Origin of the sequence: Oceanisphaera ostreae (genome assembly GCF_042676125.1) — a bacterium.
Classification (GTDB): domain Bacteria; phylum Pseudomonadota; class Gammaproteobacteria; order Enterobacterales; family Aeromonadaceae; genus Oceanimonas; species Oceanimonas ostreae.
In genome coordinates this window covers 57,672-104,998 of record NZ_JBHTJS010000007.1, presented here as the reverse complement: position 1 = coordinate 104,998, position 47,327 = coordinate 57,672, and the positions used below count along the sequence as shown (strand labels likewise).

At 51.9% G+C, this 47,327-nt stretch carries 37 protein-coding genes and 1 pseudogene (1 of these 38 only partly in view); 9 read left to right on the top strand and 29 right to left on the bottom strand.

The annotated features are described in order from the left end of the window. From ACFQ1C_RS03520 to ACFQ1C_RS03505, 4 genes are all read right to left on the bottom strand, one after another. A partial coding sequence (locus tag ACFQ1C_RS03520; RefSeq protein ID WP_379557148.1) for an immunoglobulin-like domain-containing protein occupies positions 1-5,346 on the bottom strand: 5,346 nt, incomplete at its 3' end. Between the two features lie 59 nt (positions 5,347-5,405). Then, a complete protein-coding gene (locus ACFQ1C_RS03515; RefSeq protein WP_379557147.1) occupies positions 5,406-6,845 on the bottom strand; it encodes an HlyD family type I secretion periplasmic adaptor subunit in 1,440 nt (479 codons plus the stop codon). Next, positions 6,842-8,974 (bottom strand): type I secretion system permease/ATPase, encoded by a 2,133-nt coding sequence (locus tag ACFQ1C_RS03510; protein WP_379557146.1) that lies wholly within the window; start codon positions 8,972-8,974, stop codon positions 6,842-6,844. The genes ACFQ1C_RS03515 and ACFQ1C_RS03510 overlap by 4 nt, the downstream gene beginning before the upstream one ends. 185 nt (positions 8,975-9,159) lie before the next feature. After that, positions 9,160-10,944, bottom strand: a complete 1,785-nt coding sequence (locus ACFQ1C_RS03505) for a TolC family outer membrane protein (protein ID WP_379557145.1) — start codon at positions 10,942-10,944, stop codon at positions 9,160-9,162. Between the two features lie 573 nt (positions 10,945-11,517). On the opposite strand from ACFQ1C_RS03505, the gene ACFQ1C_RS03500 reads away from it, so the two are divergent. Together ACFQ1C_RS03500 and ACFQ1C_RS03495 are read left to right on the top strand one after the other, a co-directional pair. After that, the gene (locus tag ACFQ1C_RS03500; RefSeq protein WP_379557144.1) at positions 11,518-12,294 is read left to right on the top strand and encodes a response regulator; all 777 of its coding nucleotides are present in this window, start codon (positions 11,518-11,520) and stop codon (positions 12,292-12,294) included. Positions 12,295-12,304: 10 nt separating this feature from the next. Next, entirely contained in the window at positions 12,305-14,749 is a 2,445-nt protein-coding gene (locus ACFQ1C_RS03495) for an ATP-binding protein (RefSeq protein WP_379557143.1), read from the top strand. A 91-nt stretch (positions 14,750-14,840) separates the two neighbouring features. Here the strand turns inward: ACFQ1C_RS03495 and ACFQ1C_RS03490 are convergent, their stop codons facing one another. The 6 genes from ACFQ1C_RS03490 to ACFQ1C_RS03465 all read right to left on the bottom strand — a co-directional run bounded on the left by ACFQ1C_RS03490 (position 14,841) and on the right by ACFQ1C_RS03465 (position 19,631). Further along, positions 14,841-14,966, bottom strand: coding sequence for a hypothetical protein (locus ACFQ1C_RS03490; RefSeq protein WP_379557142.1), 126 nt, complete (start codon positions 14,964-14,966; stop codon positions 14,841-14,843). A gap of 25 nt (positions 14,967-14,991) precedes the next feature. After that, complete coding sequence (locus tag ACFQ1C_RS03485) at positions 14,992-15,561, bottom strand: nucleoside deaminase (RefSeq protein WP_379557141.1); 570 nt, start codon at positions 15,559-15,561, stop codon at positions 14,992-14,994. 370 nt (positions 15,562-15,931) lie between these two features. Further along, entirely contained in the window at positions 15,932-16,717 is a 786-nt protein-coding gene (locus ACFQ1C_RS03480; protein ID WP_379557140.1) for an alpha/beta fold hydrolase, read from the bottom strand. Positions 16,718-16,816: 99 nt separating this feature from the next. After that, positions 16,817-18,022, bottom strand: coding sequence for a 3-oxoadipyl-CoA thiolase (gene pcaF, locus ACFQ1C_RS03475; RefSeq protein ID WP_379557139.1), 1,206 nt, complete (start codon positions 18,020-18,022; stop codon positions 16,817-16,819). After that, entirely contained in the window at positions 18,019-18,813 is a 795-nt protein-coding gene (locus ACFQ1C_RS03470) for a CoA-transferase subunit beta (protein WP_379557138.1), read from the bottom strand. Before ACFQ1C_RS03470 ends, pcaF begins: the two co-directional genes overlap by 4 nt. Beyond that, positions 18,813-19,631: a CoA transferase subunit A gene (locus ACFQ1C_RS03465; protein ID WP_379557137.1), complete on the bottom strand. Its 819-nt coding sequence runs from the start codon at positions 19,629-19,631 to the stop codon at positions 18,813-18,815. Before ACFQ1C_RS03465 ends, ACFQ1C_RS03470 begins: the two co-directional genes overlap by 1 nt. A 317-nt stretch (positions 19,632-19,948) precedes the next feature. On the opposite strand from ACFQ1C_RS03465, the gene ACFQ1C_RS03460 reads away from it, so the two are divergent. Then, positions 19,949-20,689: an IclR family transcriptional regulator domain-containing protein gene (locus tag ACFQ1C_RS03460; protein WP_379557136.1), complete on the top strand. Its 741-nt coding sequence runs from the start codon at positions 19,949-19,951 to the stop codon at positions 20,687-20,689. Positions 20,690-20,695: 6 nt separating this feature from the next. Here the strand turns inward: ACFQ1C_RS03460 and ACFQ1C_RS03455 are convergent, their stop codons facing one another. Further along, positions 20,696-21,598: a LysR family transcriptional regulator gene (locus ACFQ1C_RS03455; protein ID WP_379557135.1), complete on the bottom strand. Its 903-nt coding sequence runs from the start codon at positions 21,596-21,598 to the stop codon at positions 20,696-20,698. 107 nt (positions 21,599-21,705) lie between these two features. Here ACFQ1C_RS03455 and ACFQ1C_RS03450 point away from each other — a divergent pair, with 107 nt between their 5' ends. From ACFQ1C_RS03450 to ACFQ1C_RS03435, 4 genes and pseudogenes are all read left to right on the top strand, one after another. Beyond that, complete coding sequence (locus ACFQ1C_RS03450; protein ID WP_379557134.1) at positions 21,706-22,824, top strand: muconate/chloromuconate family cycloisomerase; 1,119 nt, start codon at positions 21,706-21,708, stop codon at positions 22,822-22,824. Between the two features lie 102 nt (positions 22,825-22,926). Then, complete coding sequence (catC, locus tag ACFQ1C_RS03445) at positions 22,927-23,217, top strand: muconolactone Delta-isomerase (protein ID WP_379557133.1); 291 nt, start codon at positions 22,927-22,929, stop codon at positions 23,215-23,217. Positions 23,218-23,279: 62 nt separating this feature from the next. Continuing rightward, entirely contained in the window at positions 23,280-24,209 is a 930-nt protein-coding gene (gene catA / locus ACFQ1C_RS03440) for a catechol 1,2-dioxygenase (protein ID WP_379557132.1), read from the top strand. 1,170 nt (positions 24,210-25,379) lie between these two features. After that, positions 25,380-25,595: pseudogene (locus ACFQ1C_RS03435) on the top strand (hypothetical protein); the annotation flags it as partial. Positions 25,596-27,098: 1,503 nt separating this feature from the next. Here ACFQ1C_RS03435 and ACFQ1C_RS03430 read toward each other — a convergent pair. The 4 genes from ACFQ1C_RS03430 to kynA all read right to left on the bottom strand — a co-directional run bounded on the left by ACFQ1C_RS03430 (position 27,099) and on the right by kynA (position 31,425). Further along, positions 27,099-28,508 (bottom strand): sodium-dependent transporter, encoded by a 1,410-nt coding sequence (locus ACFQ1C_RS03430; RefSeq protein ID WP_379557131.1) that lies wholly within the window; start codon positions 28,506-28,508, stop codon positions 27,099-27,101. 179 nt (positions 28,509-28,687) lie between these two features. Beyond that, positions 28,688-29,929, bottom strand: a complete 1,242-nt coding sequence (kynU, locus tag ACFQ1C_RS03425) for a kynureninase (protein ID WP_379557130.1) — start codon at positions 29,927-29,929, stop codon at positions 28,688-28,690. Beyond that, the gene (gene kynB, locus ACFQ1C_RS03420) at positions 29,929-30,558 is read right to left on the bottom strand and encodes an arylformamidase (protein WP_379557129.1); all 630 of its coding nucleotides are present in this window, start codon (positions 30,556-30,558) and stop codon (positions 29,929-29,931) included. The genes kynU and kynB overlap by 1 nt, the downstream gene beginning before the upstream one ends. 9 nt (positions 30,559-30,567) lie before the next feature. After that, a complete protein-coding gene (gene kynA, locus ACFQ1C_RS03415; RefSeq protein WP_379557128.1) occupies positions 30,568-31,425 on the bottom strand; it encodes a tryptophan 2,3-dioxygenase in 858 nt (285 codons plus the stop codon). A gap of 102 nt (positions 31,426-31,527) precedes the next feature. On the opposite strand from kynA, the gene ACFQ1C_RS03410 reads away from it, so the two are divergent. Then, a complete protein-coding gene (locus tag ACFQ1C_RS03410; RefSeq protein ID WP_379557127.1) occupies positions 31,528-32,445 on the top strand; it encodes a LysR family transcriptional regulator in 918 nt (305 codons plus the stop codon). Between the two features lie 65 nt (positions 32,446-32,510). Here the strand turns inward: ACFQ1C_RS03410 and ACFQ1C_RS03405 are convergent, their stop codons facing one another. Next, positions 32,511-32,774 (bottom strand): transporter, encoded by a 264-nt coding sequence (locus ACFQ1C_RS03405; protein WP_379557152.1) that lies wholly within the window; start codon positions 32,772-32,774, stop codon positions 32,511-32,513. 58 nt (positions 32,775-32,832) lie between these two features. On the opposite strand from ACFQ1C_RS03405, the gene ACFQ1C_RS03400 reads away from it, so the two are divergent. Continuing rightward, positions 32,833-33,204 carry a helix-turn-helix domain-containing protein gene (locus ACFQ1C_RS03400; RefSeq protein ID WP_379557126.1) on the top strand — a complete coding sequence of 124 codons (372 nt, stop codon included), beginning with the start codon at positions 32,833-32,835 and terminating at the stop codon, positions 33,202-33,204. A 107-nt stretch (positions 33,205-33,311) separates the two neighbouring features. Here the strand turns inward: ACFQ1C_RS03400 and ACFQ1C_RS03395 are convergent, their stop codons facing one another. The 13 genes from ACFQ1C_RS03395 to antB form a co-directional block, all read right to left on the bottom strand. Continuing rightward, positions 33,312-34,928 carry an indolepyruvate oxidoreductase subunit beta family protein gene (locus ACFQ1C_RS03395; RefSeq protein WP_379557125.1) on the bottom strand — a complete coding sequence of 539 codons (1,617 nt, stop codon included), beginning with the start codon at positions 34,926-34,928 and terminating at the stop codon, positions 33,312-33,314. Continuing rightward, the gene (locus ACFQ1C_RS03390; protein ID WP_379557124.1) at positions 34,928-37,090 is read right to left on the bottom strand and encodes a thiamine pyrophosphate-dependent enzyme; all 2,163 of its coding nucleotides are present in this window, start codon (positions 37,088-37,090) and stop codon (positions 34,928-34,930) included. The genes ACFQ1C_RS03395 and ACFQ1C_RS03390 overlap by 1 nt, the downstream gene beginning before the upstream one ends. A 5-nt stretch (positions 37,091-37,095) precedes the next feature. Continuing rightward, entirely contained in the window at positions 37,096-38,268 is a 1,173-nt protein-coding gene (locus tag ACFQ1C_RS03385) for an alpha-hydroxy acid oxidase (protein ID WP_379557123.1), read from the bottom strand. 185 nt (positions 38,269-38,453) lie between these two features. Then, positions 38,454-39,419, bottom strand: a complete 966-nt coding sequence (gene dctP, locus ACFQ1C_RS03380) for a TRAP transporter substrate-binding protein DctP (RefSeq protein ID WP_379557122.1) — start codon at positions 39,417-39,419, stop codon at positions 38,454-38,456. Between the two features lie 48 nt (positions 39,420-39,467). Continuing rightward, positions 39,468-40,787, bottom strand: a complete 1,320-nt coding sequence (locus ACFQ1C_RS03375; RefSeq protein ID WP_379557121.1) for a TRAP transporter large permease — start codon at positions 40,785-40,787, stop codon at positions 39,468-39,470. Continuing rightward, positions 40,787-41,308, bottom strand: coding sequence for a TRAP transporter small permease (locus tag ACFQ1C_RS03370; RefSeq protein WP_379557120.1), 522 nt, complete (start codon positions 41,306-41,308; stop codon positions 40,787-40,789). Before ACFQ1C_RS03370 ends, ACFQ1C_RS03375 begins: the two co-directional genes overlap by 1 nt. A 331-nt stretch (positions 41,309-41,639) precedes the next feature. Continuing rightward, entirely contained in the window at positions 41,640-42,068 is a 429-nt protein-coding gene (locus ACFQ1C_RS03365) for an acyl-CoA thioesterase (protein WP_379557119.1), read from the bottom strand. A 29-nt stretch (positions 42,069-42,097) separates the two neighbouring features. Further along, positions 42,098-42,598, bottom strand: a complete 501-nt coding sequence (locus tag ACFQ1C_RS03360; protein ID WP_379557118.1) for a MarR family winged helix-turn-helix transcriptional regulator — start codon at positions 42,596-42,598, stop codon at positions 42,098-42,100. A gap of 163 nt (positions 42,599-42,761) precedes the next feature. After that, positions 42,762-44,021: a TRAP transporter large permease gene (locus ACFQ1C_RS03355; RefSeq protein ID WP_379557117.1), complete on the bottom strand. Its 1,260-nt coding sequence runs from the start codon at positions 44,019-44,021 to the stop codon at positions 42,762-42,764. Then, the gene (locus tag ACFQ1C_RS03350; protein ID WP_379557116.1) at positions 44,018-44,566 is read right to left on the bottom strand and encodes a TRAP transporter small permease; all 549 of its coding nucleotides are present in this window, start codon (positions 44,564-44,566) and stop codon (positions 44,018-44,020) included. The genes ACFQ1C_RS03355 and ACFQ1C_RS03350 overlap by 4 nt, the downstream gene beginning before the upstream one ends. 59 nt (positions 44,567-44,625) lie before the next feature. Then, positions 44,626-45,612: a TRAP transporter substrate-binding protein gene (locus tag ACFQ1C_RS03345; protein ID WP_379557115.1), complete on the bottom strand. Its 987-nt coding sequence runs from the start codon at positions 45,610-45,612 to the stop codon at positions 44,626-44,628. 444 nt (positions 45,613-46,056) lie between these two features. Next, the gene (antC, locus tag ACFQ1C_RS03340) at positions 46,057-47,070 is read right to left on the bottom strand and encodes an anthranilate 1,2-dioxygenase electron transfer component AntC (RefSeq protein ID WP_379557114.1); all 1,014 of its coding nucleotides are present in this window, start codon (positions 47,068-47,070) and stop codon (positions 46,057-46,059) included. Positions 47,071-47,086: 16 nt separating this feature from the next. Then, a protein-coding gene (gene antB, locus ACFQ1C_RS03335; RefSeq protein ID WP_379557113.1) for an anthranilate 1,2-dioxygenase small subunit crosses the window boundary here: on the bottom strand, positions 47,087-47,327 show its 3' portion. Its footprint extends 245 nt past the window's final position; 241 of the gene's 486 nt are visible here — the last part of the coding sequence; the start codon falls outside the window, past its right edge; its stop codon occupies positions 47,087-47,089.

Here is a 47,327-nt window from a genome sequence, read left to right as displayed (position 1 = left end):
CGCGGTGTCGCTGGTCACCAGATTTTCGAAGTTACCGCCCGTGGTGCTCTTCACAAACACATCAAAACTGCTGTTATCTACATACACATCTTCACCGTTATTAATATCAAACGGCGTGGAACTGACTAGATCGCCAGGCGTATAAGTTGGAGCAAAGGTAAGGGTCGCACCATTACTCAGCGTTACCACTAATTCAGTCTCAGGCGCATGATCCAAGCTCGCGGTGATCTGTGCCGTGCCGCTGCCTTCGTTAACGCTAACATCGTTCAATGTTAGCGTGACATCGGTGGGGGTGTCGGTGATGGTGATATTGCCCACCGTTGGCGTGCCCAGCTGCTCAAAATCAGTACCACCTGCAACCGTTACATCTGTCGCAATCGCAACATCGGCCGGCGCTTCTTTGTATACATCCTCAAACAAGCTGGATGGGATGGTGACTGTAGCTGTACCCGTGCTCTGGCCTTCGTTCACTGTGATGGTTTGTGAATCACCATTCAGATCCGTGAAGGTTACGGCGATAGGCTCATCGCCTGTGCGCACCTCACTGCTCAAGGTGACGGTATAGGTTAAGATTCCACCGGACTCAGGAAAATCTGGACTCGCGGTTAAGCTGATACTCGTGGTGTCTGTTGTATCGCTGACCACGGTATCGACCGCAGCAGGATTAAAAGTCAGATCTTCAAAGCTGCCCGGCTGACCTGCATTAACTTCAGTCACACTCGTGATGTTGTTTGACAGTGTTTCACCGTCAACATACACATCGTCACCTTGTACTGGCACCGTCAGCGTACCGCTGCTGGCACCCGCTTCAATGGTAATCGTGCCGAGGGTGGTTTCAACCGTTACGGTATTGTTGGCTGGCTTTAAATTGCCAGCAGCGTCTTTGAGGGTCACGGTATAAACCAGATCCGCAGCGCCTTCGTTAACAGCATCTTTATTGACGGTTAACTCAGCGGTCACTGGAGTCGTGGTGTCATTAACGGTGACCGTGGCGGTGTCGGTGGTGACCAGGTTTTCGAAGTTACCGCCCGTGGTGCTCTTCACAAACACATCAAAACTGCTGTTATCTACATACACGTCTTCGCCGTTATTGATATCAAACGGTGTAGAACTGACCAGATCGCCCGGCGTATAGGCTGGGCCAAAGGTAATGGTCGCGCCATTACTCAGCGTTATCGTCAGCTCAGTTTCTGGCGCATGATCAAGACTGGCGGTGATTTGCGCGGTACCTGTTCCTTCATTCACGCTGATATCATCCAGCGTCAAGATCACATCATCGATGGTGTCTGTGATGGTGATTTTGCCAACACTTGGGACACCCAAGCCTTCAAAGTCTTTACCACCAGCAACCGTTACATCTGTCGCAATCGCAACATCGGCCGGTGCTTCTTTGTATACATCCTCAAACAAGCTGGATGGGATGGTGACGGTAGCTGTACCTGTGCTCTGGCCTGCGCTCACTGTGATGGTTTGCGAATCGCCATTCAGGTCAGTGAAAGTCACTGTGACTGGATCATCACCGGCACGCACTGGACTGTCTAAGGTCACGGTATAGGTTAAATCACCGCCCGCTTCAGTCAGATTTGGACTCGCGGTTAAGCTGATGCTGGTGGTGTCCGTGGTATCGCTGACCACTGTTTCTACTGCATCAGGCTTAAAGCCTAAGTCTTCAAAGCTGCCTGCCGTGCCGCCATTCGTTTCGGTCACACTGGTGATGTTGTTTGACAGTGTTTCACCGTCAACATACACATCGTCACCTTGTACTGGCACCGTCAGCGTACCGCTGCTGGCCCCCGCTTCAATGGTAATCGTGCCGAGGGTGGTTTCCACGGTCACGGTGTTGTTGGCTGGGGTTAAATTGCCAGCTGCATCTTTGAGGGTCACGGTGTAAACCAGATCCGCGGCACCTTCGCTGATGGCTGTTTTATCAACCGTCAGTTCAGCAGTGACAGGCGTAGTGGTGTCAGTCACGGTCACCGTCGCGGTGTCGCTGGTCACCAGATTTTCGAAGTTGCCGCCCGTGGTGCCCGTCACCGAGACAACAACGCTGCTGTTATCTACATACACATCTTCGCCGTTATTAATATCAAACGGCGTCGAGCTGACTTTTTCACCCGGCACATAATCAGTACCGAAGGTAATGGTTGCACCATTACTCAGCGTTACCACTAATTCAGTCTGTGGCGCATGATCCAGGCTTGCCGTGATCTGTGCCGTGCCGCTACCTTCATTTACAGAAACGTTGTCTAAGGCCAAGGTAACGGTGTTAATAGTGTCACTGACTGTGGTCGTAGTCGTGCTATTGTCAAAGGTTAGATTTTCAAAGCTGCCCGGTTGTCCGGCATTAGCTTCATTGACACTAGTAATGGTATTGGTAACGGTTTCGCCATCCAAATACACATCATCACCTTGCACCGGTACGTCCAGCGTGCCAGTGCTACTGCCAGTAGGGATAATGATCGTACCTAAGCTGGTTTCCACGGTTACATCATTTTTAGCTACTATAGGGTTACCGCTGTCGTCACGCAGAGTAACGGTATAAACCAGATCTGCAGCGCCTTCATTCACAGCACTACGATCCACTGTCAACTCGGCGATGACAGTGTCAATGGTGTCGGTAATGTCAGCTGTGGCCGTTGCGCCTATTACATCTACTGCTTCAAAGTTTCCGCCATTAATTTCAGTGACCGTGGCCTTGAGGCTATCAGCATCAAGATAAACGTCAGAATTCTGTGTAGGGATAAATAGCTCACCGCGTCCGTTAGCATCAACCGTGACTTGGTGCTCGGTGCCATTTACATCAACAGTCAAAGCAACAGTGCTGCCCGTTTGCGGAGGGTTGTTTAGTTCAAAAACAAAAGTAACTCCGGCTTCATCCTCCGTCACATTAGTGGTCGTGACCTTAACGCGGGTAATGTCGGCATCGTCAACAATAGTACTAGTCACTGTGCTACCCAAACTAGATTCATTGATATGCTCGTTACCACCAACGGCCTGTTTCACGGTAAAGGTTTTATCTTCATTACCTTGTTGATAAGGATCATCCGAACGGCTATCGACTTCAATACTGCCAGTGCTCTCACCCACTTGGATAACGATAACTTCACCGGTTTCTAACTCAATATAGAGCGGCTTGTCTGCAACGGGGCTTTCCACGGTGGCGGTAACCGTTATCTTGCCACCTTCGATAACTTCCGGTGTTGTGCTAAGGATAATATCCAGTACTGGCACCACCTCAATATTAAGGTCTGCGGAGGCAGTACCGCCCTCACCATCAGAAATAGTGTAATTGACAGTCGGAACTGGGCCGTTGAAATTAGGTGCCGGCACAAAGGTATAACTACCGTCTGCGTTGAACGTTAGATTGCCAACACCAGAAATTACGGCGGTTTCACCAGCTGCATACTTTTGACCGCCGACCTCAAATTCGGTAACGCGCAACGGCTCATCACCATCGGGATCAGAATCATTAGCAAGCACACCATCCTTAGCTGTAACTGTCAGAGTCACATCTTCTAATGTGGTGTTAGCGTCGGCAATGGCTACTGGCGGCGGGTTAGATACTGACCACACAAAGTCATGTTCACTGCTATTGCCTGCTGGATCGGTCACGCTAATGGTAACGTTATATTGACCATCGGTTGGAATGTCACCATCGCCATTTTGGCTAGCAGACTTATCTATGGTGCCGGTCACTTTTCCGGTAGTTGGATCGTATTCCAAGCCTTTAGGAAGACCTGTTACAACAATGTCTAACTCGGTGTTAGGCGCTATTTGGTCGGTGAATTGACCGCGAATATCGAGATCAATTACATCTGCGTCTTCGTCTGCACGATCTGGAATACTGCCCGACAACTCAGGCGCTAAATTATCTACCGGCTTTTCATCGTTGGCACTGCTGCTGTTGCCTGCGGGATCGGTGATGGTGGCATCCACTGTGACCGTGGTTTGACCGGGGATTACCGGCACTTGCACCGGTATGCCATTGTCGATGTCGGTTTGAGTCACTGGGCGCTCGAGCAGCACGTCACCATTGGGCGTTTTCACCACTAAGGTGTCGCCCACTTTTACGGTATCTTTATCAAGAGTCACGGTAGCAGTGACTTTACCGTCGGTGATTTCAGATTCGTTATAGACACCATCTGGGCCGGTGCCTTCCAGCTCAATTGTGAGCTTAGATGTGACGTTATCAACGGGCTTTTCATCCGCTGCGCTGCTGCTGTTGCCCGCCGGATCGGTAATGGTGGCACCCACTGTGACCGTAGTTTGGCCGGGGACTACTGGCACGTCGACCAGTACACCGTTGTCGATGTCGTCTTGGGTCACTGGCCGCTCCAGTAACACGGTTCCGTCTGGTGTGGTCACCACTAATTGGTCACCCTCTTTAACGGTATTTGGATCTAAGGTAACTTTAGCGGGCACTTTACCACCCACTATTTCCGACTCGTTGTACAGGCCGTCAGGACCGGCGCCTTGTAATTCAACTTCTAGCTGAGGCGTAATATTATCCACCGGTTTTTCATCGGAATCGTTACTGCCGGTGCCATTGGGCTGAGTAATACTGGCATTTATTTCTACGCTTGGCTGGCCGGGTGTAACTGGCACTTGAACGATAATACCGTTGGTGATGTCGCCAGAGGTCACGGGGCGGTTAATAAGCTCGTTACCTTTACCATCGGTAACTACTAAAATATCACCTTCTTTTACTTTATCGTCTAGGGTTATATGCCCCGATACGGTACCGTCGGCAGCAATTTCTGATTCATTATAAATACCATCAGGCCCGGCGCCCTGCAGCTCAACTGTAAGACCGGGAACGCGCTGGATAGCACCACTTTCATAACGTTCTTCACCGCGGTGTTCGTAGCGGTAGTCGGCTTCTACTACCCAATCGGGCAAACTCATACCTAACGGACGCAACACTTCACTTATACGTGCCACGGTAACAGGAGTAATACCATCGGCTTCGATGATTTCATGAATACGCACCAGGTTTACAAAGTTATGCCCTGTTGAGTCCACTGTTATGGCGCTGTATTGGAGGCCTGAGCTATCGTTAGCCGTCGCCGATGAATCAGCCAGCGGTGCCAACGCTGATGGTGAGTCGGACTCAGTTTTTGCGGTGGCAGAAATATCTGCACCTTCCGCCACTACAACTTGTTGCTCGCCAACAAAAGTCAGCTCATTACCGTTACCAAAGTCAACACCGACCACGGTGCCTTGGGCGGTAACCAGTATTTCATCTGCGGTTAAGCGGTCGCCTACTTTTAAGGCACGGCGTTCACCCGTGCTGGCTTGGGCCCATGCTTGTCCGGTGAGGGATACAATAGTGGCAAGTGTGTTCATAGAAACCTCATCATAAAAATAGACATACCGCCTTCTTGGCAGCAGTTATTAAATTGCTATTAACGCTCGGTTAAGGCATTGGCTTTAGCGCGTAAAAAGGGTTTAAGTACATAAGATAAAATGGTTCTTTTGCCGGTCAGTACATCCAGCTGGGCAGTCATGCCTGGGATCACAGATAACAGCTGGGCCGCCTCGGCGTTGGTGGTGATGGCACGCACCACATAAAAAGTGTTGTCGCGATCGTCGGTAATGGTGTCGGCACTAATGTGCTGCAGCTCGGCTTCTAAGCCACCATAAATGGCGAAATCATAGGCGTGCAGCTTAATGGTGGCCGGCAAGCCGGGTCTTAGAAAAGCAATGTCTTTGGGGGAGATTTTGGCCTCAACTAATAAGCGATCGTCGCTGGGCACAATTTCTACCAGCGCATTACCGGGTTGTACCACGCCGCCTACCGTATTCAGTAATAAGCGTTGCACGGTGCCGTTTACCGGCGAGCGGATCTCTGCCAGTTTCACGCGGTCAGCCAAGCCCCCTACATGTTGATTTAGGCTATTCATTTCAGTGGCCGACTCGCTAAGTTCGCTGTGCCATTGGCTATGCATGGTGAGTTCAACTTCTTGCAGCCGAGCTTGAGCTTCTTGAATGCTGGCTTGCACTTGTTGAGCCCGCGCAGCCGCTTGACGACGCTCACCGTTGGCGGCAGATTGGTCACGTTGTAAGTGCAAAATATCAATTTCAGACACGGCACCACTGGCTAATAAAGGCCGAGTAGCGGCCAGCTCACGGCTTGACATGTTATATGCCTGCTGGGCGGTGCTAACCCGAGCTTGCGTTTCGCTAAGCTCTTGTTGGCGCTGAGCCAATTGCTCTTGGGCCACCGTTAGCCGTTTTTGCAGCTCATTTAAGCTGGCCTGATACTGATTTTGCTCACGTTTTAATACTCGCTGCTGCTCGTCGGTCACGGCAGCCGTCATATCTGGCACATAGTCTTGCTGATTAATTTGCGCATTTAAGCGCGCCACCTTGGCGGTGAGCGCAAACAAACGGCCACTGCTTTCTTGAAAATTGGCTACAAAGCGCGTGGGATCGATGCGCGCCAGCAACTGCCCTTGAGTGACTACCTCGCCCTCTTTGATCAGCAGTTCTTCAATCATGCCGCCATCCAAAGACTGGACTATTTGCAGCTGGCGGGAAGGGATCACCTTGCCCTCGCCACGGGTGACTTCGTCAATGGGCGCAAACGCCGCCCATAACAGCAGCAGGATAAAAGTGAACGCTATGCCGTACAGCAAACCGCGCGCACGCAGCTCTTGTTGGCGCTCAATGGCATAAGCCGCATCTTGTTGCCAATAACGGGAGCGCTGGCTAAAGCTGGCAAATAACGGTCGAAATAAACGGTCTACCCAGCGTTTTCCACTTAAACCCACGGCATTGGTTTTGCTTAACTGCTCGAAGGCGCGTTGTTCGGCGGATTTAGACTTTTGCTGACTGTGGCTCATGGCGCGGCCCTCTGAATGCTGCCCTGCTCAAGCGCTTGCAGCACTTGTTGCTTGCTGCCATCCGCCACTACGGTGCCGCCATCGAGTACAATCAGGCGCTCCACCATGTTTAACAATCCGGTTTTATGGGTAATTAAGAGCAAGGTTTTGCCCTGGCTAAATTGATCCAGCCCCTTGCTCACATGATTCTCTAAGCTGCTGTCCATGGCACTGGTAGGTTCATCAAGCAGTAACATGCTGCTGTCTGCCATTACCGCACGGGCGACGGCGATAGTTTGTCGCTGCCCGCCAGAAAGCCGACTGCCCCCCTCACCCACGGGCATGGCCATGCCATCCGCATGGGGTCCTATCAGTCGCGTTAAACCAGACACATGCACCGCCTGCATCAGCCGTTCTTGGCTGGCGTGGGTTTGACCCAAGGTGACGTTGTCATATACGGAACCGCTGAGCAGTTGTACGTCTTGGGGCACGTAGCCAATATGGCGGCGCAGCTCGGCCGGATCCAGCTGGCCAATGTGCACACCATCAATCAAAATACTGCCAGCACTGGTTTGATACAGACCTAAGATCAGTTTTTCGATGGTGCTTTTACCAGACCCTACTTGGCCTAACAGCGCCACCCGCTCACCGGCACGAACATGAAACGACACATTATTCAGTGCCGGCGTTTCTTCATCTGGATAGGTAAAAGAGACGTTGCGAAACTCAATTTCACCGCGCAGTCGGCCGCGGCTTAGCTGGGGTTTGTTTAAGTCTCGCTCTTGCTCATGAGCCATAATGTCTTCTACAGATTTGAGTGCAGTGGCCGCTTGGTAATACTGGGTTAATAACGAGGCGGTTTGCGATACCGGTGCCATGGCGCGCGACGACAACATATAAGAAGCAATCAGGGCTCCTTGGCTCATCTCGCCTTTAATCACCAAGTACACGCCAGTGATAATCATGCTGATCGCCACCACTTGCTGGATCCAGGCCGCACCTGCCCCCACAGATGCACCGAGCAAGCGCTGCTTGCCGGAACACCCCGATAAAAAGTCGGTAGCCTGCTCCCATTGGCTTTGCATGCGGCTGGTGGCGTTAAAACTCTTTAAAGTGGCAGTACTGGACAAGCTCTCAATTAAACCCGCATTGCGTTGGGCACTGGCTTGGCTAGACACTTCTGATAACTGCTGCATCTTGGCTTGCACCGATAAGGCGTAGCCAATAATCAGCAGCGCGCCCACTAATACCGGGATCACCATGGGCCAAGAAATCAGGCCAATAATAATCACGAACAACAAGAAAAACGGCAGGTCGATTAATGCAGTAATGGTCATGGAACCAATAAAAGAGCGCACCGACTCAAACGACTGCACATTGGCAGCAAACGAGCCCACCGATTGCGGACTGTGCTTTAAGCGCATGCCTAAAATGCGCTCCATGATCAATGCCGACAGCTTAATATCCGCTCGACTGGCCGCCAGCTCCACAAACCAGCTGCGCAACATGCGCAGCACCAAGTCCGCACACACCACCACCATCGCGCCCATGGCTAACACCCACAGAGTTTCGGTTGCATGGTTGGGCACTACACGGTCATACACGTTCATCACAAACAGCGGCATAGTGAGCGCAAATAAGTTAATGAAAAACGCCGCTATTAATACATCCCGGTACACCCGTCGATTAGCACGCACTACGCTCCAAAACCAATGCCCTTTGTGCTCAGGCTCGGTGGCAGTACGCTGCTGGCCATCAGGCAGGCGAAAACTCGGCCGGCAGTACAGCGCGATACCTGTATAGCGGCTATTCACCTCCTCTAAGCTCAGCTGTTGGCTTTGCATTTCCAGCTCTGGCAGGCGCAGTTGCACGGTTTGCTGTTGCATATCAACCGCTTCCAGCAAGCAGGCGTTGTTGTCTTCCAGCAAGATAATGCAAGGTAATAGCAAACTATTGAGTCGGGTGAGGGATTGGCGTACCAAGTTAACATTCAGCCCCGCCCGCTCGGCGGCGCGTGCAGTAATGGAAGGCGATAAACGGCCCTCCACTAACGGCAAACCGTCGGTCAGGGCGTCAAGCGTGAGCGTAGTGCCGTTTGCGTTGGCCAGCCATAATAAGCAGCCACTAATGGGATCATCACTTATCTGCATAACATCCTTTTTACATGCCGTGAGGAGCGAAGAGTGAAGGGTTAAGCCAAACCCTTCGGCAGCCGTACGTTACAGGTTCTTGGTCGAATGAATTAGACTCAACAAAAGCCGCTCGAGGGGCTAAGGGCTAGGGTTTAGTCTTGAGTGTTATCTCGTGCTCTTTACTCTTCACCCTTCCCCCTTACTTATCTCGCCCGAGTGATTTTCAGCTCTACACGGCGGTTTAAGGCTCGATCCTGTGCAGTGTCATTACTAACAGTCGGCTGGGCTGCGCCCACACCGGATACTGCTAAGATAGTGCTATCAATACCGCTGTCTATTAAGACATCGCGTACCGCTTTAGCGCGCGCCAGCGATAATTTTTGATTAAGGTCAGCCGAACCCACGTTATCGGTATGGCCCACTATGCTAATAGCCCGTGGCGTGCCTTGTTCTAACGTGCGCTGTACCAACTGATGTATTTCGCTCAAGGCTGCAGGTTTAAGCTCGGCACTGTTGGTGTCAAATAATGTATCGCCGCTTAAATTAAAGGTGTCTTGGCCGGTGACCGGCTGCATATAACGGTCGTAATCAAACTCTTCCACGGCAGTGGCCACACAAAAATGCTGAGAGGTAGGTGACGGCGAGCCATTGAGATCACTTAAAGTCGGAATTTTTTCACTCGACACAGATAAGGTATCCAGTAAGTTCCCCATGCTGTGTAAGGTGTGCAGGCGAGCTAGTTGCAAGTCATAGGTACCATCTACATAAGCGCGTTCAGCCTGAAATGATTCATTTTCTGAGTCCAACACATCCAGCAAGCTGCGACGGCTAATATTAAATTGTTGACGATAAGCCACCACGACATTCGCAGAGGCATCGCGGTGTTCAAGTAAGGACACTAATTTTCGGTCGATATTGAGCATGTCGCTGTGGGCAATAGTGGCGGTTTGGCGTAAATCGACACAGGTTTTATGATGTAGGCTTTCAGCCTGATGAATACGGCTATAAGCTGCGTATTCACCCGCTTGGTCACTGCCACCATTATATAGGTTATAACTGGCTCGCAACTCGACAATACTCTCGTCTCCGTAAGAACTAGGGTCGGTGCGGTCGTCAAAACTGTTGTTGTTTTTATAGGTGCCGTGGCGCGCGCTAAGCTCAATGGTGGGGTAACGATTAGCTTTAGTTTCGTTATAAGACGCAGTGGCGGCTTGGGTATTTTCTGCCGCAGCAAACAACGACGGATTGTTGTGATACACAGTATTGAGCACTGTGCTTAAATCACGAGGCACTACTTGTTTGGGAACAGAAAACTCTGTGAGATTTTCAGTCGGAAAGCGCCCTACCAAGCGCTGAAAACGCGCAGTCACGGTTTGTAAATTAGCAATTTCTGTCATTAGGTTAGAACGCGCTAACGACAAACGACCGTCGATTTGTTGCAAGTCTGCCTTATTGCTGACTCCTTGACGTACTCTTTCACCCACCTGCTTATTCACGCGCTGATGATTCGCTACATTCTGTTGGGCCAGTGTTACCAGTTCGCGATGGCGCAATACACTTAAGTACGCATCACTGGCTTCTAGCGCTTTAGTCTCGGCTTCATTTAGCAATTCATAATAGCGGGTTAGGCTGGTGTGCTCGGCTTTAGCTAACGCATTACGCACTCGAAAGCCGTCAAATAACATTTGCGTTAGTGACACTTCTGCATAATTACGTGAATAATCACTGCGATTATCAAAGTCACGTTGGGCACGACCACCGGAAAGGTTAAGGTCCAGTGTCGGTAAATAACCACCAAAGGCTTGTCGCTCATCGTGAGTTGAGGCATTAAAGGCATCAAGTTGAGCTTGTAATTCCGGTTGAGTATCTAGGGTTTCTTTTACCACACTCAATAAATTATCTTGCTGAGCGGCAGATAAACCACTGAACGGAATTATGCTTAAGCAAGCAGTAAGTACTATTTTTGCAAGGGGAGATTTTTTAAACATATATTCCTCTAATACATTCCATGTGGACCATACCCTGGCCACTGTGCGATGCTCTGATAGTGATAACCCGCATTTAAAACACCTAATTCAGTCGGGTACACTGATACAGCCTCCGCTGGTACGGCGAGGCTGTATTGTTAAGTAAATTAGGTCGACACTTGCTTGGTGCTTAAAAGTACAAATATGCCTGAGCAACAAACTTATAAATTCGAGTGTATAACGCTAGCACTGTTTTTAAAATAAAACCTTTGCTTGCACGATTAAACCTATGCGCGTGCGCAAGTAATTTTTTAACCTGCAATTTATTGGCAACAACATAAATATATGGTGGTTAACAATGTGATGACGGAGCATAAAATATACGATGAGTTAATTTACTGTTACATAAAGACTTTAATGCTTCATTGCTGACTTTTTGTGGTGCTATTTCCTAGTGTTCTAGCGTGTATTTACATACACTGTCCCCAAAAAATCACTACCTACTGCCTCAATAAAAGTAGTATTTACATAATATAATTAAGAAAGCGGCTGAGCAGTCGCCATTTTTAACATACCTAAAAGTGAACGAGTGGCATGGATACATTAAAAAATAGGCGTGTGTTAATTGTAGAAGACGAAGAGGCAGATCGCATGTTGCTGGCTTCTTATCTGCAACAGCAAGGTTGCCAAGTTTTTTATGCTAACGACGGCCTACACGGTATCGAACAAGCGCGAATACTGCAGCCTGACATTATATTGATGGACTCAGAGATGCCGCGCTGCAACGGCCGTGATGCCTGCAAAGTAATTGCTCAAGACCCCAGAACACAGCATATTCCGGTTATTTTTATCTCAGGCATGACCTCGTCAGAACAACGAGTGCGTGGCCTGCTCGCTGGTGCCGTTGACTATATCGATAAACCCTTTGCTTTTAGTGAAGTGAAATTGCGACTGGTCATTCATTTAAAAAACCGCCCCAACTTGGTACAACATAGCCCAGACTCAGCAACAGAACCGCTGCCAATCACCTTGCTACCAACAAATAATCGGCATGCCATTTTGTTCCACAACGCCCGCACCCACCTGCTAACGTCGCTGGCAACCACGTTACCAATGTCGGAATTAGAGAAATTAACCCGCTCTAATAGCAAACATCTCAATATGGCGTTTAAGGTCTGCGCGGGGGTAACGGTTTATGAATATCTTCGCGAAGAGCGCATGAAAGAGGCTAAAGCCTTACTGCAACAAACCCCGCTTGCTATACAAGACATCGCCTATGAGATTGGCTTTACCGATAGCGCCAACTTTGCCACAGCATTTAAAGATCGATTTGGCCTAGCTCCCAGAGCATTTCGCCAGAAAACGAACTAGGAATGATATTTTGATACACCGCCATTGGACCGCCACACTACTCGCTACCCTCACCGCATTATTTCTGGTTCTTGTATCCCCGGCGCGAGCAGATATGGTCAGTGGGCCAAGCGACTTAAGCCATATTATCGATCTAGCCAACATGCCCGATAACACAGAGCTGACTGGTAACATGCTAACCAGCCCCAAAAACAGCACCATTCAAAATCTCAGTGACGCCGTAAATTTTAGCGATTGGCACAATATAGGCAGAGATACCCTAAATGCTCCCCGCCAGCACACCACTGTTTGGCTAAAAGCTGCGGTGCATAATAGCAGCGACCAGGCGCTTATTCGCTGGCTGGTATTAGAGCCATGGCGAGTAAACCGAGTAGACGCCTTCTTTATCAACCCCGCTTCGGGCGAACAACTGCGACATGACGCCACCGGGTTGGATATTCCTCTACAGGACCGTACTGTCAGCAATGGCAAAACCATTGTTCCCGTAACATTGAGCCCAGGTGAAACTCAGCAATTTTATCTAAACATTTATAGCGACAGCTTGCCTTTTATCAGTATAAAAAGCTGGGAGCCCGTTGCCTATTCGCAAAGCATCAACGATAGTCGAATATTCCAGATCGCTCTTTTTGCAGCCATCTTGACCTTACTGATAATTCTGTTACTCCAATTCAACGTCGGCTTAATCATCACCGGCATTTGGTTATTGGTCGCGTTTATCTTTGAAACAGAGAAGGATGGCTTTTTCAGTAATTACTTGCTGAGCTTTCTTGAAGACTACTCTGCTAATTTAAGACTTTCTGCTTGGATATTCACCGAGCAACTTTTCCTTATGACCTCGTTTATTTTACTGGGGCTTAACCAGCACCGACATTGGCGAATATTCATACAACTTACGGCAGCCTCTGCCTTTATAATGACCTGCTTAACCTTTGTGCTCAATGGTGCCAGCATCAGGAGTCTGGGAATTATGATCACCGGTTTGTACGCCATCAGCTGGTTGTTTATGATAATACCTGGCCTGCGCATCAAACGTACTCAGCAATTAGCTATTCTCGCCCTACTATCCATTTACTGGGTTGTGTCAGTATTTTTGTTACTCGGTTATGCATTCAACTTTTATTACACCTCTACATTCGCCGTGACGCGAATTTACGTTGAAATCATAGTGGCGTTGGCCTTGATAATGACTTACAGCTGGCAGCAGAAGCAGCAAATAAAAGTAGCTAAAAATGCTTTAATAGTGCACGAGTCGCAAAGCCGGAAAAGACTCGAACAGGCAGTTAAAGATCGTACGGAAGATCTAAATAGCGCCCTCGAAACTGCTCAAAAAGGCAGCACGGCAAAAGTCAATTTTCTAGGGCAGATTAGCCACGACTTAAGGGCCCCCCTCACGGCTATTCTGGGTTACGCCCAACTGCAAACGGCGGGCCTCATCAGCGACCAAAAAGCCAATCAGATCATTCAAGATCGGGCGCTCTATATGAAGGATTTAATAAATAGCTTGGTTGATTATGTGCAGGACACAGCGGCAGATAATGATGAGCAAAGTGATATTTATTTGATCGCCTTTATAGACAATCTAGTCAATCAGACCCACTTTCTCGCCAACAAGCAAAATAACCGCTTTCAACTAAAAATCGAGACCGAGTTGCCCACCGTGATTCGCTGCAATCACACCCAACTGCAGCGTATTCTGCTCAACTTATTAGATAATGCCGCGAAATATACTGTTAAAGGTTACATTTCCCTATCCATTATCGTCGATAGTAACCAGGATGAGCAGCCGTCGCTTATTTTTCGTATCAACGATACCGGACGTGGCATCGCCCCTCACCAACTCGAACATATATATACGCCATTTTATCAAAGCTCCGAGAGCAATCCTGGCAGTGGCTTAGGCCTACCCATCTGCTTTGAACTCACTGAACGTATGGGAGGCAGCCTTGAGTTAAAAAGTGAACTCGGAGTAGGAACAGTTGCTATATGTACTATTCCCTACATAGCCGGTGATGAGCTACTCGCGACTTTATCGCTACCTGTCGCACAAGATTTATTGCCCATGTTTGATGCACAGAGACAAAAAGCTTGGATTATCGAGGATTCAAAGCCTATTAGCGAACTACTGGACGGCGAACTCACCGAAATGGGGTTTGATACGGCACTTGCAATGAACGCAGAAGCATTTATAGAGACAATAACGAACGATTGTGAGACTCCTGCCATTATTATTACCGACTATCAGCTGCCAAGAGCCTCTGGTTTAGCCGTGCTGCACGCCGCACGTGAGCAATGGCCTAATGTGCCAGTGCTACTGCTTTCAGCAACACAAAATAGCACCCCACAAACTGTTGAAACGCCTTCTTTAGGCTTTTGCGCCTACCTTTCTAAACCCATAGATTTACTCGCATTACGCTTAAAGCTGGCAAGACTCTGTAACCTGACACAAATAGTCTAGAATCTGAGCCTCGGCGCTACGCTAGCGAGACCATTTAATCTAGCGCCAAGGGCCGACGCAAAAGACGAAACTTCTCAATATAGCCTGTGGATTACGCAGAAAAAGACACACTAATAACAGGGGTGCCTTCGCCGCCCCTCCGTGCCAGACAGAAAAATGCTTCTGCCACTTCTGCATTTCCGCCATCCATCGGCGGGTAGGTGGCGCGGCGGATCATACGTAATCCGGTGGTGTTTTATATTTTATTTACAGGCACTTAAGCCTTGCCAGTCTTCTAGATCTAGCGCAGGTTTTTCGGCGCGAAAGCGGGCATAAAGCTCAATACCTTGCGTATCTTGCAAAATATCAACCTGAACGCCCTTTTCTCGCAACAGCGACTCGGTGCCAGACGCATTGGTAATATCTCCCACTACCGCGCGCGCAAACCCTCTCATGTAAATCAGCGTAGCACACACATCACATGGGCTTAAACTGCTGTAAATAGTGGTGTCACTAAAATCGACTCGACCCGCATCGCGAATGGCAGCCGTTTCACCGTGATTATAGGGGTGATCTTCTTGAACCAGCGTATTGTGACCTTTACCCACGATTTGATTCGTCGAGTTATTCACTATAACCGCACCAATCGGGCAACCGCCTTCGTCATAACTCTTTTGCGCCAGCAGCACCGCAATGCGCATAAAATCAGCATCAGTTAAGGCTTGCGCAAAGTCATTATCCATCAGCGTGAATAAACTTGTGGTTGGCATGTGAGCAATAGCGGTTAACGTTTGCTCCGTTTTTTCTGTCTGTTTATTTAGTAACATTTTCATTATCACGCCTTTTTGATGCCAAACTGATAAGTATGTGATCTGTTTTACTACTCTATAAAAGCAGAACGATCAGGACAATACCAGAAATGGTATTATCGCGGGAGCCGATCTCTGTTGCCTCTTCTTAAGCACCGAGTTGTCTGCTAACTCCATACACAGAAGGCCCCGTGGCATAGGGCCGGATAAAAGGGCGTATCTTTCAAGCTCATTTGTGTAGCTCCTAACCCAGCCATCTGTGCCCCCCAACACTCCAGAGTGGAACCTTTCAGGTGTGGACGCCAAATGAAAAGCTAACTAATTAATAGTGCCTGCACTCAACTCCTACTCCGCTTATCCGCACTTTCCTGGACACTCGACTTGAACGAGGACTTCAACGGTTTATATGTTCCAGCAGCATCTGGCCAAAGCGTCCCGGGGCTTCAACCGAAGGCACATGGCCCACTTGCTCCAGAATAATCGGCTCTTCCACACCACAGCATTGGGCAAGGGTTTGCAGTGAAGCCGGCGGCGTGGCGACATCGTCACTGCCACCTATCAGCAACAAGGGCACCTTGTGGTCACGGAGTTGCTCACTAAAATCGACACGGCCCAACATCTCGCACAACAAGGCGTAGCTGTTGGCATCACCCCGCCCCATTATGGTATTCCAGCCCTTGAGTAACGCAGGTTGCTTCTGGCTGGCAGCGGGGCCAAACCAGCGCGGCACTATGTCGACCGCCATGGCGGGCAAGCCCTGTTCGCGTATGGCGGCAGCACGGGTTTGCCAAGCATCGGCGGTACCAATAGCAGCACCGGTGTTGGTCAGGGTTGCCGACAACAAGCGATCGGGAGCCTGGCCAAGCAACTGCTGGCCAATAACACCACCAATAGAAGTACCCACAAAATGAAAGCGCTCTGCTCCCGTCTGCTCTGCCAGCGCCAGCACCTCTTCTACTAGACTAGCCGGGCTGATCTCTGCGTTTGTCCAAGAGGTACTGCTGCCGTGACCTGGCAGGTCCCAACTTAACACCCGATAATGGGGCAGCAGCATGGGTAGCAACTCGTCCCACACCGCCTGACTCATGCCCAGCGGATGGGCCAGCACCACCAGAGGGTTTTCTGGGTTACCCAGCAAACGGTAGCCGACCGTACGGCCATCAATTTCTAGAAAAGACATTCAGACTCCCAACTTCAAATAGAAAGAGCCAGTTCAGGTAAATCAGTCAACAGGCCGATACTCCTAAACTGGCGGATAACACATTCGGTAAACTGTGTCTTATACCCGCTCAATCAGGGTCGCGATACCCTGTCCGACGCCTACGCACATGGTACACAAGGCCAGGCGTTTGTTCTGCAGGTGCAGTTCATGAGCGGCAGTTTGCAATAGACGAGCACCGGACATGCCCAGCGGATGGCCCAATGCGATGGCGCCACCATTGGGGTTCACTCGTGGGTCGTTGTCTTTTAGCCCCAGCTCGCGCATGCAAGCCAGTGCCTGAGCGGCAAAGGCTTCGTTGAATTCGAACAGGTCGATGTCGTCCATGGTCAGGTTGTGCTGGACCAGCAACTTACGCACTGCCGGCACTGGGCCTATGCCCATGATGCGCGGTTCGACACCGGCTGTGGCCATCCCCAGAATACAGGCCATCGGCTTAAGGCCATAACGCTGTACCGCGTCTTCGCTGGCGATCAACATGGCAGCGGCACCGTCATTCACGCCCGACGCGTTACCGGCAGTAATGCTGCCGCCATCACGAAAAGGAGTGGACAAGGCGGCCAGCTTCTCCAGCGTGGTGTCTGGACGCAGGTGTTCGTCTTCGGCAAACAGCAACGGATCTTGTTTGCTGCGTGGGATCTCGATAGCCACTATCTCTTGGGCAAAACGACCTTCGCTTTGCGCCCGAGCCGCTTTTTGCTGAGAGTGAACTGCGAAAGCATCCTGATCATCCCGCGAGATAGCGAACTGTTCGGCGAGGTTCTCTGCTGTTTCCGGCATAGTGTCCACGCCGTACTGCGCTTTCATCTGCGCGTTGATAAAGCGCCAACCGATGGTGGTGTCTTCTATTTTTTGACCACGAGTAAAGGCCGAACCCGCCTTGCCCATCACATAGGGCGCACGAGACATAGACTCTACGCCGCCAGCCAGCACCAGATCTAACTCACCGGCCTTGATGGCACGCACTGCAGTACCGACCGCATCCATGCCCGAGCCGCACAAGCGGTTGATGGTAGTGCCGGGGACGCTCACCGGCAGACCTGCCAACAATGCCGACATGCGGGCCACGTTGCGGTTGTCTTCACCTGCTTGGTTACCACACCCCATGATCACTTCGTCGATGGCAGCAGGGTCCAGATCGGGCACCTGCGCCAATACCGCCTTGATTACCTGGGCCGCCAAATCATCGGGGCGAATCGCTGCTAAGGTGCCGCCAAAGCGACCGATGGCCGAACGTCGGGGATGACAAAGATAAACGGGCTTCATAGCGCGGCCTCCTGTGCTAGGGGTTTGGCGTGGTGGGCGGCAGTTCTGGCCTTGAGTGCCCGTAATATTTCAAGCTCGTTGGCATTGGGCTCGGGGGTTTGCGTCAGCGGCTCGGCAAAACGTACCGGCCAGCCGGTGGCTTCACTTACTTGCTCGCGCGTGACACCGCTATGCAGCGACGTCACCACCAACTCTTTGGTATCCGCGTTAGGTTGCAGCACGCACAAATCGGTAATCACCTTGGTGGGGCCACGGCCAATGTTGGGCACGCCGTCACGGCCTTTGCCATCGCGACCAAAGCCTAGGGTTGTAATAAAGTCTACCGCCTCAACAAAGGCCCGCGACGAATGCTTGAGAGTAATGAACACCTCTTTGGCATTGGTGGCAATTTCCGGCGCACCGCCGCCACCGGGCAGCCGTACCTTGGGTGCTTGGTAATCACCAATCAGGGTCGTGTTGAGATTAGCGAACTTGTCTATTTGCGCGGTGCCAAGAAAGCCGACATCGATATGCCCACCCTGCAGCCAGTAGCGAAACATTTCGGGTACCGCCACCGTGGTCAGGGCTGACTCGCACAGCTCGCCATCACCGATCGACAACGGCAGTATCTCGGGCTTGGTCTGCAGGGTGCCGGATTCATAGATCAGCGTTACCTCGGGAGCATGGGTCAGCCGGGCCAGGTTGGCGGCCTCGCTGGGCAGGCCGATACCCACAAAACAGGTCATGCCGTTTTGCAGCGCACGCGCGGCGGTGACCGTCATCATTTCGGAAGCATTATATTCGTGTGTCATTAGGCTTGCCCTCCCTGGTTATAGACATTTTCTTGCAGCCAGTTGTTGAAGCTGTCGCGATCTCGTGCGATCGCATCCCACTCTTTATAAAAACTGTTGTCGCGCGGGTAGTAACCGTGCGCATAAGAAGGCGCGGCGCCTCGCTTCACCTCAGCAATGGCATCAATGGCCCAGCCCGGGATCACGCAGGCATTGGGGTCGGCCTGCAGATCGTCGACGATTTCCTCGACGGTCACTATGCTGTGCTTGCCCGCCAGCACGGCTTCTTTTTGCACGCCGACGATGCCGGTTACCAGCACGTTGCCCTGCCTGTCAGCGCGTTGAGCGTGAATAATGCTGACATCGGGCCGTACCGAGGGTACCGCCGCCAGTCGTTCACCGGTGAAGGGGCACTCGATAAAGTGGATCTGCGGGTTGACCTTGGGCAGGTCACTGCCGATGTAACCGCGCAATACCGCCAGCGGCAGACCGGCGGCACCCGCTTCATAGGCACAGGCCATGGCCGCGTGACTATGTTCGAAAATTTCGAGAGGCTGGGGATAGCCCTTTTCAACCGCGTCTCGCAGACGATGCAGGGAACCCACACCGGGGTTACCGCCCCAGGAGAAGATCAGGCGCTTGGCACAACCGGCACCAATCAGCTGATCATAGATAATGTCCGGCGTCATGCGGATCAGCGTCAGATCCCGTTTTTCCTGCCGAATAACTTCATGACCCGCCGCAAAGGGGATCAGGTGAGTAAAGCCTTCCATGGCGATGGTAGCGCCATCCTGGACATAGCGAGCAACTGCGTCGTGCAAGCTCATAAAGTTGGCCATGAGTATTTGCCTCCCTGGGTGAAATTAAAAGTTCGCATAGCGAACTACATGTTTGCATTGCGAACATAATTGCACTGTTTTATCGTTCTCGCAAACCTAAAATCACCACTCAAACTCGTATATAGCTTTAAGCAACTGTAAAATATGTGAATATTTTTTATATTTGCCGTGAACTTTTAAAGATAAAATAAATGACTTATACAGTGCGTTCGCACTGCGAACTTTTGATATCATGAATTGCCAGGCTCTTCCGCCGACTGCGACAGGAAAACAGCATGATAGAAGATGACAAACTCAGCCCGGACGATCGGGATTTCGTGACCGCCCTGGCCAGTGGGTTGGAAGTATTACAGGTGTTCGATCAAAACAGCCCCCGTATGACCCTGAGCGAGGTGGCCGTTAAAGCCGGGATGAATCGAGCCAAGGCTCGCCGTTTTTTGCTGACCCTGCACGCGCTGGGCTACCTGAAAAAACAACACCGTCACTTTGAACTGACCCCCATGGTGCTACAGCTGGGGCATGCCTTTTTAACGATTAACCGCTATGCAACCATCATCCAGCCCTACCTGGAGGACATCACCCGGGAAATACACGAGTCCACTTCTCTGGGCACCCTGGACGGTGACGAAGTGGTGTATATGGCGCGTTCTGCGGCTGAACATCGTCTGATGGCCATACAGCTGTCGGTGGGTACCCGGCTGCCCGCCACCTACACCTCGATGGGCCGGGTGCTGTTGGCCCAGCTGCCCGACACCCAACTGGAATCGTTTCTGACCAAGGTCCGACTGCAGGCTCACACAGAGCGCAGCATCGTCGAGCCCGATGAATTGCGTAAAATATTGAAAGAGGTACGTCAGCAAGGCTATGCCATCGTCGATCAGGAGCTGGACTCCGGCCTGCGTTCGGTGGCAGTGCCGGTGTTCGGTCAGCAGGGTTTTCTGCTGGGGGCAATCAACATCAGTACCAATGCGGGCCGGGTAGACATGGAAACACTGCTCGGGCGCTTTCTGCCACTGCTTCAGGAAAAAGCCAGCCTGATACGAATGGCGGTGAGTTGAGATAAATCAGGGGTAACGGCCGCTTAGTCGGTTTTCTACCAGCTCCGCCAGTATGGTATTAACCAACCGCATCACTGCATTGGGGTTTTCACCACGACGACGCGATACGACCACCGGTGTGGTAATGCTTTCATCGGCCACCGTCACGAACTCCACCCCTTCACGACGCAGTTCTTTCACCTGCTCGGGTACCAGGGCAAACCCCATGTCCGAGGCCACCAGCGACAGCGCCGTTTGCAAGTCGTTCACCTGTTGAATCACCTGTACCTTGAGGCCCCGGCGATGAAACAGCCCCAAGGTCATATCGGAAAAATTGGGACCGCTGCCAGCAGGAAACGTTACACAGGGTACTTCCGCCAGTTGCTGCATGGTCGGCTGCTGCCTGAGCAGAGGGTGTCCCGCAGGCAAGGCGGCAACCAAGGGCTCATTGAACAGCACCTCTTGCTGAACATCCGGATCCTCTATTGCTATTCGGCCAAATCCGATATCAATTTTACCGCTCTTGAGGGCTTTGACCTGTTCTCTGGCTTTCAGATCGTGCAGCACGACTTCCAGATGCTTGTTACGACGCAGACGCCGCACAATCAAGGGCATCTGGCCATAAAATACCGACGGCACAAAGCCGATAGAAAAGACTCTCTTGCGATGCTGAGCCACCTGACGCGTGCCTTCTATACTGGTATTGAGTTTATCCAGAATGCCCTCCGCCTGTTGCAGAAAATACTGGCCGCCCGGGGTCAACTCCAGCCCTCTGGGTTTGCGAATGAACAACTGTACCTCCAGCTCTTCCTCCAGCTGCTTGATCTGCCGGGTTAACGGCGGCTGGGCGATAAACAACTTTTCTGCAGCTCGGGTCAGGTTCAGCTCCTGTGCCACCACCACAAAATATCGCAGATGCCTCAACTCCATCCATACCTCCAAGGTATCGCTGTCAACTTAATCAGTATTGGTTAACATATGAAAAACAGCTGTAACCTCAGTGCAACAAGAGAGCACTTTCGGCATCAGGAGATTACATGCCAGAATCCATTCAGTCCATAGACGCTATTCTGGTCGACATTCCGACCATACGCCCACACCAGCTTTCCATGACGACCATGGCTGTACAGACCATGGTAATCGTGCGCATAAAAGACTCCAGTGGCCTGGAAGGGCTCGGCGAAGCCACCACCATCGGCGGCCTGGCCTACGGTCCGGAAAGCCCGGAAAGTGTCAAGCTGACCATAGATACCTACCTGGCCCCTCTGCTGTTAGGCCAGCCGGCTGGCAATATCAATACCCTTAAGGTAAGGCTGAATACCAGTACCCGGGGCAACAACCTGGCCAAATCCGCCATCGAAACCGCCCTGCTGGACTTGCAGGGCAAGCGCCTTAATCGCTCCGTGTCCGACCTGCTGGGCGGCGCCGTGCATCAACACATTCCCGTACTCTGGACCCTGGCCAGCGGCGATACCGCAAAAGACATCGACGAAGCACAAAGCCTGATCGCCGCCAAACGTCATTGTGATTTCAAACTGAAGATCGGCTCTCGGGCACTAATGGACGATGTGCGCCACGTGGCCGCCATCAAGGCCGCCGTCGGCGACAGCGCCAGCGTACGGGTCGATGTCAACCAGGCCTGGGATGAAGCCACCGCGGCCAGAGGCATGGCCGAACTGCAAGCGGCTGGCATCGACATGGTCGAGCAACCGACTCCCATGAAGGATCTGGCGGCCCTGGTGCGCCTGTCCGAAAAATTCCATCTGCCCATTCTGGCCGACGAAGCCGTGGCCGATGCCACCGACATGTACAGACTGGCCTGTGCCGGCTTTGCCGGCGCCGTGGCCCTGAAGATTGCCAAGGCCGGCGGCCCGATCCAGGCATTAAAAGTGGCCAACGTGGCCAGTGCAGCCGGAGTCGGCCTCTATGGTGGCACCCTGCTGGAAGGCACCATCGGTTCTGTTGCCGCACTGCATGCCTGGTCCACCCTCGACAAGATCCACTGGGGTACCGAGATGTTCGGCCCGCTGTTGATGAAAGACGACATCGTCGTCAAGCGATTGAACTTCCATAACAACGGCGTTGAGCTACCCACCGGCCCGGGCCTTGGCATAGAAATAGACGAAGACAAGCTGGCCTACTATCGCCGGAAGTAGTGTCGCCGCAAATAATTTTATCGCCGCACATAGCAGCGCAGAAAATTAACGATCGGCGGTCATACACATCCGCCGCACCTTATTACTCGTGGAGCAAGCATCATGCTGTTTAAAGTTGAGATGAAAGTAAATATTCCTCATGACATCCCGGCCGACGTGATTGCCGATATCAAGGCGCGGGAAAAAGCCTACGCCCAGGAACTGCAGACTCAGGGCAAGTGGCGCCACCTGTGGCGGGTAGCCGGCAGCTATGCCAACGTCAGCATCTTCGATGTGGCCGACAACGCCGAACTGCAGGACCTGATCAGCGCCCTGCCGCTGTTCCCCTACATGGACATCAGCGTCGCGCCCCTTTGCCGACACCCGTCCACCATCCATGCGGATGACCGTTAATTCTTTGAAGTGCCCAAGTCGCAACAACATAACAAACTAAAATTGATGCAAGGAGTCAAGCAATGTCAGTCAAAACCATGGAAACTCAGCAAGTCGTCGAGCTACTGGAAAAAGTAGCCGGTTTGAACCAGACCGGTGGTAACGACCGCGCTAAAACCATTATCCATCGCCTGATGCACGACATTTTTCAGATCGTTGAAGATCTGGATGTCACGCCGGAAGAATTCTGGAGTGCAGTGTATTACATCAACGATCTGGGCAAAAACGGTGAAGCTTCGCTACTGGCCCCGGGCTTAGGGATGGACAAGTACCTGGATATCCGCATGGATACCGAAGACGAACTGGCCGGTCTGGCTGGTGGCACGCCGCGCACCATCGAAGGTCCCCTGTATGTGGCAGGTGCCCCGGTGTCCGAAGGCTTCGCCCGCATGGACGACGGTACCCAAGGCGACGACGCCATGATCATCACCGGTGTCGTCACCGACCAGGATGGTAAACCGCTGGCCGACACCCTGGTCGAAATCTGGCACGCCGATCTCAAGGGTGGCTACTCCTACTTCGACAAGTCTCAGAGCGAATACAACCTGCGTCGCGGCATCAAGACCGATGCCAACGGTCGCTACACCGCACAGAGCATCATTCCGTCAGGTTACGGCTGCCCACCAGAAGGCTCAACCCAGGCACTGCTCAACCTGTTGGGTCGTCACGGCAACCGCCCTGCGCATATCCATTACTTCGTTTCCAAACCGGGCTACAAGCACCTGACCACCCAGATTAACCTGGCGGGTGACGAATACACCTACGACGACTTCGCCTTCGCCACCCGCGAAGAGCTGGTAGTGGATGCAGTCCGTGTCGAGGATGCAGCCGCAGCCGAGCAGTACGGCCTGAACAAGCCGTTCACCCAGGTGGAGTTCAACATCCAACTGGTGTCTACCGACAAGGCCGATTTGCAAAGCCGCCACGAGCGCCAGCGCGCCCTGGAAAGCTAAATTTCCTGATACAGACCCTTTAATCCCGTGCTGTTTGTAACTAGGCCGCCTGCTGTCAGCTGGCGGCCTCTGTCTATGAGGCCGATCTTATGGAAGTCACGACGATAAACTAAAAAATCACTTGAACCACTCCCAATTGATCCTTTTGCACTGGCTTCGGCGCTTCAAGGACGTTAGCCCGCTCTCTTTACTTCAAAAAAACAATCCAATTGCCTACAAGTTCTGTGGCACTGCATAGTAGTTCATGTGTCCCATCACAGCCTTGTGCGACCATGCCCCAGCCACTGGCCTATTTTCAGTTCACACCGGACCTGATTAACTTTACCCAGTAACCTGGATCGTTTGGTCTTGCGTATTACCGTGGACCCGATAAGTAATCACGCATAACTGGTGTGGTTCTGTCGTCATTCCCGCGAAGGCGGGGGGCTAGTATTTTTCAGCCGCTCCGCTGATTGACAATTCTGCACCACAGGTCTTGGATTTCCTCCTTCGTGATGAGAGATCCCCTGTTTTTACTGGTCACGCTGCAACACTTGACGTTCCGTTCCCAACCATGCCTGAAGGTCGAGAAGAAACTGCTGATGCTCATCATCATGCTCTTGTCGGCCGCTAGGCACAACTCGGTTCAATAAAGGTAGCCCGCGACCGCCATAGACCAGACTGGCGCGCAGCACATGGATGTCTTGGTACAGCAGCCTCCAGGCACTGGCACGAGCTAGGACTGCGCTGATAGAGGTGTTATACCAATCGCACTAAATAAGTAGTCTGCCTTTACTTCCTATAAAAGGTCGGATAAACGGCCTACTCCACCGACACGCTGCAAGCACATCCATGTGGCGCTCAAACACATGACATCCTTGTCATGTGATGGTCGGTGGAGCAGTGCCCTTCGTCCTCTCTTAACTCCCTCAGGTGACTGATGACGCTGTCTACAGGCAACTCGATGCTTGCAAAGAGGTAACGGAGATCGCCTCCAACGACCGTGAAATGCCAAGGACGGCATTGCCCGAGCCCCCATGGATGGGTTTATGGCGCGTCGTGGGAGGTGGCTCTGTTGCCTCTAACACTCCAAGCTTTAAAATAGATCAAATATTTAGTGGGATTGGTATTATCTCGATTAAGCTTGCCATTGCCGAGAAAGCAGCCCACCCGCTTTAAGTACAACAATAGATATCAGGCTATTTTAGAAGTATGCGGGGTATTGAGATATTCTGTTTAATCAGAAGCTACCTCTCGACGTGTCGAAAACAGTCAGTGCCAGCGAGCACGGCCCTGGCGTTATTATTCAACGGTCAGCTTTCGAACATTTTTAACGCTAAATCGGAAGCTGAAGAGTTACTATCGAACAAGCTTTTGCTGAGTTTTGCAGCAATCTCGGCGTATTAAAGATATAGAGTTGCACATCAATCTGCCAGCCGGTCTTGATCACCCTAAAAAAGGTCAGCCTTCACAGAGAGAATCGATTATCTCCTCACAGGGCAAGCTATAACGAGCCTTAAACAGGTTGACAATGCCAAAGAATAATCAGGAATTTTATCCTAGTCACCAACAACATGAGCGATCATCTTGATATGGCCGAGCTGCTTGCAACCTACAACTATCAACAGACAGTTGAGTGTGCTTTTCGCTTATTGAAGCCCCAACTTTATGGCCTCTGCGCTAGAGCATCGGACCCGTGAGTCTTTAAAACAGGAAGTTAAGGAGTGACGCACACTTGTTACATGACCTAATGCTATCGTCAAACAACAATCGATATATGGGGTTAACAAGATGCGCGAATTCAAGATTGTACACCAAACTTTGTTGCAATATTCCCGATTTTTCCAAGTGTTGTTGCCGAAATATGAGTATTAACGATCTTTCTGTCAAAACGTGCGGCGGCAAAAGGGGCCCTCTCGGGGGGCAATCAGCTACGCCAACGTCAGCATCTTCGGTGTGGCGACAACACCGAACTGCAGGAGATGACAATTGCCCTGCCGCTGTTCCGAGCTCCCGCCTTTCTCACGACAGGGCTGGACGAACAGCCACCCACACTCTAATACTCAGATTCAACGTTAATGAGCAAGACAATTATTGTTAAAACCGTACATACTACTCAGGTTCAAGCATTACTGGAAAAATAGTCGGGGTTGCTCAGAATGATGGCAATCAATACAGAAAGGTGCTGATACGCATGCCTCATGAAAGACGCGTTCCAGATCATCAAAAAATTGAACGTTACTCCGGAAAAGTTCTAGAGCGCCGTCTACCACATCAAAGAGCCGGTCTCGTGTTTCAACAACAGTTGTGGCGCTATCAATTAATCCAGAGCATGAATCGCCAAGGAATGGCTGGGATCACTCGCCGATGGAACGGGTGTTCAGAAGCCCGAAACCGAATGGATTCCATAACTTGACAAAAGCCCGAGCTGATATTACAGACTATCTGATGTGGTATACAACCAGGTGCGTTCGTACAGCTATAACAACTCATAACCGTGTCCCTTTTTACTTAACTACTACAGATCGCTAGAGGTGATTTCAGATTCGTTCCGAGTATATCCTTCGTCCCATATTGCGGAGAGGGGTAGTTGCGGTACTGCCTTTCTGTGCGGTAACTTACGCGAGTTCCGACGTTTATTCTTGCCATGCTTGCGCTGTTTCCATTCTCCTTCACCGAAGACTTTGAGTCCGGTGGCATAGATAGTGAATGGTCTGCGATTAATCAAGGTCCGGTTGCACTACCGCTAGTTACTAATGTTGTGTCGTGCCTTGTCCGAGGCTCTGCTCCTGAATCCGTTCGTCAGGGGAAGAAGGGAACAGCGCCCATCGTCTGACATAAGACAGAGCCTTGAAGGGCTCCGTAGCAATACCTGTCTCGACTACCAGAGTTTATTAAGATACCCGACATCTATCCAATAACGCCAATGGCGTTGAGGAACATGATGACAATGGCGACAGGGCTGATATAACGGATAGTGTAATACCAGAGTCGGTAACCTAATCCACGCCCCAGCTCTTCTTCCGTTGCCTGACGGGTCATGATCCAGCCGGCAAAGATTGCGATAAACAGGCCTCCCAATGGCAGGAACCAACCGGATGTCAGGTAATCGAGTACCCCGAAGAAAGTTTTGCCAAACAGGGTATGCTGTTCCCAAATATTGAAGGAAAACACGGTTCCTAGGCTCAAGACCCACATTACTAGGCCTGACATCAGGCAGGCCCTGAGGCGGGAGACCCGATACTTATCCGTCATCCAGGCCACCGCCGGCTCGATCAACGAGATGGCGGAGGTCAGCGCTGCCACTGACAACATGATAAAGAAAATCATGCCAAACAAGCCACCTAAAGGCATCTGCCCGAAGGCAATCGGCAAGGTGACAAACAGTAGACCGGGACCGGATCCCGGCTCAAGGCCATTGGCAAAAACTAGGGGGAAGATCACCATGCCCGCGAGCAGGGCCACCAAGGTGTCCAAAATGCCAATAATGATAGCGGTCTTGGCGATAGACACTTTTTTCGGTAGGTAGGAGCCGTAGGTCATCATGCCACCACCGGCGAGGCTCAGAGTAAAGAAAGCATGGCCCAAGGCCACCAGTATGCTGGTGCCGGACAGTTTGCTGAAATCCGGGTTGAACAGGAAGTGCAGCCCCTGCATAAAGTACCCCGTCGTCATGGCGTATCCCACCAGCACCAGCAGCAGGATGAAAAGGCCGGGCATCATGGCGTTCACCGCCTTCTCCAGCCCCTTCTTGACCCCTCGCACCACCACCCCCAAGGTAATCAGCAGTACCAGAGTTCCCCAGAAGATCAAGGCTCCTGGGTCGGCCAGCAAACGGCCGAAATGGGCACCGACCTGCTCGCTCGAGGCACCGTCGAAAGCGCCCTTGGCCGAGTCGAAAATATAGGAAAGACCCCAGCCGGCTACCACCGTATAGAAACTGAGGATCATGAATCCGGACACCACTCCCAGCCAACCCAGCAGCCGCCAGTGGCGGGATACCCTGAACTCCCGGGCCAGGTTAGCCATCGAGCTGGCAGGGTTTTGCCTGCCCCGCCGGCCGATCATGACTTCCGCCATTAACAGCGGGAGTCCGATCACCAGAATACAGGCCAGATACACCAATACGAAGGCGCCTCCCCCATGTACCCCTGTAATATAGGGAAACTTCCAGATATTTCCCAGACCAACGGCAGATCCCGTAGCAGCAAGAATAAAGGTCAGGCGGCTGGACCATTGCAATTGAGATGGACGCCCCCCAACACCCGCACTCGCCCCGGCCACAGCGTTGCCATGACCCGCCAATCCCGTGTTTTCCATAACTCAGACTCCTGATAACAACCAAAATGAGGGGAAACGCCTGTCTCCCCATGAACGACCGCTGCCGCGCACTCTGCCCGGGCCGATTGAGCCAGCTCTTGGCAATGCAATGCAATGCAATGCAGAGAGTCTTCTCTGTTTCACTGCTTTTACTGCATCTCGATTAGAATCAACAGACCCTAGGTTACCGCCAGCTTTTTCTTGAACTCCCGTCTGTTCCACTCCTCCCTGGCCATGATCTCTGCCAGTGCCTGAACCATGTCCCACAGATCCACATAGCGGGTATACAGCGGGGTAAAGCCGAAGCGCAGGATATCTGGCGCCCGGAAATCACCGATGATGTTACGGGCAATCAGCGCCTGCATGATGGCGAAGCCCTGCTCATGAGCCAGGGATACCTGGCTGCCGCGCAGACTCTCGTCCCGGGGGGATACCAGGGTAAAACCGTAACCGGCGCAGTGTTGCTCCACCAGTTCGATGAAAATGTCACCCAGCTGACGAGACTTGGTCCGGATCGCTTCCATGTCGGCCGAGGCCATGATATCAACCCCCACTTCCAGGACGCTGGCTGCCAACACCCCTGTAGTGCCACAAAGACCACGCTTGATGCCGGCCGCCGGCTCATAGACATCGCTCATGGCGAAGGGATTGGCATGGCCGAACCAGCCGCTCAGAGGCTGGCGGAACTCGGCCTGATGGCGTTTGGCCACAAACAAAAAGCCGGGAGCACCCGGACCGCCGTTGAGGTACTTGTAACCGCAGCCCACGGCGAAATCTGCCTGCACGGCATTCAGCTCCACCGGTACCGCCCCCGCACTGTGGCTAAGATCCCACAGTATCAGGGCTCCCACCTCATGGGCCCGGTCAGTGAGTGCCGCCATGTCGAACATCTTGCCGGATTTGTAGTGCACATGGGTCAGCACTACCAGGGCGGTGTCTTCGTCAATGATCTCTTTCAACTGCTCACGAGGTGCCGTTTCCAGGCGTACCTCGCCTTCCAGGAAACCTTCCAGTCCCTGCAGAATATAGAGGTCGGTGGGGAAATTACCCGGTTCGGACACTATCTTGCTGCGTCCCGGGCGCATGCGTACCGCCGCCGCCGCCAGCTTGAACAGGTTAACGGAAGTAGAGTCGGCCACCACCACCTCACCGGCCTCGGCCCCGATCAGGGTGGCGAGTTTATCCCCGACCCGCTCGGGTAGCGAAATCCAGTCATGGGTATTCCAGCTGCGGATCAGGCCCCGGCCCCACTCCTGCTCCACCACCTCGGCTACCCTGGCCTTTGCAGCCTTGGGCAGAACCCCGAGGGAGTTGCCATTGAGGTAGATAAGTCCTGGCTCCAGATCGAACTGCTCTCTGAATGACGACAAGGCGTCGTCCTGATCCAGACGGGCCAGGGAGTCACGGGTAAAATGAGTCATTATTCAATACTCCTAAGTAATGCACGCACAGGGGACGCATCCAGCAGTGCCAATTTCAGAGGTGGGGCGATCAGCTCGTAATGCCCCGCTGCTACCTGGTCAAACACCAACCCTTCCAAAATCGCCATGCCATGGCGGCGCACCATCTGATGGGCAGCCAGGATTTTCGAATCCTGGGGATCCAGAGACGGACTGTCGATACCGATCAGTATTGCGCCCCGCTCCGCCAGCAAATTCACTGTGTCGGCTGCGACCGCGGTGAAGTCCGCCTGCCACTGGTCATGGGGAAACTGCTGACAGGTTTTCAGCAGCACTCGCTCGACTCGGGCTGGCAGGAAAGGCTCAACATGCTCGGGGCACACCAGGCCTCGGGCCTGGGTAACATCGATCAGCACACAAGGGCCTATATAGGGGGTTAGCTCCACTTCGGCGATGGCCTGGCCCTCGGCATCATAGTGACGGGGCGCATCCGCATGACTCCCAGTGTGGGTCGACAGCTGAAAGCGGGCCACATTGACCGGGCAGCCGTTTTCCAACACCCAGTTGGGTTCAGCCTGATATTCGGTATCGCCGGGCCACACCGGAATGCCGGGCCTGAGGGTCTGTGAGATATCCCATATCTTGCTCATAATTTTCTCCTAAATGCTGGTTCTGACCGACCAGAGCTCAGGGAAGAACTGTAGGTCCAAAGCCTTGACCAGATAAGAAACGCCGCCAGTACCGCCCGTCCCCTTCTTGTAGCCGATGATGCGCTCGACCGTCTTCATATGACTGAAGCGCCATTTCTGGAAATTGTATTCCATGTCGACCAGCTTCTCCGCCAGCTCGTAGAGATCCCAGTGTTCGTCCGTCTGCTGATAGATCTGGGACCAGGCAAGCTCCACCTCGGCACAGGCCTGGTAGGGCTGGGACCAATCCCGCACCAGGCAATGCTCGGGAATATCGAAGCCGCGCCGCTTGAGCAACTGCAGGCTGATGTCATAGATACTAGGGGAGTGCAAAACTTGAGTCAGATACTGATAGTGTCGGGGATGGGCCCGGTGCGCTTCCACCATTTTTGAGTTCTTGTTGCCAAGCAAAAATTCCAACTCCCGATACTGGTAGGACTGAAACCCTGAGCTCTGTCCTAGGGCATCACGGAAGCTAGCATAATCCGCTGGGGTCATAGTCACCAGCACTTCCCAGGCTTGTATCAACTGCTCCTGAATACGCGCGACGCGCGACAGCATCTTGAAGGCGGGCCGAAGATTGTCCTGCTCTATGTACCGAGCGGCGGCGTAGGCCTCGTGTAGACACAGCTTCATCCATAATTCCGATACCTGATGGATCACAATGAACAGCATCTCGTTATGCTGGGTCGACCTAGGGCCTTGGCAATCCAATAACTGCTCCAGGGCCAGATACTGGCCGTAACTCATATCCTGATCCCAGTGCACCCCTTCGTCTTCCAAATCCACCATGCGACCGGCTGCTTTATCTCCTTTAACACTAACCATTACGCAACACTCCATTAACCATTAATTTCAAACTAGTTTACTCAGGATATTCCATAGTGTAAATTTCATTTAAATTAACTTATTGATGAAATTTATTAATATATGAACACAAAGATCAGCACCCGCCACATGCAGATGATGGTCTCCATCGCCGATGCGGGCAACGTCGCCGAGGCGGCACAGATACTAGGCCTAACCCAATCAGCCCTGAGTCACAGGATCAAGGAAGCGGAGCGGCTGTTAAATACAGAGCTGTTCTACCGTAAACACAAGAAACTGACGCCCACTAGCGCCGGAAAACGACTGTTGCATTCTTCGCGCCTGATACTAGGCGAGCTCAGGCGGGCCGAACAGGATATCAATAAGCTTTCAGTCGGCATCGAACATGTGGTGCGTCTAGGCAATGAATCCTATGGTGGCTATCACTGGCTACCCGCCTGCCTGACCGCTTTTAGCCGGGACTATCCCACCATCAGTGTGGAAATCATCCCCGACGTTTCTCTGGATACCTATACGGCTCTGCGCAGTGGCCGCATTGATCTTGCACTGGTCTCCGGCGGCCAGCCTCCAGAGGGTTTTACACATCGTAAGCTGTTTCGTGATGAGATGCGGCTGGTGATGCCCGAGGGGCATGCCTTGGACAAAAAACAGTGGGTAAATGCCACCGATATTGCAGCCGATACCTATGTGACATACCACACCACTCCCAGCAAAGGACGAGAATACGAGCAGCTGTTCAGCCACTACCGAATGTTACCGGTACGGGTATTACGGGCAGGAGTCACGGAAGCCGTGATCGCGCTGGTACGCGAGGGGTTCGGGCTGACCATAATGCCAACTTGGACCCTGCAACCCTACCTGAAGCAAGGCGGACTGAGCACGGCCAGGGTGACTGAAGAAGGGCTCTATATCGACTGGTATCTGCTGTCTCGCAAGGATGAACATTCAGATTCCCCCACCGGCAGGTTTTCGGACTGTCTGGCCAGTCTCTATCAGCAGCCTGAGTTCCCCAAAAACTAAGCAACCACAAAATAGACAGTCAGTACACCAAAGTGTCTGCCTGATCGCATCAGGAATAATTGAAACTAGAAAGGAATCACCGCCTTTACCCAGAAAGCACTGCCTTCGGGACTGTTTTCCACGGCGAGTTCATGCTGATATTTCAGGTTTACAGAAACAACCTTGCCACTGTTATATTTCACCGACGGCCCCATAGCAAAAGCCTGTCCCCTGTTGTTGACGACGGTAATACCGCTACTCTCATCATCGGTGAGCTGCTTGTAGCCATAACCGCCGATGCCGGCTATCCAGTTCGGGCTCAGACTGTAGCCCAGCGCATAGTGAGCCAGGTACTGGATCAGGTCCCCCTGTCAACTACTTTATCCGCAACTGGTACTCGGTACCCAGTTGAGTGTCCAGGCTCACTCTTATTTCCAGGAGCAGCTTAACAGCGAACAGCGACTGGCCCCACTGCACGTAAAACGAGTAGAAGGGTATATTCAGGATCATGCTGATGAGGCGATAACCCCCGTCATGTTGGCCGACCTGGCCGGGGTCAGTCTACGTACCCTCTATGCCGGCTTCAAGGGAGTCAGCCCGATGGAGTACCAGCGCAGCATACGGCTGAAACGGGTCAAGGAAGATCTATGTCAGCAAGGGGCGAACTGTTCGGTAACCGACATTGCCACCCGGTGGGGCTTTGGCCACATGGAACGCTTCAGCCAGGAATACCGCCGATTGTTTGGCGAAAAGCCCAGCGAAACCAAACGTAAATCGTAAGCTTTCCAGAGTAGTCGGCCGTATAGCGTCTGACTCTGCACTCTGGATAGATATAAAGATATCGAGAGCCCCGGAGCCTGACACATCAGGCTCCGGGCCAGAAGTAGTTATTCAGCGCAGGGCTGTACGGCTATTTCTGCTGTGGCTGCCTTTGCCACACCAATCTCCGATGGTAGCAAATGAGCCAAGTTATGGCGGCTCAGGGCGACAGCAAGCTCGGAGCCTTTCTCACTCTTGAGAGCTGCCGCTTTCAGCTCCCGCAAAATATCGGCAGCACTGTCCTTACCACACAAAGATCTGGCCGCGGCTGACAATATATTAAAATTACGCAAACCACGCTCACGGGTTTTACTATAGCCCTTGATAAGCTCCGGCAGTGCAGCCAGCTCACAGGCCAGTTTGTAGTCCCTCGACAACGTTTCTTCCAGCTGCTGCAGCCACTGGTTAATCTGCTGCTGTTCAATCGCGTCTCTCAAGGAATAACGCCGTAACGGGCGCATTCGTGCCACTAGATACAATGACAGAAAACCCGGCAGGCTCTGGGTCGACAGTTTTTTCGGCCCGGCAAACAGCTTTGTCATTACGCGACCAGCCCAATTGGTGCGCAACAGCCAACGTCCCATCCTCTCGGGAAGAACTTCAGCGACTTCTTCCAGCCGAGGATGCAGAAACTCGGTAAAATAGGAGACTTTATCCTCCTTGATTCCCACCTCCTGGTACAGACGAGCAAAGCGATGGGAGCGGGTTTTAATGTCGGCCACTCGGATGCTATCTTCATAGGCCATCCACAATGCCAGCCTGGAAACGACCTCGTCGCTGAAGTGCCTGCCTTCTTTGTCGTCTCCTCCATGAGCACCATCAAGCTCTAGTAACCTCTGCATCCGTTCCACATAGAGTCGAGCATAACGCAGATCACTATGATCCAGCATTCTGCGTACTCCCTCCATTACAGTATCCGAAAGGATATTGGGAAAGTCCTGTTTAATGCTGTGCAGCAATGCCTTAACTTCGGCATCGTCGCCTCTATATTGCCAACAGGGAATTTTTTCAACTACAGCAGCCGCCTGCATCTGTACCGAATCATCCGGGCTCTGCGAGTGCTCAGCTCCGGCCGAAAATGCGGCCAGGCTCTTGTCGACACCGATACCGCCATCCCGGATCGCCTGTTCAAACGCCGTGCGAGGGAAAGGCAAGACGCCGCTGCCATAAATAGCTCCAAACAAAACAGCGCTGATGACACTGCCGGTCTGCTCCGCAACTGCCGCCATATCGAAGCTGATATAGCGACGGGCCATCTCTTTCGCTGCCGTATGCACGGACTCGGAATCGGCTATGCCATTACCCATAGCCTCTTTTTCTGACACCGCATAGGCCCGATGTGAGGAGGCAATCAGAGTCGTTCGCTCAGGGGTCACAAAGTTCCTCTGAATGGCACGACCGGCCTCCATCAGCTCGGCAGCAATTACAAGATCGACATCTCCACTCGCCGGGGATAAGGATAATACAGGGCCAAGGCCCTCGGCTTTCGTCTCTGTGTGATCAAACAGCTCCAGATAATAGACGGTAGCCCCAGTACGCTGAGCCACTCCCGGCACCGAGGATGATTGTGCCAGCCAGCCAGCGCCCTCTCCCATGCTTACAATCCAATCGGCCAGTACTCCTCCGCCCTGCCCACCCATGGCGGTAATCGCTATATTGATCCGTTTCTGATTAGCTGTTTTCATCAAAATCCTCCCTCTGTCTGATACATGGCATGGCGCTTCAGGGTGCGTTGTTGCAACCATTGAATAATGCCCTGTGATATTCGTCTTTTCAGGGTTTCCCAACGCCCCGGGTTATGCACTACCTCGACCCGGACGAAGGACGGACAAAGAATATCTGCATGAACGTTTTCCCCACACAAACCGCACCCGACACAACTACTGTCAATGCGGGTCACTGGATCTGAACGCCATGGATCAGGGTTGGGCTTGATGGTCAACGAAGGACATCCGGATAGCCGTATGCAGGCCCGGTCCCCAGTACAAGTCTGTTCATCAATGGCAAACCGTGCTTCAGTGACTCGCTTTCCCGCCTTGATGTCAGCCCGTCGCCCCCGCTTTTCTCGTCGCTCCCGGTTCAACATGCACTCTGACTGTGCAACGATCACCTTGGGCCCCACCCCCTTTGTTATGACTGCTTCGCGAAGGGTATTGAGCATACCGGAGACATCATAAGTCCGAGTCAAGGTTCTTACCCACTTGACACCTATTCCTTCCACCGCCCGAGAGATGGGGTTATTGGTTGATCGGTTAGGATTGGTGGCTTTCGAAGAAAGAATATCCTGGCCGCCCGTGGCCGCCGTATACTCATTATCGATGATCAAATTGACACTATTGCTCTTGTTGAAGACAGCGTTACCCACACCACTGGTCAGGCCGTTATGCCAAAAGCCGCCGTCTCCCATGATCGCGATAGGTGGTTTGTCAGATTCGACATTGAAGGCCGAGGTTGAGGCACTGCCAAGACCATAACCCATAGTGGTGGCTCCCAGATTGAAGGGAGGCAATATCGAAAACAGGTGGCAGCCGATGTCACAGCTGATATGAAAGTCACCTCTTTCCCTCTCGAGCAGCTTGAGGGCGGAAAAGATCGGCCGCTCCGGACAGCCGGTACAGAAGCCGGCCGGGCGCGCCGGAACCACTTCAGTCAAAGACGTCACTGACGGCGGTTGACTGGGGAAAAACGAGATAGCAACGTTATCCTGCAACAGATCTCGAGTATGTTGCTGCAGAAAGTCACGTATACCCTTTTTCAAGACTTCACAGGTATATTCCCCCACCCGCGGTAACACGTTTTTCCCGCACAACCGGGTCTTGCTGTCCGAGCGTGTGAGTATGCTGTTGAGCTCATGCTCGATAAACTCAGGGCTACCCTCTTCTATAAGCAACACCGCCGACTTGCCTTCGGTAAACTGCAGCAATTCGTCCTCTATCAGCGGGAAGGCGACATTCATCACATACAACGGCAGCTGGGAATGACCATAGGCGTCTGCAAGCCCGAGGTGCTCAAGAGCCCGAATCGTGGTGTTGTAGCTTCCCCCCTGAACGATAATGCCTACATCGTCCCGCTCACCGTCAAAAAACTCATTCAACCGATGCTGCTTGATAAACGCCACCGCCGCCGGCAGTCGCTCCTCGATTTTTTCCTTTTCATGAACGAAAGTGGCCGGTGGTAGCACGATGCGACTCAAGTCCCGCTTAGGGTTTTCCAGCGCCTGCTGTAGAGTGAAACTCGGCTTGACGTTGTCCTTGGCAGTAAACTGACCATGAACATGACAGGCGCGAATGCGCATTTGCACCATGACCGGGGTATTACTCGCCTCGGACAATTCAAAACTCTTTTCAACTGTCTTCACTATGCTTGGCAGGTTGGGCCGCGGATCAAGCAGCCATATATGGGATTTCATCGCAAAGGCGTGCGTACGCTCCTGCATGATAGAAGAGCCTTCACCATAATCCTCGCCGATTATGATCACGGCCCCTCCCGTCACCCCACCCGATGCCAGGTTTGCCAGGGCATCGGAAGCGACATTGGTTCCCGCCGTCGATTTCCAGGTCACGGCACCGCGTAGAGGGTAATGCACCGATGCTGACAGCATAGCCGCAGCGGTCGCTTCGCTGGCACTGGTTTCAAAGTGCACCCCCATCTCATCCAAGATCTCCTCCTTGGCGTCAGCCAGCACATCCATCAGGTGCGAGATTGGTGAGCCCTGATATCCCCCCACATAGGACACTCCGGACTGAAGCAACGCCTTGGTAACAGCAAGGATTCCTTCACCATGAAACACCTCTCCCTGACCTGCGTGCAGCTTCTTCACTTCCTTTGCAAACGAACGTTCTGCCATAATCTCTATTCTCCTTTGCCATGACAATCATCTGGCAGCACCGCATCACCCCTGTGCCAGCACTTCAGTGCCGTGATATCAGGGCAACCCAGCATCTGCATCGTATTTTCCAGCTCATCGCTGAGCATCTGAATCACATGTCCAGCCCCCGCAGGACCCAGAGCAGCCATGCCATACATGAAGGTTCGCCCCAGTAAGGCAAAATCAGCACCTTGGGAAATGGCTCGAGCCACATCCAGACCAGAACGCAGCCCGCTATCAATAATCAAGGAAAAGTCACCTCCAACCGCCCTGCGTATCACAGGGAGCATCTCCAGGCTCGAGGGACAGGCGTCGAGCTGCCGGCCGCCATGATTGGATATCACAATACCGTCGACCCCCAACTCCCGGCAGCGCACTGCGTCTTCCGCGCGCAACACCCCTTTAACCAACAGCTTTCCGGGCCAACGTTTGCGGTACTGCTCCAGCCGCGCCCAAGTTACCCGCCCCTCTATCCGCGCCGGCAGATAATCATTAGAATGACGGCGATAGGGCTGTAGGTTCTTGAAACTGGGCACTCCCTGATGAGCATGGCGCAATGCCCAACTGGGATTACGCACCACCTCCAGCAGGTTTCGAGCACCCAGCTTCGGTGGGAGTGACAGGCCATTACGCATATCCAGCTCACGTCGCCCGCCCACCGGCACGTCTACTGTGACCATCAGCACCTGATATCCGGCATCTTCGGCACGCGCCATCATGTCACGCTCTATATCGCCATCACTGAAGGGGTAGAGCTGAAACCAGGCCATCTCCCCGGCCAGTCGCGCCACATCTTCAAGACTACTGGTAGCAAAGGTACTGGCCGTTACCGGACAACCGGCTTGTTTGGCCGCTGCCGCCAAATACTCGACGGAGCGTGGCCATATCAACCCATCCAGCCCGATGGGCGCAATGCCGAACGGCAGCTGGTAATGATGTCCAAATAAAGTGGCCCCCAGACTCACTGCCTGGCAATCGTTGAAATAACGCGGTGTCAGGGTCACTTGTTCAAACGCCGTGATATTTCGTTCTAGGCTGCCTTGGCGTCCGCTGCCACCTTGCAGGTAGTCAAACACAAAACCGGGCAGCCGCGCCGCCGCCTGCTGTTCCAGGTAGCCCGAAGAAGGAAAGCGTTGCATCATGGTGTTATCTGACATACTCAAACCCATTGGCTCAGGCGTTAAATAACTGATGTCAGCACTCCTGTGAGAGATGACAGACGAAGTCAGAAGCCGATACAAACTGCCGGTGGCAAGCCTGTCCATCCCCCTGACTCCAGTGCCCTAATTAAGACTCAGCTAGTTAACAACCTTTTTATGGCTATTACTGATTAACGGACACGTTAACCGCCGAAGCTGGCTTTCAGCTGTTGCACATATTTCGGGCTCAACTGTTCCACTGCCTGCCAGCCGGCCTGCTGCGAGAGCTCTCGAAAGTGACCCGCCTGCTCGGCAGGTAAGACTATGGCCTCGATACCTGCTTCAGCCTGTCGCTGTTTTTCCGCACCCGCCTCGGATGCCGCACTTTCATTGAGGGATTCTACCCAGGCCACCTTTTCGTTCAGAAACTCTCGCTGCTCACTATCCAGCTTTTTCCAGGCGTTTTGGTTCATAAACAGGCTCACTTCCACATTGTAAAAACCCGGTTCAACTCGATACTTGGTTTTTTCCTGCCACCCCAAGTCAAATATCCCCACGGATGGCCAACCATAGCCGTCCACAACTCCCCGTTCGAGGGCGGTAAAGACTTCTCCTGGCGCTACCTGCAATGGAGTAGCTCCTAATACTTGAAAGAAAGAACGGTAGACGGGAACGCCCCTTAACTTCAGGCCGGATAAATCAGCCGAATCCACTTTCTCATTGGTGTAGAGGTGATATTCCAGACCATCGGACAGCCGTGCCAGCCAGACCATATTGGCTTTGTCCCGGTGGATTTTATCCATAAGCGAATAACCACCATTCTCCCTTAGCTCGGACATCGGCTTGTTCGTTAATGTCATCGCCAACGTTTCCGGCACCATATTGGCGTGAAACACCCCTGTGGTGTTGGCTATATCAACCACGCCGGCCCGCAACGAATTACCCACTTCAAACGGCGGCATCGACTCAGGTCCACCAATCACTTTAATTTGAACCAACCCCTTGCCTTCAGCGTTGACTTTTTCAACAAATTGGTTGAAACGTTTATTGAAATAAGTGTCTTGCCCAAATGCAGTGACCGCTTTAAGAGTGACTTCTTCTGCCTGCGCCAATCCGGGGGTCAACGCCAGAAGACCACAGCACACACCCTTTGTTAATTTATTGTTCATCGTCTTTCTCCATGTGATTTTGAACCGCTCCCTATTGAGCGGAACGAGTTACCCAATCAAGCCGGGAAGCCCGGTTGCCAGCCATGGCAGTAAAAAAATAAAAGCAAGCACCACGCCTTCAATCAGCAAGAAGGGCACGGCAGAGGCATATATTTGCGGTAAACGCACCGAAGCGGGAGCCACGCTCTGCATCACCATCAACAGCAGGCCAAAAGGTGGGGTCAACAAGCCCATCTCCATGGTGATCAGCATCATCACTCCCAGCCAGATAGGCTCTATGCCGGCGGCGTTGGCCAGTGGCATGAAGAACGGCAGAGTAATCATCATCATGCTCACCTGGTCGATGACACAGCCCATCAGCAGCACAATCGCCAGCATGCCAATCACCAGCCAGAACGGGGTCAACCCGTAATCGGATACAACCGAGAGCAAGCCGCTGGTTCCGCCCGAAAAACTCAACTGTTGAGAGAACGCGGTGGAAGCCACCAGCACGAACAGGATGATCACAGAAATACGGGCTGTCTCAAGCAGGGAGCGAACAAGATTCTTTAGGGTAAGCACACCATACGCGAGAGTAGCCAGCACTGCGGCCAGGGCACCGATCGCCGCCGACTCTGTAGGTGAAGCCCAGCCAGCCAGCATGCTGCCAACCACCGCCACGAAAATACCCAGTAAAGGCACCACATCCCGGAAGAAAGGCCACCAACGCTGCCGGCGAGTCAACGGCTCTTCTTCCTCCTGATGCTCGCTTTCATTGCTCTTGTCCAGAAAAGAACGGATAACCACATAGCCGAGAAAACCAATGGCCATCAACAGACCAGGGACTATTCCGCCGATCAGCAGCCCGGTGATGGACACGCCGGCCAGGCTGCCCAACATCACCGCCAGCGCAGAAGGCGGGATAAGCATTGCAATACCGCCCACTGCCATGATGGGGCCCATTGCTACGGTGGGGTGATAGCCGCGTTTGAGCATTTCCGGCAACAGAGCACTGCCCATCATCGCTGTGTTGGCTATGGTCGAGCCGGACAAGGCCGCAAAGGCAGTGCCACCAAGAATAGACACAATCGATAGCTGGCCGGGTACCCGGGCGATCAGACGTTCGATACTGGAAATGGCACGAAACGCCAGTCCTGTATGGAACAGCAGCTCACCCATCATCACAAACAGGGGGATAGGGGTCAGGGAAAAGCTGGTAACCGAGCCGACCGAATTACGGACCAACTGCCCAATACCGGCTTCCCCCCCCATAAATAACCAGGCTCCCAGCAAATTGACACTGAGGAAACTGAACGCAACCGGAAACCCAATCAGCATCAAGCCAAACAGGGAACCCAGCATGATAAACAATGCCATATACCATTCCATTACAGCCCCTCCAGCTCGGTGTCATGCTGTTTCAGTAACCGCCGCATAAACTCCAGCGTCAGCAAGGTAAAGCAAAAGATCATCGGCAGATTCAACCACCATTCAGGAAAGACCAGTACCTTAAATACCAGACCACCCTGTTCGGCACTGTCCAGCGTAACCACCAGGCTATACCAGGTAAAAACGGCACAGATGAAAGCGCCTAATAAATAGCTCCCTCGTTCGCACAGTGAACGCCAACGCGCCGACATCATGCGTAAGCTGATATCTATACGGATATGATCGCCGCAATACAGCAGCCACGGGGCTGCCAGCATGGTCGCCGACATCAACAGGTATTCTGATGCCTCCGTGGTCCAGGCTAATGAAATATCAGTCAGGTTACGTAATATAATGTCACTGCATACCAGTACTGCCATACTGGCAAACATGGTAGCAGCAAGCAGACCACAACCGGTCAGTAGAAAATGGTAGTAGCGACTAAAAGAAACTGCACTTGGAGTATCAATTACCTTATCCATTAATGAATCCTTCCAATTATTTGTTTATTCCATCACTTCCGGTTACTCAAATAAAAATCTAGCTTGCTCAATATTGGTTCACATCAAACCTAGGCTAATAATTATAATTTTCCGAGCACCCTCCCCCACAAGGTATGCGTAATTACTCAATCAAGGTTAATGTCAAGCAGGTCAATTAAATAATAATAAAAATTCTTAGACGCCCAAGATCGCTTAAGCGATTCGAACAGCCATTACAGTCGGGGCCGTCACCTGTTAGTTTCCCTTTGCAAAGGCTTGCAATCTTATTTTCAGCTACTCAACCTCCTCCTCCCCCTGGAGCCCTCGTTACCTATAGGCTGGCAGTGTCCTGTACCGGTCTGTACTCCAGCATTTGTCTTCTCACTCCTTCCGGAATCGACAACTTACTGATCTGCTTGCCAATAGTGGTAAAACAAAGAGTGACATACGCTTCCAGTATTCGCTGTTCCAGCCGTTGACCAGTCACTTTAATATCAAAAGAGCTATCACCGATTCTTGCACAGACAAGTTCCAGAAAAAGTGTGTCTCCTTGCCTGCAAGGCTGCATAAACTTGATATTAAGATTCACGGTTGGCACCCCTGCACCAAGGCAAGTATCCATTTCGTTAAAGGGATATCCCATGACTTCAAACCAATCTTCAACCAAGTCATTAATAATCTCCAAATACCTTGGATAAAATACAATACCGGCTGGATCACAGTGCCTGAATCTTATTATCTCTTTTTTATTAAAAGTCATTCCCCTCCCCCATAAATTGAGCAATTTATCTATCTCACTCTCTCTTTCAGAATTTTGCTCATTTTAAATAGTTGCAGATGTAATATATCCAGATCGTCCTCACTCATCTCTTCCAGTACCCCAGATATCCAGCTTTTATGTACTAGGGCCATGTGTGAGAATGTTTCGTTCCCCCGCTCTGTGAGGCTGATCAGCTTGACTCTTCGATCTTCTGCCAGAGACTCCCGCACTACTAGGCCGTCACGTTCCAGACGATCCACCACACCGGTAATGTTGCCGTTCGATACTTTCATCCGCTGAGATAAGGCGGACATTTTCTCCCTCCCTCCTGCATGATGTAATGCCGCCATCAAATCGAACTGCGGCAAGGTGACATTGAATTTCTGTATTAACAGGGTGCGCAACTCCTGTTCAATCAGTGCCGTGTTGGACAACATTCTGAACCAAGCCTTTAGTGCGATTTCGTCTTTCATACTGCTACCATTTACCTTCGATATATGGGATGCCTGTCGTTCTTCTCCACTACACATGTCGGTATCCGCCGTAGGAGCCCTTCAGTAAATTTACTTTACACCAATATATTTCATACTTAAAGTATTTATGCGTAGAATGAAACATAAATTTTACATCTTTGTATCAAGCTCGGTCGGCGACCTTGTTTCTCTCGCCAACAGGATGTACAGAGCACATTGCCTATAGCAGCATAGTCACCAGCCCACCTTGCCAGCTAAGCAGCACCAGGGTTATCAAGGTGGCTGCAAGGAAGGGCAGCAAAGAACGGAAGATACGCATAGGTGGGGCACCGGTCATGGATGAAGCGATATAGAGCCCGGCCCCAACCGGTGGGGTCAGCAGTCCCATCACCAGTGTCAGGCATACCACTACCCCGAACTGGAAAGGGCTGATGCCGAACTGTACCTGGGCGATGGGCAGCAAGATCGGTACCACCAGGATCAGTGCCGCTATACCGTCGATCACCATCCCCACCAACAGCAGGATACCGATCACCATCAGCAGGAATACAAAGGGGTCCGAGGTCTGTTCTGCAATCCAGGCAGCAGCATTCTGGGGAACCTGCTCAAAGACGATCACCCAGCCGAACACTCCCGCGGCTGCGATCAGCATGATCACCATGCCGGAGTTGATGGCGGTGCGTTTGAGGATGCTAAATAAGTGGGAAAAATGCAGATCCTTATACACATACTTGCCGATCAACAAGGCACCCAGCGAGGCGATAGCCGCAGACTCTGTCGGTGTTGCCAGTCCCGTGAGGATACCACCAATGATCACCAGCGGAATACAGCCGGCAGGAATGCCCATCAACAAGAAATGCCGTGCCTGCTGGCGGGTCGGCCACTCCCCTTTCGGATACTGATGTACCATTCCCATCAAACTGATGGTAAGAAAAAACAGCAGGGACATGATGAGACCTGGAATAATACCGGCGATGAACATTTCTGCGATCGGCACCTGGGCCAGTACACCAAACAGCACAAATAGCATGGACGGCGGGATAATAGGTGATAACAGTCCCCCCGCAGCGGTAATGGCTGCCGAGTAGGATTTATCGTAGCCCTCTTTCTCCATCGCAGGCACCATGGCCCGAGACATGATGGCTATTTGCGAAGCAGCCGAGCCCATAATGGCAGCCATCATCATATTAGCCACCAGGTTGATGTAGGCTAAACCGCCACGAAAACCACCCACCAGGATCCGCGCCAGATCTATCAGCCGCTTGGTCAGGCCCCCTTCATTCATTAACTCACCGGTCAGCATAAATAGCGGAATGGCCAGCAGACCATAGCTTTCGATGGCGCCGAACAGCTGCTGAGGGTAGGACTCGAAAAGTACTGTATTCCCCGATGAGCCTATATACCACATGGCGGTCAGTGCAAGCACCAGCGCAATCGGCACTGCAGTAAACAGCAGCAACAAAAAAATCATCAAGGTCATTCCGGCTCTCCCGCCGCGGATCCGGCTATCCGAATACTGTCAAACAGGTTTATTAAGGCGTGCATCGCCAGAGACAAAGCGAACACCGGCAACACCAGCCATACCCAGAATTTTTTGATGGCTATGGTGCTGGCATTCTCGGAGTACATAAAATTGAAGCTTTCGGCCTGGAAAGCCTCAATGTCGAAACCAGCCTGCCATAAGCCCACTGGACTGTACCAGCGCCAACAAAGGAAAAATAAGATCAACGCAAACGCCAGAATCATCAGGTCACTAAACACTGTCAGCCAGTGTCGGACTCTGGTTGGCAAGCAGTCAGTCAAGATAGTGACGGAAACACCCTGTCGTTTTTTCAGCATGGCGGAGGTGGCTAAAAAAGTCATCCAGACCATACTGTAGATGGCCAATTCATCCACCCAGTAAATCGCCTGCCCCATGGCTCGACTGACAATATTCAGCAATACCAGCAGAGTCACGGCCGCGGCAAATACGGCCGCGGCAAAAATCTCCGCTTTGGCAATTGCATTCGATAAACGTTTGAACATCAAACCCCCTCCGGCCCCGATACCAGAGGTATCGGAGCCCCTCCCTCATTGAGTAGTGATCAGCTGCCTTTGATGTCGGCCGCTGCCTGACGCAAAGCACCCAGTGAGTTGGCTTTTCGGGACCAGATGGCTTCCCAGCTGGTGATCGCATCGGCAAAGGTGCTACGGTCAGCTTCGGTGATCTGGATATCCAGATCACGCAGCTCCTGTTCCTGGCTTTTTTCCTGCTGTTGGAATCTATCGATAACCGAATCCAAATGGGTTCCCATCAAGCTCCGCACCAGGATTTTGTCATCATCGCTCAGCTCACGCCATACTCGACCCGACACTACTCCGACCATGGGGAACATCATGTGATTGGAGATAAGCAGGTTGTTAGCCCGCTCATAAAATTTGAAAATCAAAATGGAATCAAAGTCCATGTCGATGGCATCGACCTGGCCATTGGCCAGAGCATCGTAGACCCCTGGCAGCGGTAACGGGGTTGGAGCCGAGCCCAGTGCATTATAAAAGTCGCGGAGCGGATCGAATGGCGTTATGCGCAGTTTCTTGCCTTGTAGCGCTTCCGGACTGGTCATTTCTTCACGGCTCAACATCTGCCGCATGCCCCCCATACCGTAGCCGATACCGACCATCCCAACCCCGGCCGGTAGCTGCTCCAGCAGCCCAATAGCCGCATCGGATCGCAACAGCGCCGCAGCATGATCGATGTTATCCACCAGATAAGGGGCATAGAGGGCACCAAAATCCGGCACTCGGTTGGATATTTCGGCAATAGTCAAAAAGGCCATATCCAGAGCACCCGTCTGCAATTGCTGCACCATTTGTGCTTCATTACCCAGCTGCTGGGCCGGAAAGACGGATACCGTATGCTGCCCAGCGGACTTTTCTTTCAACTCCTGAGCAAAGTCGTTGGCGGCCTGTGTCCATATATGAGGTGGTGGGGTGATCAGCCCCAACCGAAAATCCCGGGCCTGCACGGTGAACGAAGACAGGGCCAGGGAGGTTGCGGTGGCTGCAATCAGCAGGCGTTTAAATGTGGTCATGTTCAACTCCATTGTTGTTATGGCAATTAATGTTCAATTCCATTGTTTTATATCAATCCACATCAGATTTAATTGTTGTTATAGAAAGTGATATTTAGCAGCAGAGGCAATATTTTCAATAAACATGATGCTACTTCTCTCAATATAAATTCGAATGGTAGTACCTCAGAACAGAGCCTTGATTACTCGATGATTCAGCTGGCAGCGTAGTAGAATTCCGCCTTGCCCTGCTTCTCTGTGTTGTTGCTCATACTTACATCAGGAGCCGATGGTAGTCTTCAGCTCCTGACTTGAAACTTGTTCAGGACTAAATAATTAGCATAATTTATAGGACTTTACCTCTGGCCTCAGCATCTCTAGCTTCGGCAACATTTGTTAAGCCATCCGGAAAATAAATTTCACATTAGTTATGCGACATTGCTCACTAGAAACAGTTATTTAACATCAACTGGAAACAAACTTTTCAAAGTACAATTTATAGTCGGCCACCTGATTGACTTCCAACCAGGTTTGGGTTGCATCTATCATTGGAGGCGGACCACATAAATAGGCATCAAATGGCTGCTGCAGATAATTCTTATCAAATAAATCGCAGACCACTCCCTGCTTGCCCTGCCAATGTTCTGACGGATTCATTACGATGACTTCATAATCGAAGTCGGCCAATTGCGCTTTAAATGAATCAAGCCGGTCCAACTCGCTCAAATCCATATCCTGCGTCACGCCATAGCATAAACGGATAGCTTGAGTACAGTTTCCCTTTACAGCCAGATCTTCCAACATACCGAGAAAAGCTGACAGCCCTGTCCCACCAGCCACCATTAATAAGGGCCTTTCTACTTCACGCAAATAAAAAGCTCCCATGGGGGCCTCAAAGGTTATTGCATCCCCTACTTGGCACCGATAGCGTAGATAATCGCTCATCACACCATTGGGCAACAGCCGAATTAAAAACCTGACATAACCTTCTGCCGCCGAGTAATTGGCAAAGGAATAGGCGCGCCATTGATCCGTACCCGGAATCTGAAGGCGGGCATATTGCCCGGGCAAGTAACGCAGTCGGCTGCCTTTGTCTTCGAGTTGTATTTCGATCAGGGCTGCAGCATCCGATACTTGATTAAAGACTCTTACTGAGCCCTTGAATCGCTCACTGGACACACTGCAGAGGGTAGAGTCCACATCGAAATAAAAAGAGCCGGATGACTTGAGTCGAGTCTGACACGCCAATATATGTCCGGCTTTTATTTCCTTTTCGGTCAGTGCTTCTTCGTCCACATAATCCAGTTCAATCTCCCCGGACTCACACTGCCCTCGGCAGGTGGCACATACGCCTTCACGACAATCAACCGGTAAATTAACACCCTGACGTAAAGAGGCATCCATCAATAACTCGTTTTCCTTAACCTCGATAAATCGAGTATTTCCATCACGAAAAACGATAGCTGCGGTATGAGACATAGTTACCCCTATCTATTTAAACGTGATAAAAATCGAGAACTGAATCTATTTTATCGTTAAGTAATATTGTCTGTTTGTAAGTGACTTTCCAGCTATCATTTTCACGACGCAGTCGATAATTAGCGGTGCCGAAAAAATGTAAACTCTCACCAAATCGATAATAATGGGTAACCCAGTTTACACGAGCAGAGAAAAGACCATTATCTTCTTCTTGATAACGCACATTATTAATAAGGTGCAGAGTTCTCGGCATGGGG

Coding starts and splice junctions, on each gene's coding strand:
- ACFQ1C_RS03390 (WP_379557124.1), bottom strand. CDS start 37,090: ATGGCAGAACGTTCGTTTGCAAAGGAAGTGAAGAAGCTGCACGCAGGT.
- ACFQ1C_RS03500 (WP_379557144.1), top strand. CDS start 11,518: ATGGATACATTAAAAAATAGGCGTGTGTTAATTGTAGAAGACGAAGAG.
- ACFQ1C_RS03485 (WP_379557141.1), bottom strand. CDS start 15,561: ATGAAAATGTTACTAAATAAACAGACAGAAAAAACGGAGCAAACGTTA.
- ACFQ1C_RS03385 (WP_379557123.1), bottom strand. CDS start 38,268: ATGTCAGATAACACCATGATGCAACGCTTTCCTTCTTCGGGCTACCTG.
- ACFQ1C_RS03355 (WP_379557117.1), bottom strand. CDS start 44,021: ATGACCTTGATGATTTTTTTGTTGCTGCTGTTTACTGCAGTGCCGATT.
- kynU (WP_379557130.1), bottom strand. CDS start 29,929: ATGACTCATTTTACCCGTGACTCCCTGGCCCGTCTGGATCAGGACGAC.
- ACFQ1C_RS03375 (WP_379557121.1), bottom strand. CDS start 40,787: ATGGAATGGTATATGGCATTGTTTATCATGCTGGGTTCCCTGTTTGGC.
- ACFQ1C_RS03465 (WP_379557137.1), bottom strand. CDS start 19,631: ATGGCCAACTTTATGAGCTTGCACGACGCAGTTGCTCGCTATGTCCAG.
- ACFQ1C_RS03505 (WP_379557145.1), bottom strand. CDS start 10,944: ATGTTTAAAAAATCTCCCCTTGCAAAAATAGTACTTACTGCTTGCTTA.
- ACFQ1C_RS03450 (WP_379557134.1), top strand. CDS start 21,706: ATGCCAGAATCCATTCAGTCCATAGACGCTATTCTGGTCGACATTCCG.
- ACFQ1C_RS03410 (WP_379557127.1), top strand. CDS start 31,528: ATGAACACAAAGATCAGCACCCGCCACATGCAGATGATGGTCTCCATC.
- ACFQ1C_RS03515 (WP_379557147.1), bottom strand. CDS start 6,845: ATGAGCCACAGTCAGCAAAAGTCTAAATCCGCCGAACAACGCGCCTTC.
- kynA (WP_379557128.1), bottom strand. CDS start 31,425: ATGGTTAGTGTTAAAGGAGATAAAGCAGCCGGTCGCATGGTGGATTTG.
- ACFQ1C_RS03365 (WP_379557119.1), bottom strand. CDS start 42,068: ATGACTTTTAATAAAAAAGAGATAATAAGATTCAGGCACTGTGATCCA.
- ACFQ1C_RS03350 (WP_379557116.1), bottom strand. CDS start 44,566: ATGTTCAAACGTTTATCGAATGCAATTGCCAAAGCGGAGATTTTTGCC.
- antC (WP_379557114.1), bottom strand. CDS start 47,070: ATGTCTCATACCGCAGCTATCGTTTTTCGTGATGGAAATACTCGATTT.
- ACFQ1C_RS03370 (WP_379557120.1), bottom strand. CDS start 41,308: ATGGATAAGGTAATTGATACTCCAAGTGCAGTTTCTTTTAGTCGCTAC.
- ACFQ1C_RS03455 (WP_379557135.1), bottom strand. CDS start 21,598: ATGGAGTTGAGGCATCTGCGATATTTTGTGGTGGTGGCACAGGAGCTG.
- ACFQ1C_RS03490 (WP_379557142.1), bottom strand. CDS start 14,966: ATGATCCGCCGCGCCACCTACCCGCCGATGGATGGCGGAAATGCAGAA.
- ACFQ1C_RS03480 (WP_379557140.1), bottom strand. CDS start 16,717: ATGTCTTTTCTAGAAATTGATGGCCGTACGGTCGGCTACCGTTTGCTG.
- catC (WP_379557133.1), top strand. CDS start 22,927: ATGCTGTTTAAAGTTGAGATGAAAGTAAATATTCCTCATGACATCCCG.
- ACFQ1C_RS03360 (WP_379557118.1), bottom strand. CDS start 42,598: ATGTGTAGTGGAGAAGAACGACAGGCATCCCATATATCGAAGGTAAAT.
- ACFQ1C_RS03510 (WP_379557146.1), bottom strand. CDS start 8,974: ATGCAGATAAGTGATGATCCCATTAGTGGCTGCTTATTATGGCTGGCC.
- kynB (WP_379557129.1), bottom strand. CDS start 30,558: ATGAGCAAGATATGGGATATCTCACAGACCCTCAGGCCCGGCATTCCG.
- dctP (WP_379557122.1), bottom strand. CDS start 39,419: ATGAACAATAAATTAACAAAGGGTGTGTGCTGTGGTCTTCTGGCGTTG.
- catA (WP_379557132.1), top strand. CDS start 23,280: ATGTCAGTCAAAACCATGGAAACTCAGCAAGTCGTCGAGCTACTGGAA.
- ACFQ1C_RS03430 (WP_379557131.1), bottom strand. CDS start 28,508: ATGGAAAACACGGGATTGGCGGGTCATGGCAACGCTGTGGCCGGGGCG.
- ACFQ1C_RS03470 (WP_379557138.1), bottom strand. CDS start 18,813: ATGACACACGAATATAATGCTTCCGAAATGATGACGGTCACCGCCGCG.
- ACFQ1C_RS03345 (WP_379557115.1), bottom strand. CDS start 45,612: ATGACCACATTTAAACGCCTGCTGATTGCAGCCACCGCAACCTCCCTG.
- ACFQ1C_RS03395 (WP_379557125.1), bottom strand. CDS start 34,928: ATGAAAACAGCTAATCAGAAACGGATCAATATAGCGATTACCGCCATG.
- pcaF (WP_379557139.1), bottom strand. CDS start 18,022: ATGAAGCCCGTTTATCTTTGTCATCCCCGACGTTCGGCCATCGGTCGC.